At 59.0% G+C, this 54465-nt stretch carries 64 protein-coding genes and 1 pseudogene (1 of these 65 only partly in view); 30 read left to right on the top strand and 35 right to left on the bottom strand.

What is annotated here, in order from left to right; genetic code table 11:
• Positions 1-357: 357 nt before the first annotated feature.
• Positions 358-819, top strand: coding sequence for a Rid family hydrolase (locus WM94_RS10925; RefSeq protein ID WP_061551192.1), 462 nt, complete (start codon positions 358-360; stop codon positions 817-819).
• Between the two features lie 20 nt (positions 820-839).
• Here WM94_RS10925 and WM94_RS10930 read toward each other — a convergent pair whose 3' ends face one another.
• The gene (locus tag WM94_RS10930; RefSeq protein WP_003258729.1) at positions 840-1766 is read right to left on the bottom strand and encodes a LysR family transcriptional regulator; all 927 of its coding nucleotides are present in this window, start codon (positions 1764-1766) and stop codon (positions 840-842) included.
• A 217-nt stretch (positions 1767-1983) separates the two neighbouring features.
• On the opposite strand from WM94_RS10930, the gene WM94_RS10935 reads away from it, so the two are divergent.
• Both WM94_RS10935 and WM94_RS10940 read left to right on the top strand, forming a co-directional pair.
• Positions 1984-2406, top strand: coding sequence for a hypothetical protein (locus tag WM94_RS10935; protein WP_039613404.1), 423 nt, complete (start codon positions 1984-1986; stop codon positions 2404-2406).
• 338 nt (positions 2407-2744) lie between these two features.
• Entirely contained in the window at positions 2745-3014 is a 270-nt protein-coding gene (locus WM94_RS10940) for a DUF3077 domain-containing protein (protein WP_061551193.1), read from the top strand.
• An 87-nt stretch (positions 3015-3101) separates the two neighbouring features.
• On the opposite strand, the gene WM94_RS10945 is transcribed toward WM94_RS10940, so the two are convergent.
• On the bottom strand, positions 3102-3854 hold the full coding sequence (locus WM94_RS10945) for a hypothetical protein (RefSeq protein WP_061551194.1): 753 nt from the start codon (positions 3852-3854) through the stop codon (positions 3102-3104).
• 183 nt (positions 3855-4037) lie between these two features.
• Here WM94_RS10945 and arfB point away from each other — a divergent pair, with 183 nt between their 5' ends.
• Positions 4038-4451 (top strand): alternative ribosome rescue aminoacyl-tRNA hydrolase ArfB, encoded by a 414-nt coding sequence (arfB, locus tag WM94_RS10950; RefSeq protein WP_061551195.1) that lies wholly within the window; start codon positions 4038-4040, stop codon positions 4449-4451.
• 236 nt (positions 4452-4687) lie between these two features.
• On the opposite strand, the gene WM94_RS28985 is transcribed toward arfB, so the two are convergent.
• The 9 genes from WM94_RS28985 to WM94_RS10985 form a co-directional block, all read right to left on the bottom strand.
• Positions 4688-5923: a hypothetical protein gene (locus WM94_RS28985; RefSeq protein WP_082810554.1), complete on the bottom strand. Its 1236-nt coding sequence runs from the start codon at positions 5921-5923 to the stop codon at positions 4688-4690.
• A 79-nt stretch (positions 5924-6002) separates the two neighbouring features.
• Entirely contained in the window at positions 6003-7091 is a 1089-nt protein-coding gene (locus WM94_RS28990; RefSeq protein ID WP_082810555.1) for a zonular occludens toxin domain-containing protein, read from the bottom strand.
• Positions 7091-7378 (bottom strand): DUF2523 family protein, encoded by a 288-nt coding sequence (locus tag WM94_RS10965; protein ID WP_061551198.1) that lies wholly within the window; start codon positions 7376-7378, stop codon positions 7091-7093. Before WM94_RS10965 ends, WM94_RS28990 begins: the two co-directional genes overlap by 1 nt.
• Before the next feature lie 8 nt (positions 7379-7386).
• On the bottom strand, positions 7387-8742 hold the full coding sequence (locus WM94_RS30440) for a hypothetical protein (protein ID WP_177342382.1): 1356 nt from the start codon (positions 8740-8742) through the stop codon (positions 7387-7389).
• A gap of 128 nt (positions 8743-8870) precedes the next feature.
• Positions 8871-9092, bottom strand: a complete 222-nt coding sequence (locus WM94_RS10975; RefSeq protein WP_061551200.1) for a hypothetical protein — start codon at positions 9090-9092, stop codon at positions 8871-8873.
• 7 nt (positions 9093-9099) lie between these two features.
• The gene (locus WM94_RS30090) at positions 9100-9327 is read right to left on the bottom strand and encodes a hypothetical protein (RefSeq protein ID WP_156485959.1); all 228 of its coding nucleotides are present in this window, start codon (positions 9325-9327) and stop codon (positions 9100-9102) included.
• The gene (locus tag WM94_RS28995) at positions 9327-9611 is read right to left on the bottom strand and encodes a propanediol utilization protein (protein ID WP_082810556.1); all 285 of its coding nucleotides are present in this window, start codon (positions 9609-9611) and stop codon (positions 9327-9329) included. The genes WM94_RS30090 and WM94_RS28995 overlap by 1 nt, the downstream gene beginning before the upstream one ends.
• Positions 9612-9696: 85 nt before the next feature.
• The gene (locus tag WM94_RS10980; RefSeq protein ID WP_061551201.1) at positions 9697-9927 is read right to left on the bottom strand and encodes a hypothetical protein; all 231 of its coding nucleotides are present in this window, start codon (positions 9925-9927) and stop codon (positions 9697-9699) included.
• Positions 9924-11054 carry a phage/plasmid replication protein gene (locus tag WM94_RS10985; protein ID WP_061551202.1) on the bottom strand — a complete coding sequence of 377 codons (1131 nt, stop codon included), beginning with the start codon at positions 11052-11054 and terminating at the stop codon, positions 9924-9926. Before WM94_RS10985 ends, WM94_RS10980 begins: the two co-directional genes overlap by 4 nt.
• A 130-nt stretch (positions 11055-11184) precedes the next feature.
• Between WM94_RS10985 and WM94_RS10990 the strand changes: the two genes are divergently transcribed.
• Positions 11185-11589: a helix-turn-helix domain-containing protein gene (locus WM94_RS10990; protein ID WP_061551203.1), complete on the top strand. Its 405-nt coding sequence runs from the start codon at positions 11185-11187 to the stop codon at positions 11587-11589.
• Positions 11590-11862: 273 nt separating this feature from the next.
• Here WM94_RS10990 and WM94_RS10995 read toward each other — a convergent pair whose 3' ends face one another.
• The 11 genes from WM94_RS10995 to WM94_RS11035 form a co-directional block, all read right to left on the bottom strand.
• On the bottom strand, positions 11863-12147 hold the full coding sequence (locus WM94_RS10995) for a hypothetical protein (RefSeq protein ID WP_061551204.1): 285 nt from the start codon (positions 12145-12147) through the stop codon (positions 11863-11865).
• 146 nt (positions 12148-12293) lie between these two features.
• On the bottom strand, positions 12294-12524 hold the full coding sequence (locus WM94_RS11000) for a hypothetical protein (protein ID WP_061551205.1): 231 nt from the start codon (positions 12522-12524) through the stop codon (positions 12294-12296).
• Between the two features lie 165 nt (positions 12525-12689).
• Positions 12690-13925, bottom strand: a complete 1236-nt coding sequence (locus WM94_RS29000; protein WP_082810558.1) for a hypothetical protein — start codon at positions 13923-13925, stop codon at positions 12690-12692.
• A 79-nt stretch (positions 13926-14004) separates the two neighbouring features.
• A complete protein-coding gene (locus WM94_RS29005; RefSeq protein ID WP_082810555.1) occupies positions 14005-15093 on the bottom strand; it encodes a zonular occludens toxin domain-containing protein in 1089 nt (362 codons plus the stop codon).
• Positions 15093-15380, bottom strand: coding sequence for a DUF2523 family protein (locus WM94_RS11015; protein ID WP_061551198.1), 288 nt, complete (start codon positions 15378-15380; stop codon positions 15093-15095). The genes WM94_RS29005 and WM94_RS11015 overlap by 1 nt, the downstream gene beginning before the upstream one ends.
• Positions 15381-15388: 8 nt before the next feature.
• Complete coding sequence (locus WM94_RS30445) at positions 15389-16744, bottom strand: hypothetical protein (RefSeq protein WP_177342382.1); 1356 nt, start codon at positions 16742-16744, stop codon at positions 15389-15391.
• 128 nt (positions 16745-16872) lie between these two features.
• Complete coding sequence (locus WM94_RS11025) at positions 16873-17094, bottom strand: hypothetical protein (protein ID WP_061551200.1); 222 nt, start codon at positions 17092-17094, stop codon at positions 16873-16875.
• A gap of 7 nt (positions 17095-17101) precedes the next feature.
• A complete protein-coding gene (locus tag WM94_RS30095; protein WP_156485959.1) occupies positions 17102-17329 on the bottom strand; it encodes a hypothetical protein in 228 nt (75 codons plus the stop codon).
• Entirely contained in the window at positions 17329-17613 is a 285-nt protein-coding gene (locus WM94_RS29010) for a propanediol utilization protein (protein WP_082810556.1), read from the bottom strand. Before WM94_RS29010 ends, WM94_RS30095 begins: the two co-directional genes overlap by 1 nt.
• Before the next feature lie 85 nt (positions 17614-17698).
• The gene (locus WM94_RS11030) at positions 17699-17929 is read right to left on the bottom strand and encodes a hypothetical protein (protein ID WP_061551201.1); all 231 of its coding nucleotides are present in this window, start codon (positions 17927-17929) and stop codon (positions 17699-17701) included.
• On the bottom strand, positions 17926-19056 hold the full coding sequence (locus WM94_RS11035; RefSeq protein ID WP_061551202.1) for a phage/plasmid replication protein: 1131 nt from the start codon (positions 19054-19056) through the stop codon (positions 17926-17928). The genes WM94_RS11030 and WM94_RS11035 overlap by 4 nt, the downstream gene beginning before the upstream one ends.
• Before the next feature lie 130 nt (positions 19057-19186).
• Here WM94_RS11035 and WM94_RS11040 point away from each other — a divergent pair, with 130 nt between their 5' ends.
• Entirely contained in the window at positions 19187-19591 is a 405-nt protein-coding gene (locus WM94_RS11040; RefSeq protein WP_061551203.1) for a helix-turn-helix domain-containing protein, read from the top strand.
• Positions 19592-19864: 273 nt separating this feature from the next.
• Here the strand turns inward: WM94_RS11040 and WM94_RS11045 are convergent, their stop codons facing one another.
• From WM94_RS11045 to paaY, 7 genes are all read right to left on the bottom strand, one after another.
• Positions 19865-20149 carry a hypothetical protein gene (locus WM94_RS11045; RefSeq protein ID WP_061551204.1) on the bottom strand — a complete coding sequence of 95 codons (285 nt, stop codon included), beginning with the start codon at positions 20147-20149 and terminating at the stop codon, positions 19865-19867.
• Between the two features lie 146 nt (positions 20150-20295).
• Entirely contained in the window at positions 20296-20526 is a 231-nt protein-coding gene (locus WM94_RS11050) for a hypothetical protein (protein WP_061551205.1), read from the bottom strand.
• A gap of 807 nt (positions 20527-21333) precedes the next feature.
• Entirely contained in the window at positions 21334-21492 is a 159-nt protein-coding gene (locus WM94_RS30100) for a hypothetical protein (protein ID WP_156485961.1), read from the bottom strand.
• Between the two features lie 201 nt (positions 21493-21693).
• Entirely contained in the window at positions 21694-22908 is a 1215-nt protein-coding gene (locus WM94_RS11055) for a type II toxin-antitoxin system HipA family toxin (protein WP_061551207.1), read from the bottom strand.
• Positions 22908-23252, bottom strand: coding sequence for a helix-turn-helix domain-containing protein (locus tag WM94_RS11060; protein ID WP_013972604.1), 345 nt, complete (start codon positions 23250-23252; stop codon positions 22908-22910). Before WM94_RS11060 ends, WM94_RS11055 begins: the two co-directional genes overlap by 1 nt.
• A gap of 132 nt (positions 23253-23384) precedes the next feature.
• Positions 23385-24308 (bottom strand): phenylacetic acid degradation operon negative regulatory protein PaaX, encoded by a 924-nt coding sequence (gene paaX, locus WM94_RS11065; protein WP_177342384.1) that lies wholly within the window; start codon positions 24306-24308, stop codon positions 23385-23387.
• Between the two features lie 77 nt (positions 24309-24385).
• Complete coding sequence (paaY, locus tag WM94_RS11070) at positions 24386-24985, bottom strand: phenylacetic acid degradation protein PaaY (RefSeq protein WP_061551209.1); 600 nt, start codon at positions 24983-24985, stop codon at positions 24386-24388.
• 356 nt (positions 24986-25341) lie between these two features.
• Here paaY and paaF point away from each other — a divergent pair, with 356 nt between their 5' ends.
• From paaF to WM94_RS30105, 16 genes and pseudogenes are all read left to right on the top strand, one after another.
• Positions 25342-26115: a 2,3-dehydroadipyl-CoA hydratase PaaF gene (gene paaF / locus WM94_RS11075; RefSeq protein WP_061551210.1), complete on the top strand. Its 774-nt coding sequence runs from the start codon at positions 25342-25344 to the stop codon at positions 26113-26115.
• A 34-nt stretch (positions 26116-26149) separates the two neighbouring features.
• Positions 26150-26941, top strand: coding sequence for a 2-(1,2-epoxy-1,2-dihydrophenyl)acetyl-CoA isomerase PaaG (gene paaG / locus WM94_RS11080; protein ID WP_061551211.1), 792 nt, complete (start codon positions 26150-26152; stop codon positions 26939-26941).
• A gap of 2 nt (positions 26942-26943) precedes the next feature.
• Positions 26944-28461, top strand: a complete 1518-nt coding sequence (gene paaH, locus WM94_RS11085; protein ID WP_061551212.1) for a 3-hydroxyacyl-CoA dehydrogenase PaaH — start codon at positions 26944-26946, stop codon at positions 28459-28461.
• The gene (gene paaI, locus WM94_RS11090; protein ID WP_013972610.1) at positions 28454-28894 is read left to right on the top strand and encodes a hydroxyphenylacetyl-CoA thioesterase PaaI; all 441 of its coding nucleotides are present in this window, start codon (positions 28454-28456) and stop codon (positions 28892-28894) included. The genes paaH and paaI overlap by 8 nt, the downstream gene beginning before the upstream one ends.
• Positions 28887-30107, top strand: a complete 1221-nt coding sequence (gene pcaF, locus WM94_RS11095) for a 3-oxoadipyl-CoA thiolase (RefSeq protein ID WP_013972611.1) — start codon at positions 28887-28889, stop codon at positions 30105-30107. Before paaI ends, pcaF begins: the two co-directional genes overlap by 8 nt.
• A gap of 121 nt (positions 30108-30228) precedes the next feature.
• The gene (gene paaK / locus WM94_RS11100; RefSeq protein WP_039613396.1) at positions 30229-31548 is read left to right on the top strand and encodes a phenylacetate--CoA ligase PaaK; all 1320 of its coding nucleotides are present in this window, start codon (positions 30229-30231) and stop codon (positions 31546-31548) included.
• Between the two features lie 292 nt (positions 31549-31840).
• A complete protein-coding gene (gene paaA, locus WM94_RS11105) occupies positions 31841-32830 on the top strand; it encodes a 1,2-phenylacetyl-CoA epoxidase subunit PaaA (protein ID WP_061551213.1) in 990 nt (329 codons plus the stop codon).
• Between the two features lie 25 nt (positions 32831-32855).
• On the top strand, positions 32856-33137 hold the full coding sequence (gene paaB, locus WM94_RS11110; protein WP_013972614.1) for a 1,2-phenylacetyl-CoA epoxidase subunit PaaB: 282 nt from the start codon (positions 32856-32858) through the stop codon (positions 33135-33137).
• Between the two features lie 8 nt (positions 33138-33145).
• The gene (gene paaC / locus WM94_RS11115) at positions 33146-33904 is read left to right on the top strand and encodes a 1,2-phenylacetyl-CoA epoxidase subunit PaaC (RefSeq protein WP_061551214.1); all 759 of its coding nucleotides are present in this window, start codon (positions 33146-33148) and stop codon (positions 33902-33904) included.
• Positions 33891-34424, top strand: coding sequence for a 1,2-phenylacetyl-CoA epoxidase subunit PaaD (paaD, locus tag WM94_RS11120; protein WP_061551215.1), 534 nt, complete (start codon positions 33891-33893; stop codon positions 34422-34424). The genes paaC and paaD overlap by 14 nt, the downstream gene beginning before the upstream one ends.
• Before the next feature lie 15 nt (positions 34425-34439).
• Positions 34440-35516, top strand: a complete 1077-nt coding sequence (gene paaE / locus WM94_RS11125; protein ID WP_061551216.1) for a 1,2-phenylacetyl-CoA epoxidase subunit PaaE — start codon at positions 34440-34442, stop codon at positions 35514-35516.
• 169 nt (positions 35517-35685) lie between these two features.
• Positions 35686-35994, top strand: a complete 309-nt coding sequence (locus WM94_RS11130; protein ID WP_004376242.1) for a DUF485 domain-containing protein — start codon at positions 35686-35688, stop codon at positions 35992-35994.
• Positions 35985-37553 (top strand): annotated as a pseudogene (locus WM94_RS11135) (cation acetate symporter); the annotation flags it as partial. The gene WM94_RS11130 and the pseudogene WM94_RS11135, both read left to right, overlap by 10 nt.
• 40 nt (positions 37554-37593) lie before the next feature.
• Complete coding sequence (locus WM94_RS11140; protein ID WP_061551218.1) at positions 37594-38826, top strand: OprD family porin; 1233 nt, start codon at positions 37594-37596, stop codon at positions 38824-38826.
• A 28-nt stretch (positions 38827-38854) separates the two neighbouring features.
• Positions 38855-40906, top strand: coding sequence for a phenylacetic acid degradation bifunctional protein PaaZ (gene paaZ / locus WM94_RS11145; protein ID WP_061551219.1), 2052 nt, complete (start codon positions 38855-38857; stop codon positions 40904-40906).
• Between the two features lie 156 nt (positions 40907-41062).
• Positions 41063-41233 (top strand): hypothetical protein, encoded by a 171-nt coding sequence (locus WM94_RS30105; RefSeq protein ID WP_155252250.1) that lies wholly within the window; start codon positions 41063-41065, stop codon positions 41231-41233.
• Between the two features lie 388 nt (positions 41234-41621).
• On the opposite strand, the gene WM94_RS11150 is transcribed toward WM94_RS30105, so the two are convergent.
• Together WM94_RS11150 and WM94_RS11155 are read right to left on the bottom strand one after the other, a co-directional pair.
• On the bottom strand, positions 41622-41891 hold the full coding sequence (locus WM94_RS11150; RefSeq protein ID WP_054573301.1) for a DUF6555 family protein: 270 nt from the start codon (positions 41889-41891) through the stop codon (positions 41622-41624).
• Positions 41892-42058: 167 nt separating this feature from the next.
• Positions 42059-42268, bottom strand: coding sequence for a general stress protein (locus tag WM94_RS11155; protein WP_003259459.1), 210 nt, complete (start codon positions 42266-42268; stop codon positions 42059-42061).
• Positions 42269-42547: 279 nt separating this feature from the next.
• Between WM94_RS11155 and WM94_RS11160 the strand changes: the two genes are divergently transcribed.
• Both WM94_RS11160 and WM94_RS11165 read left to right on the top strand, forming a co-directional pair.
• The gene (locus tag WM94_RS11160) at positions 42548-46330 is read left to right on the top strand and encodes a CheR family methyltransferase (protein WP_061551220.1); all 3783 of its coding nucleotides are present in this window, start codon (positions 42548-42550) and stop codon (positions 46328-46330) included.
• Between the two features lie 81 nt (positions 46331-46411).
• Positions 46412-46810 (top strand): NUDIX hydrolase, encoded by a 399-nt coding sequence (locus WM94_RS11165; protein ID WP_024087133.1) that lies wholly within the window; start codon positions 46412-46414, stop codon positions 46808-46810.
• Positions 46811-46874: 64 nt separating this feature from the next.
• On the opposite strand, the gene WM94_RS11170 is transcribed toward WM94_RS11165, so the two are convergent.
• Positions 46875-47426, bottom strand: a complete 552-nt coding sequence (locus WM94_RS11170) for an ATP-dependent Clp protease proteolytic subunit (RefSeq protein WP_003259457.1) — start codon at positions 47424-47426, stop codon at positions 46875-46877.
• 22 nt (positions 47427-47448) lie between these two features.
• Positions 47449-47823 carry a low affinity iron permease family protein gene (locus WM94_RS11175; protein WP_003259456.1) on the bottom strand — a complete coding sequence of 125 codons (375 nt, stop codon included), beginning with the start codon at positions 47821-47823 and terminating at the stop codon, positions 47449-47451.
• Between the two features lie 165 nt (positions 47824-47988).
• Here WM94_RS11175 and WM94_RS11180 point away from each other — a divergent pair, with 165 nt between their 5' ends.
• From WM94_RS11180 to WM94_RS11200, 5 genes are read left to right on the top strand one after another with little or no spacing between them, the layout of a single operon-like run.
• On the top strand, positions 47989-48906 hold the full coding sequence (locus WM94_RS11180; RefSeq protein ID WP_061551221.1) for a DUF72 domain-containing protein: 918 nt from the start codon (positions 47989-47991) through the stop codon (positions 48904-48906).
• Positions 48903-49688 carry an endonuclease/exonuclease/phosphatase family protein gene (locus WM94_RS11185; RefSeq protein ID WP_024087135.1) on the top strand — a complete coding sequence of 262 codons (786 nt, stop codon included), beginning with the start codon at positions 48903-48905 and terminating at the stop codon, positions 49686-49688. Before WM94_RS11180 ends, WM94_RS11185 begins: the two co-directional genes overlap by 4 nt.
• On the top strand, positions 49685-50887 hold the full coding sequence (gene clsB, locus WM94_RS11190; protein ID WP_061302271.1) for a cardiolipin synthase ClsB: 1203 nt from the start codon (positions 49685-49687) through the stop codon (positions 50885-50887). Before WM94_RS11185 ends, clsB begins: the two co-directional genes overlap by 4 nt.
• Positions 50887-51834, top strand: a complete 948-nt coding sequence (locus WM94_RS11195; RefSeq protein WP_013972628.1) for a lysylphosphatidylglycerol synthase domain-containing protein — start codon at positions 50887-50889, stop codon at positions 51832-51834. The genes clsB and WM94_RS11195 overlap by 1 nt, the downstream gene beginning before the upstream one ends.
• 34 nt (positions 51835-51868) lie before the next feature.
• Positions 51869-52297 carry a hypothetical protein gene (locus WM94_RS11200; RefSeq protein WP_015270339.1) on the top strand — a complete coding sequence of 143 codons (429 nt, stop codon included), beginning with the start codon at positions 51869-51871 and terminating at the stop codon, positions 52295-52297.
• Between the two features lie 191 nt (positions 52298-52488).
• Here the strand turns inward: WM94_RS11200 and WM94_RS11205 are convergent, their stop codons facing one another.
• Both WM94_RS11205 and WM94_RS11210 read right to left on the bottom strand, forming a co-directional pair.
• Complete coding sequence (locus WM94_RS11205; protein WP_023661123.1) at positions 52489-52713, bottom strand: metallothionein; 225 nt, start codon at positions 52711-52713, stop codon at positions 52489-52491.
• A complete protein-coding gene (locus tag WM94_RS11210) occupies positions 52710-53174 on the bottom strand; it encodes a hypothetical protein (RefSeq protein ID WP_038409647.1) in 465 nt (154 codons plus the stop codon). The genes WM94_RS11205 and WM94_RS11210 overlap by 4 nt, the downstream gene beginning before the upstream one ends.
• Positions 53175-53302: 128 nt before the next feature.
• Here WM94_RS11210 and ligD point away from each other — a divergent pair, with 128 nt between their 5' ends.
• On the top strand, positions 53303-54465 hold the 5' portion of the coding sequence (gene ligD / locus WM94_RS11215) for a DNA ligase D (RefSeq protein ID WP_061551222.1). 1330 nt of this gene lie beyond the right edge of the window; only the first 1163 of its 2493 coding nucleotides appear in the window; the start codon lies at positions 53303-53305; the stop codon falls past the right edge of the window.

The raw sequence follows: 54465 nt of genomic DNA on the forward strand, positions 1-54465 counted from the left end.
CCCGGTTGAGTGGCCGGATGACCGTGGAATCAGTGGTCGGATACGCGTGGAATGGGTGGCCGGATCACCGTGGAATCGGTGGTCAGATGCTTATGGAATGGGTGGCCAGATGACCGTGGAATCCGCACACAAGTCACGGCGCCTGCTTTCTGCAGGCTGTGCTGAGGCACTGGATGACGTCCTCAGTGATGCCCGTTGCTTGAGTCCGAGAACAAGATAGCCAATCGCAGAGCGAAGCGGTGGCGCACTTTTGCGCTCTCAAAGGCGCATTAATGCGCCCTTCGTTTGTTCATCCTGTTGCTAGTATTCGCACGCAAACGCGGGTCTACCTGATCCGGTTTACGCCAGGAGAAAGCGATGGCAGCTTCACAACCACTCAACAAACAAACCGCCTATTGGGGCGTCCCGTGGGAGAGTTCTTACGGGTATCCGCAGGCACGGCGGGTAGGAGACGAGATCTACGTATCGGGCCAGTTCAATCATGACGATGAAGGGAACCTGGTCGCGCCGGCACCCTTGGATCGTGACGGCAGGCCCTGTGATTTCTCTTCGATGGGGGATCAGATGCGCGCCGCCTACGACAATATTGCCAAGCTGCTCGCGCTATACGGAGCGACGCTTGAAGATGTCGTGGAAGAGACGCTCTACGTACTGGACATGGACGCGGCCTTTGCCGTGGTCGGCAAGGTGCGCAAGGCCGCCTACGGCACGGAACGGCCTCAATGCGCCAGCAACATCATCGGCGTATCGAGGCTTGCCCAGCGCCCACAGCTGATCGAAATCGCCTGCAAAGCGGTACTTGGCTCACACGCAGAGTGACCCGCACTCCCGGTTTCGCTCTACGTGACCGGGAGTACCAGTTGGCCCTCGATCAACGGCTTCTGGTTGGCAACGGCAGCTGCACAGAACGTCATGAACGCTTTGACTCGCCACGATTTGCGGATGTCCTGGTGCGTCAGCAGCCACAGCTCATCCTGCAGCTCCGGCACCACCGGGCCGACGCGTTCAAGCCCAGGCGTGATATCACCCAACATGCAGGGCAAAAAACCAACCCCCAGGCCTGCCGCGATTGCAGCACTTGCCGCCGCAACCGAATCGGTGCGGTACGAGATGCACTCGGCTGCGACCCTGTTTTCGACATAGCTCGTTGCCTTGAGCCCGCGTAGCGCTGCGGAATAGGAAACCCATGCCTGGCCTTCAGTGAACAGAGGAGTAGGCGTTGTATGGTTGCTGCTGCCGTAGGGAGCCCAGGCGATTGTGGCCAGTTTGCGGCCCACCAGGCTTTCGGCGGGTTTCCTGGTCGCTCGAACGGCAATATCCGATTCGTCTCGCGCAAGGCTCAGTGATTCGTTGCCCACCAACACCTCAATCGTGATGCCTTCATTGAGGGCCTTGAAGTCCGCGATGATGGGGGTGAGGAAGTAAAGAAGCAGTGAGTCGCTGGTGGTGATACGAAGCTTTCCGAGTGGCCCCTGGCCGGCACGTGAGACACGCCGCGTCACGCTGACAATGTCCAGCTCCACGCGCTCGGCGAGGGCACGTAATTCCGCGCCCTCGATTGTTAGCAAATAGCCTGATTTGCGGTGATCGAACAAAGCTACGCCAAGTGTTTTTTCAACCTGGGAGACCCTGCGGGAGACGGTGGACACGTTGATGCCGAGCTTCTTGGCTGTGGCAGCGCGATTGCCACACTCACTGAGCGTTTTGATGATCCGCAGGTCGTCCCATGAGAGCTGGTTGGCAGCCTCGCCCACGTTCCATTTCACGTCCTTGGGGGCAACTGGGGTAATTGGGACATTTCCAGGTAACGACTTCACGAAATCCGTTCCAGATCAGATTGCGACGATCATACGAGAAGGGGCTGCGTGAACCAAGTATCAGCATGAAGGCGAAGGAGGGGGCTTCGGTCGTCCCTTCATGCGCACATCGACACTTGTCGGCGTTATCCTGTCTGTTGAGCCAAGAGCCTTTGGGGAACTACTCATGCGCAAGTTGACACTGTTGTTGGCGATCGCTGCATTTGCGGGTTGCCAGGCGCCGATGCCAACTGCCAACCCACAGATGGCTTGGGTCGATCTCTCGACGCCATTCCCGAATGACCGTGTGCTGTTGGCCGAACGCCTGGATAAACAACGCCTGCGTGATGGGCGCTTCTTTGAGGTCAGCCCCGGCAGCCATGAATTGGTCGTCAGGTTCGACTACGAAGTAAATGGTGGCGGTGGCATCAGCCTGATGGGAGGTACCACGGTAAGGCAATGCTACCTGACCATCGACTACGAGCATTTCAAGGCTGGGCAGCGCTACGTGCTCGAGGCCCGCTCAATGGCCATGACGCCAGAGGCGAGGCTTTATGATGCGAAGGGAGAGATTGTGGCAGAGGTTACGGAATTCTATTGCCTGATGTGATGGTGAATCGTTCATAGTTCATTGATTACAACTAGCCTCGAAAAATCAGATTTTTTCGCTTTCTTGTAGGGCATTTCCCAAAGATACTGTTGCCGCCTATTTTCCGTTGCGGGTGCTCTGGCACGGCTCTAGTCTGGGCCTGTCGCTGCTCATCAGTGACACGGCTTTGACAGGCCGTAACGGTTTAAGCATTCGGCTTTCCCTTTATGGTGGCTGTGCGTGGGGCACGCTTGCGTGCGCCGGAACTTGCTTATTCCGCCGGTCTGTCAACCTACGTACAGCTGCCACCCTTCTGTTTGACAGCAGTCAGGTGGCGCACTCATAAAGGTAATAAGCAAATGACTACTGACGAATCGAACGAGAAAACCACCGTAGGCAAGACCACGTTCTACCAAGGTGAAAACCAGACCCATCCGTTGTTTCGCATCGAAGCTGGCATTCCTTGCAAGAGCGCTCGGGAGCAGTCTTCGGAATTGATGGGGAACGTGCGGGAACTGACGATTGTCGGGTTGATGGATGAAAAGCCGATGATGATCTGGGCTGCGCATTACCTGAGCGCATTGGCCAAGGCGCTGATGGACGATGCCGAGCTGGGTATGATGCGCTGAGTTCACTCCACCCGTGGCGGTCCGCGAAACGCGGCCGCCATTCACATCAGTGTATGTCTTACGTCCGCCCCGGATGTAGGCATACGCTCAAACGGCGATGAGCTTCCGGTTCGGATCTTGCTGCATGAAGAGCAGGATGTCGAAGACCCGACCAGGCTCGAATTGAAGGGCAGGGTGATCGCTCTTCAAAACGGCTTCAGTCAATAGCTCCTTGTTTTGCTCCCAGCATTGACCAAGCGTGAAGGGCAGCCTGCAGAGCTTTTGTCCGGCAGCTTTTTGGGTGTCGCTGGGGAGCAGGTAGCGAGAACTGCTGAATCCTTGAAAACCCGCGTGCTGCAATCCTTTTCTTACCTGGCTATCCAATGCTGGCATGAATCCCGTTATCAGCAGTAATGCTTTCATGGGGTAAGTGACATTGGTGTTATTAACGAACAGAGCCTCGGCCAGCATCTTCAAGACCCCGAGCAGATCTGCATCAAAATGAGCCGCTGACGGATAAAGCCACTCGGTGGTGAAGATCCGTTTATCTGCGGATGACAGTGCGAATCCATTCAGTTGGTGACTGTCAAAACGGACAAGCTTAGCGTGTAGGTTCGGGTCGCAAAGCCTTGCTGCAGCTTGAGACGGCGGGTGTAGCATCGGAGCCTTTCTCGCGCCTGCGCCCCAGTTCATCAAAGCACTTCGAAGCGCGTCGGCCAGCGCTGTGGCGTTTTGCGTCGTGAGTGCAGTCAGGTAGGCTGCTGAAATTTTCCTCACCCGAGAAAAGTCTTCATGGTAAGAGGAATTGAATCTGTTGATCGCGGAACGGATGTCTATCTCTTCACCAACCACTCTAAGCATGTTCGATCCATTGGTTAAGGCGGCTAGGCACCCGGACGTGAGTCTGACCAGCGGTGCCAGATTGTATTAGCGGCCAGAATACCATCAAATAGCCATCTTTGAGCTTCGGTCTCTCGGATCGAACAGACTTCCCGGATTGCTTGGCGACCCTGGATAATGGAGGGGAATCACAAGGGCCATGCCATGCTGACCATCTCTAATAATATGCACCTGCCAGACGCCGAAATCGAACTGACATACATCCGCGCGCAAGGCGCAGGTGGGCAGAATGTCAACAAGGTGTCCAGCGCCGTGCACCTGCGCTTCGACATTCGCGCTTTGTCGCTACCCGAGTTTTACAAGGAGCGGTTGTTGGCGCTGCGTGACAATCGCATCACCGGCGACGGCGTGTTGATCATCAAGGCACAACAATACCGCACACAGGAGCAGAACCGCGCTGACGCACTGGCGCGTCTTGCCGAGTTGATCATCACTGCCGGCAAGACCGAGAAAAAACGCCGTCCCACCAAGCCGACCCTCGGCTCGAAGACCCGTCGCCTCGAAGGAAAAGCCAGGCGCAGCACTGTCAAGGCGGGTCGGGGCAAGGTGGAGTTCTAGGCTCTGTACAAAATGAGATGTCTCAAGCCAGTGAGATCATGGCGGCGTGGTTTTGCGAGCTTGTGGAAGCGTGGGGGCTTGATAGACGAATGGGGACAGAATACGGACGGGCACTTCCAAATACGTCATTTAACATAATACTCATTATGCGCATCCTTGGATTTTTCCTGCGGGGCGGTGTACCCTACATTTCAGCACTAAATCGTCTAACTACGCTAAATGACTATTTAGAATAGTTATATGTCAGCATCGACCAGCCGCGGCGTCAGGAACAAAACCAGCTCGGTCTGCGTCTTCACCGTCGACGTGCTGTTGAACAACCACTTCAAGCCCGGGATCTGCCCAAAGAACGGCACGCTGCGCACGACGGTGCTGTCAGCATCCGAATAAACACCTCCCAAGGCAACCGTCTTCCCAAAACCCGAGAACACACGCGATGTCAGCGACGTTGTGTTGATCGGCGGCACGCCGCTCATAGCCTTCGAATAATCTGGCTCATCCTTCGACAGGATCACGTCCAGGAGCACGCCAGAATCATTCACCAGCGGCGTAACATCGAGCGACAACGCTGCCTGTTTGAAGGACACGGACGTTGCACCGTCACCAGCTGACTGCTGATATGGGACCTGAGAACCTTTAATGATCTTGGCTTGGTGGCGATCGCTGGTGATCACGCGCGGGCTGGAAATTACACGACCTTTGCCGGCCTGTTCCATAGCATCGAGCTCAGCGTCCAGATTGAACGACCTGGACGTAATGCCAAATCCGGCAATGGCTGCCGGAGTCAAACCCAGCGGTACGCTACCAGTCAATGTGCCGGCACCGCTGCCAACATAAACTGACCACTTACCACCGAGATTCTTGGTGTAAGAACGGTCAACCTCAACAATGCGAGCCTCAATCATTACCTGTTTGCGTGAATAATCAACTGCTTCCAGGTAGTTACGCAAATCGACCAGGCGTTCATCACTCATGCGAGCAACTACAACTGAGGAACCTTCTTCAGCGTTCAAGCTTTCACCAGGATCAAGTGGGAATGCCTTGATTGCATCAGAGGATGGAATATTACGAACCTTTAAAACTGAAACCTTATATGAAGCGATGGCAACGGATGAAGGCACACCAGGTGGCGTGGAAAAAGGACCATAACTATCCTGCGTGCCACCTGGTGATGGATATCGGCTGACATGAAGAAATTTGCCTTCAACCGTGTAAAGCAGTCCACGGGGCTCAGTGACAAACTCAATGGCTTCATCCCAGGTAACGTCCTTCATTCGCATAGAAAGCGAACCCGACACGCCATCGCCCAGGACAAGATTCAAACCACGATAATCTGCCAGCACCTGGAGAGCGTCAGAAACCTGAATTGTCTGGAAGTCGAACGACAATGGCTGAGGGCTGTCGTCCGCATGCACTGATGAAAGAATGACCGAAAAACACAAAATAGCAATAAAACGATGCAAATAAGACATACAAGCCCCCTACCCCATTATTTACGCCGACGACAGGATGCGGCTCTAATCAGTATTTAGATGAAGCGAAAACGATGGCTTAGCCGGATGGACTGCTTACGCTACGCTGAGCAGTCCCACCGCCTAAGCCTCCGATAATAGGCGGAATACTGAAAGAAGATTTTCGCGGCGTCCAAGTGGTAACTCGCTCACCATCTATATCGCAGTACGCTTCTTTAAAGTCAGAGAAGAAACGGCATTTTGAGAAAGCGATATAACGAGTGCGAGCTGATGTATCAACAAGTACAGCAACAGAAACGTCTACCTTCGAGTTGGGATCTGGCTGTGACGGGTGAATAAAGCCAGTCAAACGCCAAGTTTCAGAGTAAATAACCGGTGGAGGTGTTACTGGCTTAGGTGCTGAAGTCATGCTTGGAGCTGGAGTGTGAGCTGGGGCCTGCTGACTCATGTCAGGCGACTTATTAAAGAAGCTCTTGATCCCAAAAATGCCAAACAGCAGCCCGACGACCACAACAAAAACCAATGACCACAAACCGTATGAACGCAAGAAAGATGCACTCTTGTCGGCTACAGACTCATCACCAACAGAACCGGTAGCGGAATGGGTTGCAGACTGGTAATAGTTTTGAATGACCTTATCAAAACGTCCAGGAAATTGCCGGACGCGACTAGAGACAGGTGGCTTATCTCCTGTGACGACACCTGAATAAACATCAACTCTGTAAATCTTCCGAGATAGCTTGACGACTCGAAAAGTGGTTTCAATAAGCGTTCTCGCCCAGCTAGGAATTTGGGAAAGATCCTGCGTCACAATCACAATGCGCATTGAGTTGTTTTTTGCATCGACCATATGACGATGCTCAGCGAGCAATGTCTTATCCCAAGGATTTGCCTGGTTAGACTTTTGGCCCTGCGGCCAACGACGCCATGCCTCATCAATAATGAGAACACACCCTGGAAGAACATATTCAGCGAGATCAGGTAAGTCAAACCAGTCGGAAGGAAGCTGCTGAATGGTACCGCCAAAGTCGGCAAGCAAATCATCAGCATTCAACGGAATGTTAGTGACAATATGCCGACCTTGCTTTAGCGAAGGTATAACTACTCGCTCGACGACACCATAACTCTTGCCGTGGCCGGGCTTGCCAACATATGCATGAATAGCCATTAGCCAACCACCGGCAAGCGACGAATCATGAAGCGAATGACATAAGCCGTCAATAACGCACCTAAGCCAAACTGAACTTGGAATATATTCATAAAGTACCAGACTGAATCAGGGATCTGGTCAAATGCAGTTGCTGACAATCTGATCTGGTCAGCCAGGCCCAAGGCATCAAGCAGATAAAGAAGCGCGCTCCATAGCCAGCCAAAAATCATGAATATTAGGTCAATGACCCAGCCTGCAATTTGTTCAAAAACAGATTTTAACCAACTAGCAAGGGCAGACAACATAAGACACCTCAAGCAGAAAGAACAATGCGCACGGCAAGGAAAGACCAAATGGCGATGAAGACAGCTGTCAATATTGGCGCGATCAGATCAAACAATTTGCAGTGACTGTCAAAAACAATCTCTTGCGAAAATAGATTTACAGATCCTACTGGGCAAATCGCTGATGAGTGAGAAGAACCGTCGAAAGCATTTTTTGCTGTAGTGTAAGTGTTCGATTCAACCATTTTTTGCTTCATCTCAATAAATTGAGCTTTTGCCTGAGCTTCACGGCCAGCAACAGATGTAGACAAATCTAGAAGACCAGGTGAGGTGAAAGTCTCGTTATCTGAGGATCCATCACCAGAACCTCCACCAGTACCACCATCACCACCGGAACCGCCGCCAGTACTGCCATCACCACCAGAGCCACCGCCAGTGCCCCCGTCACCATCGGAGCCGCCACCAGTGCTGCCATCGCCACCGGAACCACCGCCAGTGCCGCCATCACCACCAGAACCACCGCCAGTGCCGCCATCACCACCAGAGCCACCACCAGAGCCACCGCCAGTGCCCCCGTCACCATCGGAGCCACCGCCAGTGCCGCCATCACCACCAGAACCACCACCACTGCCACCAGGGTCAGTAGGAATTGGAGTGCACTGTTTGCTGCCATTCGCAAACTCAAAACCTTCGGGGCACTCATCAGTGAGTTCATCACCGATCTCTCCAGGCTTGATACTGGGATCAGTCGCACATTTGGTTTGCGAACCAGCATCGTCTAAAACAAGGTTGTAGTTGTAGTTACAGAAGCCATCAGTCTCAGATCCGACATTCAAATAGCACTTTTCTGTATTATTAAAACTGTAACTGCATGAGTTAGTGCAGACAGTGTCACCGGGATTGCTGGATAAAACAAAACGCTTGCCATCAGCATTAGGTGGAAGCACCGTCCCTTCTGACCCCTTCAAAACAATAGTAGCGGAACAGGGACTCTCAGCTACGACATAAAGATAAAGGGTTAACCACTGGCCAAAAACAAGTTTTCCGTCATTGTCTTTATGCACCTCCCGACCTTCAGACATACAAAGCCATACAGAGCCATTGCCGGAATGGACAGAGCACGTAGGATCCGTGAAGTCATATTGATAAAAATAACTACCCCAGGAAGATTGCCAGAATTCTCTTTGCGCCTCACCTAAAGCGTTGGCAGCATCTTTAGGTGTTGCATAAATATAGCCGTGATTCTTGCAAAAATCTTGGCCGTAATAGATGGGAGGTGAGTAATTGTAATAACAACTATATTTAGGCTCTGCCGCAAAAGCGCTTGACTGGAAGGCAAAAGGGAAAACAAAGAGAACTGAAAGCAATGCTAGTAATTTTTTCATATCACCAATCCCAAAAGACAGCAAAGGCGCAGGCAGAGCCAATTACAAACATCGCGAAATAATAAAGTTGATCCATCACGCCCCCATAAAAAAGGGCTCACGAAGAGCCCTTTGCCCAGCTATAGCTCTTAACGCAAGAATGCGAGAACAATCTTGGCGCCTTTAATGCCGGCATAAACCGCAGCGAGCAATGCTGCTACAGCCAGCACTCCAACACTGATAGTGGAGAAATCAACGCTCGATGTGAGCGAGGAATAATCCCAGCCAGCATCAGCTGCGAAGGCATTAGCCGAAACAGCAGCAGTGAAAAATACAGCTACAACGCTCTTTTTACCGATTTTCTTAAGCATAAAAGCCTCAACTCGTTTTGATGAAATTTAGAAACGCCCGTATACCCATGGAGAAAACCATAAAGGTTGCAACTAAGGTAAAACCGGCGCCGAATGCTTGGCCCAAAATAACTGGGTCAAGCTGTGACGGGTCAAATGGTTGAATGTATGGAACAAGCACCCAGTCAACCGAGCACATTGGTGATGCACCGCCCTGCATAATTAAATCACCAGGACAATGCAGTAGACCTGGCATTACGCAGTCTTAGCCTGTGGAGTGTTTACACGGCGGCCCTGGCGAGGATCAACCTCAAAGCTCAGGCGGGAATCACGGACGCTCGCGATAACGTCGCACTCATAAGTTCCAGGCTGCGGCACCTGGTTAGGAAGCTCAGCGTAGAAATCAGCCATCTGCGGATAAGGAATGTTCGGCAGATGGACAAATGCCGTGTACATGCAATACGGCTTTCCACTTTTAGCAGCAGTACCGGTGCGATACTGACCAGTGACCTCAACAATAATGGTGTTTGCGTTAGACATAAGTGCCCTCTTCTACTGTGGCAGCCGGCGACTAATGGCCAGCGTGAGTTAGGCCCTAATGGGCGATTTTTAGCGGCTAAAAATATTAGTAGCCCATCCACTCTGCGATCGAAACGGTGCCGCGAGTATCACTAACGGTGACCCACTGTTTTTCAGGCTGAATGCCCTGCTCTTTTCGAACCTCGAGCGCTGCGATGGTCTGAGCAACTTGATCAGCTAGCACAGGATTAAGCATGCTTTGAATCCGGCGCTGCTGCTGCAATCGTTCACGCTGGCCAGTTGTGAGCTGCGCACCCTGGAAGCTGACAGTTTTCATGCTGCAACCTGCCTTAAGTGATTTGGGCGCTGATACCAAGCAGGAACAGTTAAAGTAGACTTTGTGACTTCTCGACATTGGCGAACAAACACAGGCGCAAATCGGCTAGTGTCACAAGCGTTACGAATGTTAATACCGATACGATTAAGGCGAGCGGCGTGATCCTGAACCTGACGCTTCTTAAAATCGAAAGACTGGCCATGCATCCACTGAATGGCATAAAGGGCGGTTGTATTTGCGGCGCGAGTTGTATCTACAACATTGTTGGCCAGCAGTTGCTCGCTAATGCTAACGATATCCATCGCAGTCACCTTCAGCTTTTCATCAATTTTAAGAAACTCACAGTGGAGTTCGGCAAAGCGCCGTTCATCAAACAAACCCCAGTAGCAAAGGGCTTCGCGTTGCAGGAATTCACTTTTTAGTTCCTGCTCCATACGCACTACGCCTTCGCTGACGCAGTAATCTCTAACTCGCTGAACATATTTATATTCAGCTGACTCCTCGCCAAAAATGCGTTTAATTTTCGGCAGGCAGTTTTGATCCATTTCAAAGGCTTTGTCATAAGCCTTTCGATATTGCAAACGGCCACCTTGGCCATTTCCCTTTGGTGTCCAGGCAACGGTTCGACCATTGGGATACAAGAACCCGATGGAGTGGCCAATGCGTTGGCTTGAAACGCCCCGCAAATAAGCCAAGACATTTCCCTCACCCAAAGCAACGTTAGTTGTGAGGTCGATACGTTCAATTTTTGCGCCGTCGGCAAAACGGTCGCCAGACTTCGCCCCTGAAGCGCCCTGGCGAATATCGAGCCGGGTGCAACGAGTAAAACCAGGCAAGCCATATTCGCGGAGAAGTTCGTTGTAGACGGCTACGCACTGCTCGATGGTGGTGAAACCGAAAAGGTTATCCAGCCGCCCTACTCTGCTCGGGTTGCCTTCAACGCGGATCTTGCGGCCCTGCACATGGATGGTGACAGAGGTTGAATAGCTGGCCTCATGCTTAAAGCGCGGCTGCTTTGTGCTGAGGACCTCATTCGTGTTCGAGTCGATCGTCAACGTCACAACGTCGCACACGATCGGCAGATCATGGTCGTGCTCCTGCGAAATTGTGAGCCAATCGATGAACATCGGAAATCCTTGTCAACCCAATACATAACGCAGGTAAAGCTACGCTATGTGTTAGCCTTTTGACAAGTGCTAAGTCGTGGGTTATCCCACTAAATCTATGTGCTGTACAAAAACACAGGAGTTAGAGTCTATGAGTCAAGATCACTCGGTTGAAGCAGCGATGAGCATCGGAGAAAACATCAGATTTAGGCGCGAACTGAACAAACATTCGCAGAAAACCGTTGCCGAAGCGATTGGTGTAGCAGAAAACACCATTGCAAGCTGGGAGAAGGGCAAGAATGTGCCGCCAAGCGACAAGGTTGTGGCGATAGCAAAATTCTTCCAATGCACCACAGATGAGATCTTGCTTAGCGATGAAGAGCGAGGGTTAGAGATACAAATGTTGGGCCTGCTTCGAAGGTTCGGAAGCCTGAACGAAACCCACAAACCTATAGCCCTCAACGTCATCAGCTCAATCCTTCAGGGCATGGAAATGGAAGAGTACATGAAGGGAGAGCGCAACGAAGGCAGCAAGCGGATAGGTGTGCTGGGCTAAGAATCGCGGGAAACCGCGGTAAAGTGGGGGTGTAACAGCACCCCCACCGCCTTCGGCGGCCGGCAGGTCAATCACATCGAGGGCGGCCCCTCAAATGTCATGATCGGATCTGCCGTGGAAATGGCGCTGCAGCTCAATCAAAAGCGGTTGGACGCCAAAGGGAAGAACTCAAAACGGCGTGAAAACTGACGCGCTGCGCTTGTCCGCCGCATCTGTATACCTGACTAGGCGTCACGTTGTTCCTTCCTAACCAGGTACACAGCCGCGGCAACATTAGAGCGAAGCCTCCTTTTTTTGGCTGTGGAATGTGTAACGAACCGCATCAGTTCCGGGCATTGGGTCATCGTAGTAGCCATAAAGGCTGCGGTCGTCAAAGCTAATCGTGACGAACTCACCAGGGCGTTTCAGATACTTAGGCACAAGAAACGTCGCAGCTCTGGTGACAGTAGCTCTACCGCTCGCTGCTGGAGTCCGTGTCTGACTATGCCATGTGATTTCCAGAACCTCGCTGAAACCGTCCTCGTAAAGAAACTCTGCCGTTCCTTCAAAAGCGCTCATCTCTATCTCCTTGAAGCTGCAATTGCAGCGTGAATGATGATGGCATAAAGCGATGACGAGGCGCCAAGATGTGCAAGCAATCGGCCCCTCAAATGTCAAAGCAGCCCCTCATATGTCGAGGTCGGCCCCTCAATTGTCATGACTGGTCAAAGGTCCTGGATCAACGCGGCAACCGATCTGAGCTTGGCTACCAGGTCATCGATCTCGGCGGACTCATCATCGAGCTGGCGAACCCTGGTGCGCAGCTTGCGAATGTCAGCCACCAGAACACCATACGAATCAATCAGCGACTCGACGGCATGTTCAGGATCGGGGTTGGCCATGTAGGCCTTGGCATCGCGCACAGCGCGATCAGACAGGGAGAGTTGGATACGCATAATGGACCCTATATTAAGCGACGTCCGGAGCCGATGGCATTATCCGGACGCCGCTCAACATAAGGCCCTGTCATTATGCGCATCCTTGGATTTTTCCTGCGGGGCGGTGTACCCTACATTTCAGCACTAAATCGTCTAACTACGCTAAATGACTATTTAGAATAGTTATATGTCAGCATCGACCAGCCGCGGCGTCAGGAACAAAACCAGCTCGGTCTGCGTCTTCACCGTCGACGTGCTGTTGAACAACCACTTCAAGCCCGGGATCTGCCCAAAGAACGGCACGCTGCGCACGACGGTGCTGTCAGCATCCGAATAAACACCTCCCAAGGCAACCGTCTTCCCAAAACCCGAGAACACACGCGATGTCAGCGACGTTGTGTTGATCGGCGGCACGCCGCTCATAGCCTTCGAATAATCTGGCTCATCCTTCGACAGGATCACGTCCAGGAGCACGCCAGAATCATTCACCAGCGGCGTAACATCGAGCGACAACGCTGCCTGTTTGAAGGACACGGACGTTGCACCGTCACCAGCTGACTGCTGATATGGGACCTGAGAACCTTTAATGATCTTGGCTTGGTGGCGATCGCTGGTGATCACGCGCGGGCTGGAAATTACACGACCTTTGCCGGCCTGTTCCATAGCATCGAGCTCAGCGTCCAGATTGAACGACCTGGACGTAATGCCAAATCCGGCAATGGCTGCCGGAGTCAAACCCAGCGGTACGCTACCAGTCAATGTGCCGGCACCGCTGCCAACAGTACCTGACCACTTACCACCGAGATTCTTGGTGTAAGAACGGTCAACCTCAACAATGCGAGCCTCAATCATTACCTGTTTGCGTGAATAATCAACTGCTTCCAGGTAGTTACGCAAATCGACCAGGCGTTCATCACTCATGCGAGCAACTACAACTGAGGAACCTTCTTCAGCGTTCAAGCTTTCACCAGGATCAAGTGGGAATGCCTTGATTGCATCAGAGGATGGAATATTACGAACCTTTAAAACTGAAACCTTATATGAAGCGATGGCAACGGATGAAGGCACACCAGGTGGCGTGGAAAAAGGACCATAACTATCCTGCGTGCCACCTGGTGATGGATATCGGCTGACATGAAGAAATTTGCCTTCAACCGTGTAAAGCAGTCCACGGGGCTCAGTGACAAACTCAATGGCTTCATCCCAGGTAACGTCCTTCATTCGCATAGAAAGCGAACCCGACACGCCATCGCCCAGGACAAGATTCAAACCACGATAATCTGCCAGCACCTGGAGAGCGTCAGAAACCTGAATTGTCTGGAAGTCGAACGACAATGGCTGAGGGCTGTCGTCCGCATGCACTGATGAAAGAATGACCGAAAAACACAAAATAGCAATAAAACGATGCAAATAAGACATACAAGCCCCCTACCCCATTATTTACGCCGACGACAGGATGCGGCTCTAATCAGTATTTAGATGAAGCGAAAACGATGGCTTAGCCGGATGGACTGCTTACGCTACGCTGAGCAGTCCCACCGCCTAAGCCTCCGATAATAGGCGGAATACTGAAAGAAGATTTTCGCGGCGTCCAAGTGGTAACTCGCTCACCATCTATATCGCAGTACGCTTCTTTAAAGTCAGAGAAGAAACGGCATTTTGAGAAAGCGATATAACGAGTGCGAGCTGATGTATCAACAAGTACAGCAACAGAAACGTCTACCTTCGAGTTGGGATCTGGCTGTGACGGGTGAATAAAGCCAGTCAAACGCCAAGTTTCAGAGTAAATAACCGGTGGAGGTGTTACTGGCTTAGGTGCTGAAGTCATGCTTGGAGCTGGAGTGTGAGCTGGGGCCTGCTGACTCATGTCAGGCGACTTATTAAAGAAGCTCTTGATCCCAAAAATGCCAAACAGCAGCCCGACGACCACAACAAAAACCAATGACCACAAACCGTATGAACGCAAGAAAGATGCACTCTTGTCGGCTACAGACTCATCACCAACAGAACCGGTAGCGGAATGGGTTGCAGACTGGTAATAGTTTTGAATGACCTTATCAAAACGTCCAGGAAATTGCCGGACGCGACTAGAGACAGGTGGCTTATCTCCTGTGACGACACCTGAATAAACATCAACTCTGTAAATCTTCCGAGATAGCTTGACGACTCGAAAAGTGGTTTCAATAAGCGTTCTCGCCCAGCTAGGAATTTGGGAAAGATCCTGCGTCACAATCACAATGCGCATTGAGTTGTTTTTTGCATCGACCATATGACGATGCTCAGCGAGCAATGTCTTATCCCAAGGATTTGCCTGGTTAGACTTTTGGCCCTGCGGCCAACGACGCCATGCCTCATCAATAATGAGAACACACCCTGGAAGAACATATTCAGCGAGATCAGGTAAGTCAAACCAGTCGGAAGGAAGCTGCTGAATGGTACCGCCAAAGTCGGCAAGCAAATCATCAGCATTCAACGGAATGTTAGTGACAATATGCCGACCTTGCTTTAGCGAAGGTATAACTACTCGCTCGACGACACCATAACTCTTGCCGTGGCCGGGCTTGCCAACATATGCATGAATAGCCATTAGCCAACCACCGGCAAGCGACGAATCATGAAGCGAATGACATAAGCCGTCAATAACGCACCTAAGCCAAACTGAACTTGGAATATATTCATAAAGTACCAGACTGAATCAGGGATCTGGTCAAATGCAGTTGCTGACAATCTGATCTGGTCAGCCAGGCCCAAGGCATCAAGCAGATAAAGAAGCGCGCTCCATAGCCAGCCAAAAATCATGAATATTAGGTCAATGACCCAGCCTGCAATTTGTTCAAAAACAGATTTTAACCAACTAGCAAGGGCAGACAACATAAGACACCTCAAGCAGAAAGAACAATGCGCACGGCAAGGAAAGACCAAATGGCGATGAAGACAGCTGTCAATATTGGCGCGATCAGATCAAACAATTTGCAGTGACTGTCAAAAACAATCTCTTGCGAAAATAGATTTACAGATCCTACTGGGCAAATCGCTGATGAGTGAGAAGAACCGTCGAAAGCATTTTTTGCTGTAGTGTAAGTGTTCGATTCAACCATTTTTTGCTTCATCTCAATAAATTGAGCTTTTGCCTGAGCTTCACGGCCAGCAACAGATGTAGACAAATCTAGAAGACCAGGTGAGGTGAAAGTCTCGTTATCTGAGGATCCATCACCAGAACCTCCACCAGTACCACCATCACCACCGGAACCGCCGCCAGTACTGCCATCACCACCAGAGCCACCGCCAGTGCCCCCGTCACCATCGGAGCCGCCACCAGTGCTGCCATCGCCACCGGAACCACCGCCAGTGCCGCCATCACCACCAGAACCACCGCCAGTGCCGCCATCACCACCAGAGCCACCACCAGAGCCACCGCCAGTGCCCCCGTCACCATCGGAGCCACCGCCAGTGCCGCCATCACCACCAGAACCACCACCACTGCCACCAGGGTCAGTAGGAATTGGAGTGCACTGTTTGCTGCCATTCGCAAACTCAAAACCTTCGGGGCACTCATCAGTGAGTTCATCACCGATCTCTCCAGGCTTGATACTGGGATCAGTCGCACATTTGGTTTGCGAACCAGCATCGTCTAAAACAAGGTTGTAGTTGTAGTTACAGAAGCCATCAGTCTCAGATCCGACATTCAAATAGCACTTTTCTGTATTATTAAAACTGTAACTGCATGAGTTAGTGCAGACAGTGTCACCGGGATTGCTGGATAAAACAAAACGCTTGCCATCAGCATTAGGTGGAAGCACCGTCCCTTCTGACCCCTTCAAAACAATAGTAGCGGAACAGGGACTCTCAGCTACGACATAAAGATAAAGGGTTAACCACTGGCCAAAAACAAGTTTTCCGTCATTGTCTTTATGCACCTCCCGACCTTCAGACATACAAAGCCATACAGAGCCATTGCCGGAATGGACAGAGCACGTAGGATCCGTGAAGTCATATTGATAAAAATAACTACCCCAGGAAGATTGCCAGAATTCTCTTTGCGCCTCACCTAAAGCGTTGGCAGCATCTTTAGGTGTTGCATAAATATAGCCGTGATTCTTGCAAAAATCTTGGCCGTAATAGATGGGAGGTGAGTAATTGTAATAACAACTATATTTAGGCTCTGCCGCAAAAGCGCTTGACTGGAAGGCAAAAGGGAAAACAAAGAGAACTGAAAGCAATGCTAGTAATTTTTTCATATCACCAATCCCAAAAGACAGCAAAGGCGCAGGCAGAGCCAATTACAAACATCGCGAAATAATAAAGTTGATCCATCACGCCCCCATAAAAAAGGGCTCACGAAGAGCCCTTTGCCCAGCTATAGCTCTTAACGCAAGAATGCGAGAACAATCTTGGCGCCTTTAATGCCGGCATAAACCGCAGCGAGCAATGCTGCTACAGCCAGCACTCCAACACTGATAGTGGAGAAATCAACGCTCGATGTGAGCGAGGAATAATCCCAGCCAGCATCAGCTGCGAAGGCATTAGCCGAAACAGCAGCAGTGAAAAATACAGCTACAACGCTCTTTTTACCGATTTTCTTAAGCATAAAAGCCTCAACTCGTTTTGATGAAATTTAGAAACGCCCGTATACCCATGGAGAAAACCATAAAGGTTGCAACTAAGGTAAAACCGGCGCCGAATGCTTGGCCCAAAATAACTGGGTCAAGCTGTGACGGGTCAAATGGTTGAATGTATGGAACAAGCACCCAGTCAACCGAGCACATTGGTGATGCACCGCCCTGCATAATTAAATCACCAGGACAATGCAGTAGACCTGGCATTACGCAGTCTTAGCCTGTGGAGTGTTTACACGGCGGCCCTGGCGAGGATCAACCTCAAAGCTCAGGCGGGAATCACGGACGCTCGCGATAACGTCGCACTCATAAGTTCCAGGCTGCGGCACCTGGTTAGGAAGCTCAGCGTAGAAATCAGCCATCTGCGGATAAGGAATGTTCGGCAGATGGACAAATGCCGTGTACATGCAATACGGCTTTCCACTTTTAGCAGCAGTACCGGTGCGATACTGACCAGTGACCTCAACAATAATGGTGTTTGCGTTAGACATAAGTGCCCTCTTCTACTGTGGCAGCCGGCGACTAATGGCCAGCGTGAGTTAGGCCCTAATGGGCGATTTTTAGCGGCTAAAAATATTAGTAGCCCATCCACTCTGCGATCGAAACGGTGCCGCGAGTATCACTAACGGTGACCCACTGTTTTTCAGGCTGAATGCCCTGCTCTTTTCGAACCTCGAGCGCTGCGATGGTCTGAGCAACTTGATCAGCTAGCACAGGATTAAGCATGCTTTGAATCCGGCGCTGCTGCTGCAATCGTTCACGCTGGCCAGTTGTGAGCTGCGCACCCTGGAAGCTGACAGTTTTCATGCTGCAACCTGCCTTAAGTGATTTGGGCGCTGATACCAAGCAGGAACAGTTAAAGTAGACTTTGTGACTTCTCGACATTGGCGAACAAACACAGGCGCAAATCGGCTAGTGTCACAAGCGTTACGAATGTTAATACCGATACGATTAAGGCGAGCGGCGTGATCCTGAACCTGACGCTTCTTAAAATCGAAAGACTGGCCATGCATCCACTGAATGGCATAAAGGGCGGTTGTATTTGCGGCGCGAGTTGTATCTACAACATTGTTGGCCAGCAGTTGCTCGCTAATGCTAACGATATCCATCGCAGTCACCTTCAGCTTTTCATCAATTTTAAGAAACTCACAGTGGAGTTCGGCAAAGCGCCGTTCATCAAACAAACCCCAGTAGCAAAGGGCTTCGCGTTGCAGGAATTCACTTTTTAGTTCCTGCTCCATACGCACTACGCCTTCGCTGACGCAGTAATCTCTAACTCGCTGAACATATTTATATTCAGCTGACTCCTCGCCAAAAATGCGTTTAATTTTCGGCAGGCAGTTTTGATCCATTTCAAAGGCTTTGTCATAAGCCTTTCGATATTGCAAACGGCCACCTTGGCCATTTCCCTTTGGTGTCCAGGCAACGGTTCGACCATTGGGATACAAGAACCCGATGGAGTGGCCAATGCGTTGGCTTGAAACGCCCCGCAAATAAGCCAAGACATTTCCCTCACCCAAAGCAACGTTAGTTGTGAGGTCGATACGTTCAATTTTTGCGCCGTCGGCAAAACGGTCGCCAGACTTCGCCCCTGAAGCGCCCTGGCGAATATCGAGCCGGGTGCAACGAGTAAAACCAGGCAAGCCATATTCGCGGAGAAGTTCGTTGTAGACGGCTACGCACTGCTCGATGGTGGTGAAACCGAAAAGGTTATCCAGCCGCCCTACTCTGCTCGGGTTGCCTTCAACGCGGATCTTGCGGCCCTGCACATGGATGGTGACAGAGGTTGAATAGCTGGCCTCATGCTTAAAGCGCGGCTGCTTTGTGCTGAGGACCTCATTCGTGTTCGAGTCGATCGTCAACGTCACAACGTCGCACACGATCGGCAGATCATGGTCGTGCTCCTGCGAAATTGTGAGCCAATCGATGAACATCGGAAATCCTTGTCAACCCAATACATAACGCAGGTAAAGCTACGCTATGTGTTAGCCTTTTGACAAGTGCTAAGTCGTGGGTTATCCCACTAAATCTATGTGCTGTACAAAAACACAGGAGTTAGAGTCTATGAGTCAAGATCACTCGGTTGAAGCAGCGATGAGCATCGGAGAAAACATCAGATTTAGGCGCGAACTGAACAAACATTCGCAGAAAACCGTTGCCGAAGCGATTGGTGTAGCAGAAAACACCATTGCAAGCTGGGAGAAGGGCAAGAATGTGCCGCCAAGCGACAAGGTTGTGGCGATAGCAAAATTCTTCCAATGCACCACAGATGAGATCTTGCTTAGCGATGAAGAGCGAGGGTTAGAGATACAAATGTTGGGCCTGCTTCGAAGGTTCGGAAGCCTGAACGAAACCCACAAACCTATAGCCCTCAACGTCATCAGCTCAATCCTTCAGGGCATGGAAATGGAAGAGTACATGAAGGGAGAGCGCAACGAAGGCAGCAAGCGGATAGGTGTGCTGGGCTAAGAATCGCGGGAAACCGCGGTAAAGTGGGGGTGTAACAGCACCCCCACCGCCTTCGGCGGCCGGCAGGTCAATCACATCGAGGGCGGCCCCTCAAATGTCATGATCGGATCTGCCGTGGAAATGGCGCTGCAGCTCAATCAAAAGCGGTTGGACGCCAAAGGGAAGAACTCAAAACGGCGTGAAAACTGACGCGCTGCGCTTGTCCGCCGCATCTGTATACCTGACTAGGCGTCACGTTGTTCCTTCCTAACCAGGTACACAGCCGCGGCAACATTAGAGCGAAGCCTCCTTTTTTTGGCTGTGGAATGTGTAACGAACCGCATCAGTTCCGGGCATTGGGTCATCGTAGTAGCCATAAAGGCTGCGGTCGTCAAAGCTAATCGTGACGAACTCACCAGGGCGTTTCAGATACTTAGGCACAAGAAACGTCGCAGCTCTGGTGACAGTAGCTCTACCGCTCGCTGCTGGAGTCCGTGTCTGACTATGCCATGTGATTTCCAGAACCTCGCTGAAACCGTCCTCGTAAAGAAACTCTGCCGTTCCTTCAAAAGCGCTCATCTCTATCTCCTTGAAGCTGCAATTGCAGCGTGAATGATGATGGCATAAAGCGATGACGAGGCGCCAAGATGTGCAAGCAATCGGCCCCTCAAATGTCAAAGCAGCCCCTCATATGTCGAGGTCGGCCCCTCAATTGTCATGACTGGTCAAAGGTCCTGGATCAACGCGGCAACCGATCTGAGCTTGGCTACCAGGTCATCGATCTCGGCGGACTCATCATCGAGCTGGCGAACCCTGGTGCGCAGCTTGCGAATGTCAGCCACCAGAACACCATACGAATCAATCAGCGACTCGACGGCATGTTCAGGATCGGGGTTGGCCATGTAGGCCTTGGCATCGCGCACAGCGCGATCAGACAGGGAGAGTTGGATACGCATAATGGACCCTATATTAAGCGACGTCCGGAGCCGATGGCATTATCCGGACGCCGCTCAACATAAGGCCCTGTCATTATGCGCTAGTCTATATTTGGTCACCAGACCACGAGTGAGGCACTTTGGGACCAGGGAAAGCTCCCTGGTCTAGTGTGACTATCAGTTGAAGACGGGAACGGGCAACGCATTTAAGTCTGAAGAAGCGCGATCGGCCCAGTGTCTTCATCATATTTATGAAGGAGCCTATAAAAAGTACTTTTTGAACATGAAATAAGCCCGAGCGCGCTTTTTAGAGCTATTTCTTTACTTATGTATTTTTGGATTACGTCATTGATAGGAGGCTACCTTTGTAAGGTTTTCCCTTTTTAACAGCTAAAAATAAAAATACTGTTAAAAATCAAATGGTTTGGCCGGTCACCTGCTTCAACTGTTTTTCACAGGAAAGCTCCCTGGTCGATTTGATCTTCGCCAGCTCTGATCGATCGCTGGCCCACCAGCGCGGTCGTCAATCCGGTACCTCTGTCCGTGGTGCCTGCGATGCAAAAACGAAATCAGACCTTCGCACCTCAAGCGTCAGGCCAGCCATGTGCTTTCAGATTTGCGCGCAGGCCAGGAGCTTTCGGCATCACCGCACTTACTGTTCAGCCTTGCCCATCCCATTTCCATCCGCTGCCATTTGGAACGCAACGCGTGCGCATCCTCATTCCATGCCTCGTGTATGGATTGCAGGCTACGGCGATCAGTTCACATGATCGGCCTTATCGTTCAGCTTCCTGAATCCAGTCGCGCACCAACCGTTCACGTTGTTCATCAGATAACGCCGGCCTGCTTCAGGCCAAAGTTTGCCTTGATCATGAAGTAGCGACCGTCTGCTGGCTTCTTCGCGGGAAAGCCCTGCACCCGCATGTAGAACGCAAGCTTGAGGTTAACGCGGTACCTGTGGGAGCGGCGCCGCGCCGGCTTCTTCACGGTGAGCCCTCCCAAAAGTACAACGCAAGCTTCAGGTTCACACGATAACTATGGGAGCGGCTTCAGCCGCGGACTGACTGGCATGCGACTACTGACGATACCGGGACAGCACCCTGCGGAACACTACGTTTGCGGCTAATATGCAAATAAATTATAACTATGCTAAATATTCATTTAGAGTAGTTATATTAAAGCACCCACCTATCTGAGCATCCGCACCGAACTGGTCGCATCACAGGCCATATCCAGGTCCTCTCCAGAGAGGATTTGCGCGTAATGATCCTTTAACTCCTGCTCCCAGCTCGCCACTTCTTCAAGCAAATGCTCGGCTTGATCCCGTGTCAGTGCAAAGTGCGTATGGTGGCTGAGCAGATTGCTCCGGCTGACCTGGCTGCCCTCCCGGCCAATCGCCATGGCCAAGGCCTTCGCGGGCCCCTCATCAAGCATCGGCAATACGTCGTACATCGGTGAAAGCCGCCACTTCCCTCCAACCCAGACCACTGCATGGTTGCGCGGATGGTCGTCGGAGTTGCCTGCCAGGGCGTTGTAGCACATGCGTTTGAACAGCTCCTGCAGGTCGCCATCCGGCACGCCCCGCCGACGCATCTCGTCTGCCACGGCGGCATAGCGCCAATCCCTGTGGTGCGGGCCATCCCACTCCGAGTCGAGCAAAGTCAGAGCACTGAGCATCGGTATGCGCCTGGCGCCCTGGGCAATGGGCGTGCGGTCAAAGCGCTCGACCAGCAATGTAGATGGGTTTTCAGCATGCAGCGCGGTCCGGGCCACGTTAATACCCTTCCCCGCCGCAAATGTCATACAGGCGTACTCAATCGTCGGTAGGTCGTAGTGGTCAAACCGATCGCGTGGTTTAGCCAGAATGAGCATCCCTTTGTCCTGAAGGGTGCGTTTTGGTCGTGCGCCACCCAACGCAGAGCGTTGCTGCCGCACATTCAGCGTAGCGGCGGATTCACTGTCGAGCTGCCCGTCATATACCGTTTCACAAGCGGCAACGAATCTTGCCAGACCCATCAGGTTCGGTACCGCACCCCCGCCAATGCCTTCGGCAGGAGTTGTGGCGCTGCCTGCCATCAGGTTGCCGACGCGATCGTTGTTTGGTGATTTGAGCAGAAAGTCGATTGTGCCCAGGTCTTGCCCGTAAGCCCGGTGCAGCAGCCGCTCCCCCCAGCCGTCAGGCATGGCATCATTGATGAAGCCAGGTATGCCGCGGTTCTTGGTAATGCCGGAGTAGGCTTCGGCGCGCAGAGGGTAATTGATCGGGTCAGGTATCCAGCCGCCACGCGCCACCTGGTCTGGGGCATACAGGAACTCGCCCACCTTACCTTTCAGCGTTAGCCGCCCAAGAGTCATGACTTCGCCCGTTTCCGGGTGCTCCATATAGATGTACGCGCGAGACATCAGAACTCCTCGGGCTTGGGCTTCGCCAGCCGTACGCGCTTGGCCGCGATGCCCTGATGCGCGTCGTGGCCTCGGGTGAAGCGTGTGATCTGTGAGCTTTTTTCCAGGCCCTCCAGCGACGAGAACACCGTATCACTGATACCAAGTCGCCACAGCACCAGCATGAACGACCGTAGGTCCACTAGCTCGGAGCCGCTCTCGATCTTGCGCAGGGTATGCGCTGAAACATCGATAGCTGCCTTGAGGTCAGCCTGGCGCAGGCCTAGCGCCAGGCGCCGGGCCTTGACCAACAACCCGATTTTACTGAGTGTGTCGGCACATGCGACGGGAAAGTAGTCCGGCATAAGGCTTACCATGGTTAACATTAATCAATTTAAAGTTAACCATATCACACATTACGCAGGGCTTTCCCAAACCTAATGTCTATATGGGTTTACCTTATAAAGGGTAAGGCTCACTATGGTTGACATTATTTTTCAAATCAGCCCGCCAAAACGCCTGTAAAAGCCTTCATTCACATCCGGCAACGGCCCATCAGCCGTCTCCAGCGCTGCATTCAGCCATTCTTCCGCCTTGGCAAACACCAGCCGATAGAGGTTACGGCACAACTGTCGCGCGGCCCTTCCCTCCCAATCCCCAGGCAGCAGCTCGTCCGGCAGTTGCGGGTCGCGCAGCAGCAGCCGGCGGTATTCGTGAATCAGCAGCGTACGTGCCAGGAAACAATCCTGCGCATCGAGCTGTTGCTGCTCTTTCAAACCTTGCCACAGCGGCCTGAACAGCTGGATGAACTCGCTGTACTGCTGCCCCAGTTCGTCGATGCGCCAGCTTTCCCGCACCTGGGCGCGCATGGCCTTGGATGCCAGCACTTCCTGGGTGTGGGTTTCAAAGACGATGCTGTCGTCGCTCGCCTCCAGGTCACGCAAGGTGGCGGCCAGGTCGGCGCGGTCTGCCCGTGGGCAGCCCAACAGGTTCGGCGCCATGGTCCCGAAGCCCTGCCACTCCAACTCTTCACGCAAAGCCTTGCGCTTGCCGGCCTCCAGTTGCGAGAGCAAAACCAGTATCCAGGCACCGTCCCAGGCTGGCTGGCTGGGGCTGTAGACCCGCTTGAAGGCCTTCTCGAAACGCCGGCGGCCGGTACCTGTCAGGCTGTAGTAGCTACGGCGGCCAACCTTTTCGGCAGTGAGCCAGCCTTCCTTGGTAAGGCGGAAGATCGATGTGCGGATCAGGCGCTCGTTGATGCCGATCGGCTCCAGCAGGTTGATCAGGCTACCCAGCCAGACGGTTCCGCCGTGGGGCTCGATGGCGTCGCCGTACAAAGTGATGATCAGGGAACTGGCGCGGATCGGCGTCTGCTCCTGGAAGCGGGTGATCAGGTTGTTCAGTGGGGCGAGATTGCTCATGGGCGAACTGTGCGCGGTTAAAGCACCGACTATACCTGCGCGGCAGGCCGCCTGACCATTGCGTGACGCTGCCAGGCTCATGCCGATGCCTGGCCTTTGGGCCTGACGCCGGTGTCTTCCATGCGTGGGCGCTCGGGCTCGACCTTGGTCAGTGGCGAGCATTCGACCATGCTGTTCATGCAGCGTTGCGCCAGGTGCTGGTACTCCGCCGTGCCACGTTGCTTCCAGGCCAGTTCCTGTTCGGTCAGTGGGCGCTTGACCTGAGCTGGCGAGCCCATCACCAGGCTTTGTGCCGCACATTCGAAACCCGCCTTGACGAATGCCGTGGCCCCAACGATGCAGCGCGGTGCCACATGGGCGCCATCCATCACCACCGCGTTCATGCCGATCAAGGCGTCTTCACCGACGCGGCAGCCGTGCAGCACGGCGCCATGCCCGACATGCCCGTTGCGTTCGACCACCGTATCGCCACCCGGGAAACCATGCATAACGCAGGTGTCCTGCAGGTTGGCACCCTCCTCCAGCACGATACGGCCGAAATCCCCCCTTAGTGACGCCAGTGGGCCGACGTAGCAACGAGGGCCGACGATGACATCACCAATCAGCACGGCGCTGGGGTGCACGTAGGCTGTCGGATGAACCACGGGCGTCAGGCCGTCCAGTCGATAGCAAGGCATGGGCAAAGCTCCTGAAATGATTTCAAATGCGCCTTGATCTTGTATCACAATCTTGTGATGCGTCAATCGCCATGGTCGTGTATCGCTTTTGTTGGGGTCATCGAGCCCCATTAAATTCAGCGTAATTCGTTGATTACAAGGTGATGAAACGATTCATTATCATAAAACCCTTTGCTGAGGCAGGTGTCACCCCTGCAAAAAGAGATACATGAAACAATTTTGAATGTTGCATTGTTGTATCGCGTAATGCATATACTGGTTCCACCTGGACGTGATCCCCGCATCACGCCCCTGCAAACAATTCCAAGAAATGCCGGCCCCACGATGTGCCGTGCGTGCAGCCAGAGGAACCCGACATGCCGCGATATCTCGATGTGCAGGCGCCCGAACACGGCGTCCAGCTCATTACCCTGCAACGGCCCGAGGCGCTCAACGCCCTGTGCACCGAGCTACTGGCAGAGCTGGCCGCTGCGCTGGAAGCGGCCGGGCAAGACGAACAGACCCGCGCGGTGGTCATCACCGGCAGCCGCAAGGCATTCGCCGCAGGCGCCGATATCCGCGAGATGGCCGAGCGCGACCTGGTCGGCATCCTTAACGACCCCCGGGTGGCCCACTGGCAAAGCATCGCCGCCTTCGCCAAGCCACTGATCGCCGCCGTCAACGGCTACGCCCTGGGTGGCGGCTGCGAACTGGTGATGTGTGCCGACATCGTCATCGCCGGCAGCGACGCCCGTTTCGGCCAGCCGGAAATCAACCTCGGCATCATCCCCGGTGCCGGTGGCACCCAGCGCCTGCTGCGGGCAGTAGGCAAGCCGCTGGCCATGCAAATGGTGCTGACCGGCGAGGCCATCACCGCCCGTCATGCCTTGCAGGCCGGGCTGGTCAGCGAAATCACCCAGCCGGAACTCACCGTAGAACGCGCCCTGCACATCGCCCGCAGCATCGCCGCCAAGGCCCCGCTGGCAGTGCGCCTGGCCAAGGAAGCGTTGCTCAAGGCCGGCGATACCGACCTGGCCAGCGGCCTGCGTTTCGAACGCCATGCCTTCACCTTGCTGGCCGGCACCGCCGACCGCGACGAAGGTATCCGTGCCTTCCAGGAAAAACGCCAGGCCCGCTTCCAGGGCCGCTGATCATCTTTCCCTCGACTGACGGAGCGAGTCTGTCATGACTTTCCAGCACATCCTGTTTTCCATCGAGGACGGCGTCGCCCTCCTCTCGTTGAATCGCCCCGAGCAGCTGAACAGCTTCAATACCGCCATGCACCTGGAAGTGCGCGAGGCGCTCAAGCAAGTACGCCAGAGCAACGAAGCCCGGGTGTTGTTGCTGACTGCCGAAGGCCGGGGTTTCTGCGCCGGCCAGGACCTGTCCGACCGCAACGTCGCCCCGGGCGCCGAGATGCCGGACCTGGGCGAATCGATCGACAAGTTCTACAACCCGCTGGTGCGCACCCTGCGCGACCTGCCGCTGCCGGTGGTCTGTGCGGTGAACGGCGTGGCAGCCGGCGCCGGTGCCAACATCCCGCTGGCCTGCGACCTGGTGCTGGCGGCCCGCTCGGCCAGCTTCATCCAGGCCTTCTGCAAGATCGGCCTGGTACCCGACTCCGGCGGCACCTGGCTGCTGCCGCGCCTGGTCGGCATGGCACGGGCCAAGGCTCTGGCGATGCTGGGCGAGCGCCTGGGCGCCGAACAGGCCCAGCAATGGGGGCTGATCCACCGCGTGGTGGACGATGCCGCGCTGCGTGACGAAGCCCTCACCCTCGCCCGCCAGCTCGCCACCCAGCCCACTTACGGCCTGGCCCTGATCAAGCGCAGCCTGAACACCAGCTTCGACAACGGTTTCGATGAGCAGCTGGAGCTGGAGCGCGACCTGCAGCGCCTGGCCGGGCGCAGCGAGGACTATCGCGAAGGCGTGAGTGCCTTCATGAACAAGCGCACGCCGGCATTCAAGGGGCGTTGATCATGAGCGCACTCGCAAGCAATGCCCAAGTGGCGGTGATCGGTGCAGGCGCCATGGGCGCAGGCATCGCCCAGGTTGCGGCCCAGGCCGGCCACCCGGTAAAGCTCTACGACAACCGCCCGGGCGCTGCCGCCCAGGCGGTGGCCGGCATAGACCGGCAACTTGCCCGCCTGGTGGAAAAAGGCAAGATGCAGGCTGCCGAACGGGAAGCCATAAGCGCCCGGTTGTGCCCGGTAGACGCCCTCGAAGCCCTGGCCGATGCTCGCCTGGTGATCGAGGCCATCGTCGAGAACCTGCAGGTCAAGCAGGCGCTGTTCAGCCAGCTGGAAGCCTTGTGCGCCACCGACTGCATCCTCGCCAGCAACACCTCGTCGCTGTCCATCACCAGCCTCGCCGCCGGGCTGCAACGCCCGCACCAGGTGGTTGGCATGCACTTCTTCAACCCGGCGCCGCTGATGGCCCTGGTGGAAGTGGTGTCCGGCCTGGCCACCGCCCCGGCCGTTGCCGCATGCATTCATGCCACCGCCCAGGCCTGGGGCAAGCAGCCGGTGCACACGCGCTCCACGCCGGGCTTCATCGTCAACCGTGTGGCGCGGCCGTTCTACGCCGAAAGCTTGCGCCTGCTGCAGGAAGGCGCAGCCGATTGCGCCAGCCTCGATGCGCTGCTGCGTGATGCCGGCGGTTTCCGCATGGGCGCGTTCGAACTCACCGACCTGATTGGCCACGATGTCAATTACGCCGTTACCTGTTCGGTCTTCGATGCGTTCTACGGCGACTTCCGCTTCCAGCCTTCGCTGGTGCAAAAAGAACTGGTGGACGCAGGCCGCCTCGGGCGCAAGACCGGCCAAGGCTTCTATAGCTATGCCGAAGGCGCCGAACGCCCGCAGCCAGCCGAACTGCACAGCCCCGCCATCGTCGATGCCTGCGTCGTCGAAGGCGACCTGGGGGTGATGCAGCCGCTGATCGAACGCCTGCGCCAAAGCGGCGTCGCCGTGACCCAGCGCGCCGGCAGCGGCCTGATCCAGGTGGGCGATGCCACCCTGGCGCTGTCCGATGGCCGCCTGGCCAGCCAGCGCGCCCGGGAAGACGGCCTGCGCAACCTGGTGCTGCTCGACCTGGCCCTGGACTACACCACCGCCACCCGCCTCGCCATCAGCTGGTCGGCCGACACCAGCGACAACGCTCGTGACCAGGCGGTGGCCTTGCTGCGGCGTGCCGGCCTGAAGGTAACGGCGGTCGCCGACCTGCCCGGCCTGGTGGTGCTGCGCACCGTGGCGATGCTCGCCAACGAGGCCGCCGATGCCGTGTTGCAAGGTGTCGGCAGCGCCGCCGACATCGACCTGGCCATGCGCGCCGGCGTCAACTACCCCTGCGGCCCGCTGGCCTGGGCCGCGAACATCGGCATCCCCCACACCCTGCGCGTGCTCGACAACCTGCAGCGCAGCTACGGCGAAAGCCGCTACCGCCCTTCCCTGCTGTTACGCCGCTGCGAAGCCAAAGGAGGCACCCTGCATGACTGAAGTCGAACTGGCACAAGCCTGTGCCGAGGCCATGTACGCCCGCGACCAGGCCACCCAGGGCCTGGGCATCCGCCTGCTGGAAGCCGGCCCGGGCCAGGCATGCCTGCGCATGCCGGTACGCGCCGACATGATTCAGGGGCATGGCACCTGCCATGGCGGCTTCCTGTTCGCCCTGGCCGACTCGGCATTTGCCTTCGCCTGCAACAGTCACGACCAGGCCACCGTCGCCCTGGGCTGCAGCATCGACTACCTGGCCCCGGCGCTGCGCGATGACGTGCTTACCGCTCGCGCCAGCGAGGTCAGCCGCAAGGGCCGCACCGGCCTGTACCACGTCCGCATCGAGAACCAGCGCGGTGAGCTGGTGGCGATGTTCCATGGCAAATCCTACAAAGTGCGCGGCACCGTGCTGGCGCAGGAGACGCAAGATGACTGAACACACTCAAGCCGATGCCTTGATCATCGACGCCGTGCGCACCCCCATCGGCCGTTATGCCGGCGCCTTGAGCGGCGTGCGCGCCGATGACCTGGCCGCCATCCCGCTCAAGGCCCTGATCCAGCGCCACCCCGAACTGGACTGGAAAGCCATCGACGACGTCATCCTCGGCTGCGCCAACCAGGCTGGCGAGGACAACCGCAACGTCGCGCACATGGCCAGCTTGCTGGCCGGGTTGCCGATCGAAGTGCCGGGCACCACCATCAACCGCCTGTGTGGCTCCGGCCTGGATGCCATCGGCAATGCAGCCCGCGCCCTGCGCTGCGGCGAAGCCGGGCTGATGCTGGCCGGCGGCGTGGAGTCGATGTCACGCGCGCCGTTCGTCATGGGCAAGTCGGAGCAGGCGTTCGGCCGTGCGGCCGAACTGTTCGACACCACCATCGGCTGGCGTTTCGTCAACCCGCTGATGAAGGCGGCCTTCGGCACCGACTCGATGCCGGAAACGGCCGAGAACGTTGCGCAGCAGTTCGGTATTTCTCGCGCCGATCAGGACGCCTTCGCCCTACGCAGCCAGCACAAGGCCGCCGCTGCACAGGCACGCGGGCGCCTGGCACGGGAAATCGTGCCGGTCGAGATCCCGCAGCGCAAAGGCCCGGCCAAAGTGGTCGAGCACGACGAACATCCCCGCGGCGACACCACCCTGGAGCAACTGGCCAGGCTGGGTACCCCGTTCCGTGACGGCGGCAGCGTCACCGCCGGCAATGCCTCCGGGGTCAACGATGGTGCCTGCGCCCTGCTGCTCGCCAGCAGCGCCGCCGCCCGCCGTCATGGCCTGAAGGCTCGCGGCCGCATCGTCGGCATGGCGGTGGCCGGGGTCGAACCACGGCTGATGGGCATCGGCCCGGTACCGGCTACCCGCAAGGTGCTGGAGCTTGTCGGGTTGTCGCTGGCCGACATGGACGTCATCGAACTCAACGAGGCTTTTGCCGCCCAGGGCCTTGCGGTACTGCGCGAGCTCGGCCTGGCCGACGACGACGCGCGGGTCAACCGCAACGGCGGTGCCATCGCCCTTGGCCACCCGTTGGGCATGAGCGGTGCACGCCTGGTCACCACCGCGTTGCACGAGCTGGAAGAAACCGCCGGACGCTACGCCCTGTGCACCATGTGCATCGGCGTTGGCCAAGGCATCGCGATGGTCATCGAACGCCTCTGAGCGGCTCAGACCATCGGCTTGTTACCGAACCGAACGCAGCCGTATATGCTGCTTCCATGACACTCACCACGCGGCCTGCAACCGATACCGCGCGGCGTACAAGAACAATTCGAGTGAAGCCATGAACATGTACCATGATGCCGATCGTGCCCTGCTGGACCCGATGGAAACCGCCAGTGTCGACGCCCTGCGCCAGCACCAGCTGGAGCGCCTGCGCTGGAGCCTGAAGCACGCCTACGACAACGTACCGCTGTACCGCCAGCGCTTTGCCGAGTGCGGTGCCCACCCCGACGACCTCAAGTGCCTGGAAGACCTGGCGAAGTTCCCCTTCACCGGCAAGAACGACCTGCGCGACAACTACCCCTATGGCATGTTCGCCGTGCCCCAGCAAGAGGTGGTGCGCCTGCACGCCTCCAGTGGCACCACCGGCAAGCCGACGGTGGTGGGCTACACCCAGAACGACATCGACACCTGGGCCAATGTGGTCGCCCGCTCGATCCGCGCCGCGGGTGGGCGCAAGGGGGACAAGGTGCATGTCTCCTACGGCTACGGCCTGTTCACCGGCGGGCTTGGCGCGCATTACGGTGCCGAGCGCCTGGGCTGCACGGTGATCCCCATGTCCGGTGGCCAGACCGAGAAGCAGGTGCAGCTGATTCGTGACTTCCAGCCCGACATCATCATGGTCACCCCCTCCTACATGCTCAACCTGGCCGACGAGATCGAGCGCCAGGGCATCGACCCGCAAGACCTCAAGCTGCGCCTGGGCATATTCGGCGCAGAGCCGTGGACCGACGAGCTGCGCCGCTCTATCGAGCAACGGCTGGGCATCGATGCCCTCGACATTTATGGCCTGTCGGAAATCATGGGGCCTGGAGTGGCGATGGAGTGCCTCGAAACCAAGGATGGCCCGACCATCTGGGAGGACCATTTCTACCCCGAGATCATCGACCCGGTCACCGGTGCGGTACTGCCGGACGGCCAGCTGGGCGAACTGGTGTTCACCTCGCTGAGCAAGGAAGCGTTGCCCATGGTGCGCTACCGCACCCGCGACCTCACTCGCCTGCTGCCCGGTACCGCCAGGCCAATGCGGCGGATCGGCAAGATCACCGGCCGCAGCGATGACATGCTGATCATTCGCGGGGTCAACGTGTTCCCGACCCAGATCGAGGAGCAGGTGCTAAAAATAAAACAGCTTTCCGAGCTTTATGAGATTCATCTGTATCGCAATGGCAACCTCGACAGTGTAGAGGTGCATGTGGAACTGCGTGCGGAGTGCCAGCACCTTGATGAAGGCCAGCGCAAGCTGTTGACCGGGGAGCTGACCAAGCAGATCAAGACCTATATCGGCATCAGCACCCAGGTGCGCTTGCAGCCCTGCGGCACGCTCAAGCGTTCCGAGGGCAAGGCCTGCCACGTGTTCGACAAACGGTTGGCCAGCTGATTCATTCGGCTGCCTTTTCGGCCCCGGCATCGTCCGGGGCTTTTTTTTGCCTGGGCGATTGCTGGGGGCGCTTTGCGCCCCTTTCGCCGGCAAGCCAGCTCCCACAGGGGCAGCGTCCATCTCCAGGGCAACCGCAATCCTGTGGGAGCTGGCTTGCCGGCGAAAGGGCTGCACAGCAGTCCTCTTGGCCCACAAATCGATACACAAATCTTATTCGATACATATAAAACTGTTTGACGTTATGTTTTGTATCGCTTACAAATGACTCATGCCTTAGCAGGAGTCGGAACACATGTACGCACAGCTAGTGGAAACCGGAGTCAAGCGCGTCAAGTCGCTGGAAGAGATGTCGCCCGAGGAGCGCAACTTCCAGGAGAAGATCGACGCCGAAATCAAGATCGAAGCCAAGAACTGGATGCCCGAGGCCTATCGCCAGACCCTGATCCGGCAGATCTCCCAGCACGCCCACTCGGAAATCGTCGGCATGCTGCCCGAAGGCAACTGGGTCACCCGTGCCCCCAGCCTCAAGCGCAAGCTGCAGCTGATGGCCAAGATCCAGGACGAAGCCGGCCACGGCCTGTACCTGTACAGCGCCATGGAAACCCTGGGCGCCGACCGTGATGAGGAAATCGCCAAGCTGCACAGCGGCAAGGCCAAGTACTCGAGCATCTTCAACTACCCCACCCTCAGCTGGGCCGACATGGGCGCAGTGGGCTGGCTGGTGGACGGCGCCGCCATCGTCAACCAGGTGGTGCTGCAGCGCACCTCCTACGGCCCGTATTCACGCGCGATGATCCGCATCTGCAAGGAAGAGAGCTTCCACCAGCGCCAGGGCTACGAAATCCTTCTGACCATGATGCGCCACGGTACCCAGGCCCAGCGCGAAATGGTTCAGGATGCGATCAACCGCCTGTGGTGGCCGGCACTGATGATGTTCGGCCCCAGCGACGAGCACTCCCCCAACAGCGCCCAGTCCATGGCCTGGAAGATCAAGCGCCAGACCAACGATGAACTGCGCCAGCGCTTCATCGACCAGACCGTGCCGCAGCTCGAGCTACTCGGCTGCACCGCCCCCGACCCCGAGCTGAAGTGGAATGCCGAGCGCGGCCATTACGACTTCGGCGATATCCAGTGGGACGAATTCTACGAAGTGATCAAGGGCAATGGCCCGTGCAACCAGGAACGTGTCGCCACCCGGCGCAAGGCCATCGAGGACGGCGCCTGGGTACGCGAGGCCGCCGTGGCCTACGCGCGCAAGCAACAGAACAAGAACGCCGCCTGAGCGGCGATTGATGCGGAGATCGAAAATGTCTGTCTGGACCCTCTACGAAGTGTTCGTGCGCAGCAAGCACGGCCTTAACCACAAGCATGTCGGCAGCGTGCACGCCGCCGATGCCGCCATGGCCATCGAAAACGCCCGCGAGCTGTACACCCGCCGCAGCGAAGGCGTCAGCCTGTGGGTGGTGCCCTCGGCACTGATCACCGCCTCTTCCCCGGACGAGAAAGACCCGCTGTTCGCCCCTGCGGACGACAAGGTCTACCGCCATGCCAGCTTCTACGAACTGCCCGACGAAGTCGGACACATGTGAGGTTGGCCATGCACAACGAAACCCTTGTCCCCTACCTGCTGCTGCTCGGCGACAGTGCCCTGGTGCAGGGCCAGCGCCTTTGCGAATGGTGTGGCCGCGCCCCGGCCATCGAAGAAGAACTGGCCCTGATGAACGTCGGCCTCGACCTGGTAGGCCAGGCGCGCAACTGGCTGGAGTACGCCGCCGAGTTGCTCGATGATGGCCGTGACGCCGACGCCCTGGCCTTCCGCCGTGACGAGCGCGCCTATCGCAACCTGTTGCTGGTCGAGCAGCCCAACGGCGATTTCGCCGTGACCATGACCAAGCAGTTCTTCTATGACGCCTGGCATTTCGCCGTGCTTCAGGGGCTGGTCGGCTCGAACGACGAGCGTATCGCCGGTATCGCCGCCAAGGCCCTGAAGGAAGTCACCTACCACCTGCGCCGCTCCAGCGAGTGGGTGCAACGCCTGGGCGGTGGCACCGAAGAAAGCCGCCAACGCATGCTCGCGGCCATCCCGGCACCGTGGCGCTTCACCGTCGAACTGGCCGCCGGTAGCGACAATGAAGTGCACCTGGCGCAAGCGGGTATCGCCGCCGACCCCGCTGCCGTCGGCGCGGCCTGGCTCAAGCAGGTTGGCGAGACCTTCGCTTCGGTCGAACTGCCGTTGCCCAAGGCCGCCAGCCACTTCTACCTGGACGGCCGCAAAGGCCTGCACACCGAGCACCTGGGCCTGCTGCTGGCCGAGATGCAGTTCCTGCCAAGGGCGTACCCCGATGCAACCTGGTGAGCTGATTGCCGGCGACCGTGGCGCCCGCGCGCCACGCGGCGATGACCTGGCCCGGGCCTGGGCGGTACTGGCCCAGGTCATGGACCCGGAAGTGCCCGTGGTCAGCGTGGTCGACCTGGGCATCGTGCGCGACCTCGACTGGCGCGCCGGGCACCTGCACCTGGTCGTCACACCGACCTACTCCGGCTGCCCTGCCACCGAGGTGATCGAAGGGGATATCCGCCAGGCGCTGGAGCAGGCCGGCTTCCCCGCGCCGCTGCTCGAGCGCCGGCTGACCCCGGCCTGGAGCACCGACTGGATCAGCGAACTGGGCCGCGAGCGCCTGCGCGCCTACGGCATCGCCCCGCCACAGGGCAGCACCAGCAAACGCAGCCTGCTCGGCGAGGCGCCGCAGGTGTGCTGCCCGCAGTGCGGCAGCGCCCATACCGAATTGCTCAGCCAGTTCGGCTCCACGGCTTGCAAGGCGCTTTACCGCTGCCTCGAGTGCCTGGAGCCGTTCGACTATTTCAAATGCATTTGAGCCGTGGAGAACGCCATGAGCCAGTTTCACAGCCTGACCATCAAGCAAGTGCGCAACGAGACCCGCGATGCGGTGTCGATTGCCTTCGACGTGCCCGAGCACCTGCAGGCGCAGTTCCGTTTCACCCAGGGCCAGTATCTGGTCATGCGCACCCATCTGGATAACGAAGAAGTCCGCCGTTCCTATTCCATCTGCAGCGCCGTGCAGGATGGCGAACTGCGTGTGGCGGTGAAGCGCGTGCCTGGCGGGCGCTTCTCGTCATTTGCCAACGACGTGCTCAAGGCAGGCCAGCAACTGGAAGTGATGCCACCGTCGGGCAGCTTTTTCGTGCCACTGCAGCCGGCCCGCCAGGGCAACTACCTGGGCGTGGCTGCCGGCAGCGGCATCACGCCGATCCTGTCGATCATCGCCACTACCTTGGCCAGCGAGCCGCACAGCCGCTTCACCCTGCTGTACGGCAACCGTTCCAGCTCTGGCGCACTGTTCCGCGACAAGCTGGAAGACCTGAAGAACCGTTACCTCGACCGCCTGAACCTGATTTTCGTGTTCAGCCGCGAGCAGCAGGATGTCGACCTGTACAACGGCCGCATCGACGCCGACAAGTGCGGCCAGCTGTTCTCCCGCTGGATGGACGTTGCCAACCTGGACGCTGCATTCATCTGCGGCCCGCAGGCGATGACCGAGACGGTGCGCGACAGCCTGCAGGCCAATGGCCTGGCCAAGGACCGTATCCATTTCGAGCTGTTCGCTGCAGCCGGCAGCGAAGCCCGCCGGGAGGCCCGCGAGGCGGCGCGTCAGGTGGACTCGGCGCTCAGCCACATCACCGTGATCAGCGACGGCCGCGCCCTCACCTTCGACCTGCCACGCAACACCCAGAACGTGCTGGACGCCGGCAATGCAATCGGCGCCGAGCTGCCGTACTCATGCAAGGCCGGCGTGTGCTCGACCTGCAAGTGCCGGGTAATCGAGGGCGAAGTGGAGATGGACAGCAACCATGCCCTGGAGGATTACGAAGTGGCGGCCGGGTATGTGCTGTCGTGCCAGACCTACCCGGTGAGCGACAAGGTGGTGCTCGATTTCGACCAGCTCTGAGACCGCGTCGCCTGCTTCGCGGGTGAACCCGCTCCCACAGGGACTGCACAAGACCTGAGAGCAGCGCCCTACCTGTGGGAGCGGGTTCACCCGCGAAGAGGCCATCAGCAACACCGCAACACCCGCGTGACCTCAACAAAACAATTACAACACCCAGAGATCGCAACCCATGACACCCGAACGCATCGAAAGCATCGCCAACCACCCCGATTTCCAGCACCTGGTGCAGCGCAAACGCCGCCTCAACGGCAGCCTGACCCTGGCCATGCTGGTGATCTACTACGGCTTCGTCCTGCTTGTGGCGTTTTCCCCCAGCACCCTCGGCCAGTCCCTCAGCGGTGGCGTGACCACCGTTGGCATGCTGGTGGGCGTGCTGATGGTACTGCTGTCCTTCGCCTTGACCGGCATCTACGTGCACCGCGCCAACAACGTGCTCGACCCGCTCAACGACAAGGTCAAGCAGGAGTGCGCACAATGAACTGGACTGCCATCTCGATGTTCATGGTGTTCGTCTGCTTCACCCTGCTGGTCACCCGCTGGGCTGCCATGCGCACCCGCTCGGCCAGCGATTTCTACACCGCCGGAGGGGGCCTGACCGGCATGCAGAACGGCTTGGCGATCGCCGGCGACATGATCAGCGCCGCCTCGTTCCTGGGCATTTCGGCAATGATGTTCATGAACGGCTATGACGGCCTGCTGTATGCCCTGGGCGTACTGGCCGGCTGGCCGATCATCCTGTTCCTGATCGCCGAGCGCCTGCGCAACCTGGGCAAGTACACCTTCGCCGACGTGGTCAGCTACCGCCTGGCGCAAACCCCGGTGCGCCTGACCTCGGCCTTCGGCACCCTGGTGGTGGCGCTGATGTACCTGGTGGCACAGATGGTCGGTGCCGGCAAGCTGATCGAACTGCTGTTCGGCATCAGCTATCTGTACGCGGTGATGCTGGTCGGTGTGCTGATGGTCGCCTACGTCACCTTCGGCGGCATGCTCGCCACCACCTGGGTGCAGATCATCAAGGCAGTGATGCTGCTTTCGGGCACCAGCTTCATGGCCTTCATGGTGCTCAAGCATTTCGGCTTCAGCACCGAGGCGATGTTCGCCAGCGCCGTGGCCGTGCATGCCAAGGGCCAGGCGATCATGGCCCCGGGCGGCCTGCTGTCCAACCCGGTGGATGCCATTTCCCTGGGCCTGGGCATGATGTTCGGTACTGCCGGCCTGCCGCATATCCTGATGCGCTTCTTCACCGTCAGCGATGCCAAGGAAGCGCGCAAGAGCGTGTTCTATGCCACCGGGTTCATCGGTTACTTCTACCTGCTGCTGATCGTCATCGGCTTTGGTGCGATCGTCATGGTCGGCACCGAACCGTCCTACCGTGATGCCACCGGCGCCATTATCGGCGGCGGCAACATGGTCGCCGTGCACCTTGCCCAGGCCGTAGGTGGCAATCTGTTCCTCGGCTTCATCTCCGCCGTGGCCTTCGCCACCATCCTGGCAGTGGTCGCGGGCCTGGCGCTGTCCGGTGCATCGGCGGTTTCCCACGACCTGTATGCCTGCGTGGTGCGCCAGGGCAAGGCCAGTGAACAGGAGGAAATGCGCGTGTCGCGTATCGCCACGCTGCTGATCGGCCTGCTGGCGGTCATCCTCGGCCTGATGTTCGAGTCGCAGAACATCGCCTTCCTCTCGGGGCTGGTGCTGGCCGTGGCCGCCTCGGTCAACTTCCCGGTGCTGCTGCTTTCGATGTTCTGGAAAGGCCTGACCACCCGCGGCGCAGTGTGCGGCAGCATGGCCGGCCTGGTTTCGGCGGTGCTGCTGGTGGTACTGGGCCCGGCGGTGTGGGTCAACGTGCTGCATCACGAAACGGCGCTGTTCCCCTACAGCAACCCGGCACTGTTCTCCATGAGCCTGGCCTTCCTCGGCGCCTGGGTGTTCTCGGTTACTGACAGCTCCGAACGCGCCAGCCAGGAACGTGGCCGCTACCTGGCCCAGTTCATCCGTTCCATGACCGGAATCGGCGCCGCCGGCGCCAGCAAGCACTGACTCTCAGGGAAGAACAACCATGTCGGGTAAAACAACAACAATGAACCGCACGCACTTCATTTCGGCCGCCTGGCTGGCGACCCTCGCCCTGCCGATGCCGGCGATGGCAGACTTCATCGGCGACAGCCACGCCCGGCTGGAGCTGCGCAACCACTACCTCAACCGCGACTTCCGCCAAAGCAACGCACCGCAGGCCAAGGCCGAGGAATGGGGCCAGGGCTTTACCGCCAAGCTTGAGTCGGGCTTCACAGAAGGCCCGGTCGGCTTTGGTGTCGACGCCATGGGCCAACTGGGCATCAAGCTCGACTCCAGCCGCGACCGCCGCAATACCGGCCTGCTGCCTTTCGGCCCGAACAGTCATGAACCGGTCGACGACTACAGCGAACTGGGCCTGACCGGCAAGGTGCGGGTGGCCAAGAGCACCCTGCGCCTGGGGACCTTGCAACCGATCCTGCCGGTGGTGGTGTACAACGACACCCGCCTGCTGGCCTCCACCTTCCAGGGTGGCCTGCTCACCAGCCAGGACCTGGCCGGCCTGACCTTCAACGCCGGCCGCCTGACCAAGGCCAACCTGCGTGATTCCTCGGGCCGCGACGACATCGGCTACGGCGCCGCCAGCAGCGACCACCTGGACTTCGGCGGCGGCAGCTACGCCATCACCCCGCAAACCAGCGTCAGCTACTACTACGCCAAGCTCGAAGACATCTACCGCCAGCAGTTCGTCGGCCTGATCGATACCCGCCCGCTGGGCGAAGGCCTGAGCCTGCGCACCGACCTGCGCTACTTCGACAGCCGCAACGACGGCGCCGAGCGTGCCGGCAACATCGACAACCGCAACTTCAACGCCATGTTCACCCTCGGCGTACGGGCCCACAAGTTCACCGCCGCCTGGCAGCAGATGTCCGGCGACAGTGCCTTCCCGTTCGTGAACGGCGGCGACCCGTTCACCGTCAACCTGGTCACCTACAACACCTTCACCCGCGCCGGGCTGGACTCGTGGCAGGTGCGCTATGACTACGACTTCGTCGCCATGGGCATCCCCGGCCTGAGTTTCATGACCCGCTACAACGATGGCCGCCACGCCGAAACCGCCACTGTCAGCAACGGCCGTGAGCGTGAGCGCGACACCGACATCACCTATGTCATCCAGAGCGGCCCGTTCAAGGACGTCAGCCTGCGCTGGCGCAACGTCACCTTCCGTTCCGGCAATGGCCTGACCAACGCTGTGGACGAAAACCGCCTGATCATCGGCTACACCGTGGCGCTGTGGTAACAGCGCCCCCTCTACATTGGAGAACAGCATGTCTGCCGCCCCTACCCTGCAAAGCTTCATCGCCGGCCGCTGGCTTGGCCAGCACGGCGCCCAGGCCCTGCGTAGCGCCCTGGATGGCCACGTCCTGGCCTACAGCCACGAAGAGCGCCCGGATTTCGCCGAGGCCGTGGACTTTGCCCGCGCCCGTGGCCTGGCCACGCTGATGGCCATGGACTTCCAGCAACGCGCTGCCCGCCTTAAGGCACTGGCCCTGTACCTGGCCGAGCGCAAGGAGCAGCTCTACGCCCTGTCCCACCACAGCGGCGCGACCCGTGCCGACAGCTGGATCGACATCGAAGGCGGCAACGCCACGCTGTTCTCCTATGCGGGCATCGGCAGCCGTGAACTGCCGTCGGGCAATCTGGTGCACGAAGGCCCGGCCATCCCGCTGGGCAAGCAAGGCCATTTCGCCGGCAGCCACATCCTGGTGCCGCGCGCCGGCGTGGCGGTGCACATCAACGCCTTCAACTTCCCCATCTGGGGCATGCTGGAGAAGTTCGCGCCGACCTTCCTGGCCGGCATGCCGTGCATCGTCAAGCCTGCGACCTCGACCAGCTACCTGACCGAGGCCGTTGTGCGGCTGATGAATGCATCCGGGCTGTTGCCCGAAGGCAGCCTGCAGCTGGTGATCGGCAGCACCGGCGACCTGCTCGACCGCCTGCAAGGCCAGGACGTGGTGACCTTCACCGGTTCCGCCGACACCGCCGCCAGGTTGCGCGTCACGCCGAACCTGGTGCGCAACTCGGTGCCGTTCACCGCCGAAGCCGATTCGCTCAACTGCGCCATCCTCGGCCCGGACGTGACCCCGGACAGCGAAGAGTTCGACCTGTACATCAAGGAGGTGGTCCGCGAAATGACCACCAAGGCCGGGCAGAAGTGCACCGCCATCCGCCGCGCCATCGTACCGGCCAAACACATCGACGCGGTTGCCACGCGCCTGCGCGAGCGGCTGGCCAAGGTGGTTGTCGGTGACCCGTCGCTGGAAGGCGTGCGCATGGGCGCCCTGGCCTCCCACGACCAGCAGCACGATGTGGCCGAGCGAGTGCGCAGCCTGCTGCGGAGCTGCGACCAGCTGTTCGGTGCCAGCGATGGCTTTGCGCCGCGTGGCGAGGGCGTGGCCGAGGGCGCGTTCTTTGCCCCGACCCTGCTGCAGGCCCGTGACCCGCATGCCGAAGGCGGTGCCCACGATATCGAAGCGTTCGGCCCGGTCAGCACGCTGATGGCCTATGACGACCTCGATGAAGCCCTGGCGCTGGCCGCACGGGGCAAAGGCAGCCTGGTGGCGACCCTGGTCACCGCCGACCGCAGCGTTGCAGCCAAGGCCATTCCAGTGGCTGCCGCCTGGCACGGCCGCCTGCTGGTACTCGACAGCGAAGCGGCCAAGGAATCCACCGGGCATGGCTCGCCATTGCCGCAACTCAAGCACGGCGGCCCGGGCCGCGCTGGTGGTGGTGAAGAGCTGGGTGGCCTGCGTGCCGTCAAGCATTACCTGCAGCGTGCCGCAGTACAGGGTTCGCCGAGCATGCTGACGGCGGTAACCGGCGAATACGTGCGCGGTGGCGAAGTGATCGAAACCGAAGTACACCCGTTCCGCCGCTATTTCGAGCAGTTGCGCATCGGCGAGTCGCTGCTCACCCACCGGCGCACCGTGACCGAAGCCGACCTGGTCAACTTCGGTTGCCTGTCGGGTGACCATTTCTACATGCACTTCGACGAGATCGCCGCCAAGGAATCGCAGTTCGGCAAGCGCATCGCCCACGGCTATTTCGTGTTGTCGGCAGCGGCCGGGCTGTTCGTCTCCCCAGGTGCAGGCCCGGTACTGGCCAACTACGGCCTGGATACCCTGCGTTTCATCAACCCGGTGGGCATCGGCGACACCATCCAGGCGCGCCTGACCTGCAAGCGCAAGATCGACCAGGGCAAGACCAGCCCGCTGGGCCAGCCCCAGGGCGTGGTGGCGTGGGATGTGGAGGTGACCAACCAGCTGGGCGAGCTGGTCGCCAGCTACGACATTCTCACCCTCGTGCTGAAGAAGCCCTGACAGTACCGTTGGTCAGGGGTGGTGGACATCCAACCGACCGCCCCTGGCTGTTGCCGCTCTCATTCAATGAGGGGTGGTCAATGGCTTCGCCTCTCACTCCTGTATTGGGCCCGCCTGATCGCGGGCCTTTTTTTTATCGAGAGCGAGGGTTGCGAGATGAAAGAGTTTACTGCGATGGGTGGCGGCAGCGCACAGGATGACTGGCCGGAGCTCGAGCCGGACCGGCGCAATGACCGGGCAGATGACCCGGATGCCGACCCCAATGTGACTGATGACGAAGAAAACCGCCCGGGCGTGCCGGCCAGCGACCCCGAGTCCGGTGCCTAGACGGCCTGCGCGTACCTGTAGAAGCGGCTTTAGCAGCGAAGAATCCAACGCGGTGCATGGCACCGGCTGCGCCGGTGTTCGCGGGCGCGCCCGCTCCCGCAGGTAGGGCGCACTCCTTGAACTGGTGATGTCCCTGTGGGAGATTGCCCAGCCCTTTGGGCTGCGCTGTCGCGCAGAGAACCAATATCGCTCGTCTGACGCGTCCTTTGTAGGAGCAGCCTTGTGCTGCGAAGAGGCCGGTACAGCCAATAGACAGGCTTCGTCAGCCCCGGCCTCTTCGCAGCACAAGGCTGCTCCTACAGGACCTCGCCGAACCAATGAGTCATGTGTTGTTCTATGAGAGCGGGCATGCCCGCGAAGCAGGCGACACAGTGCTTTGGGCTAGGGATCACATTGTCGCCGCTGGCCCCCCCACCGACTGGTTCGGCTTGCTGCCGGATACCCGCCAGCTCACCGCGGTAATCCCGTAGCGCTCGGCCATCGGCCTGCTGACTTTTCTGATTTTTTCGCGCCCGAACTTCGGAATGATGCCGATGCCCGCATCACAACTTGCCCAATGCCAGGCCTCGGCGTTGTCCAGCGTCTCCAGACGGATGATGAAACTGCGCGGCTTGCCATGCAGTTGGTAATCGATGATGTATAGCTGTGGGCCAGGCATCGCAGGGGCCTCCTCTTCTCCATGGATGACACCCTGATTGATCGGGGTACGGCCAGAAGATTCAAAAAAATGTCGAGCAACAGGTACCAAAGGCCATTGCAGCCCCGGTACACAGGAGGTAGCCGGCACCCGGCACTGCGGGTACCGGGTGCCCAGAAGCACTCAACTCACTGTTGGCGGCCCCCGCCGTGGCTGTTCTGGCCGCCCTTGCGACCGGCCTCCGATGCCCGTTGGCGGTCGTTGGCGAAGTTGCCGCCAGAAGCCTGCCCACCCTTGTGCCCCGCGCGGGAGGCCCGTTCCCGGTCATTGGCAAAATTGCCAGGGTTGGTTTCCTTGGTGCCGCCGCGCTGGCTGGTTCGCTCTTGATCCTGCGCCATGTGGTATCTCCTTGCGATGGATTGGCTGCTCGCATGGATGTTTGCCATGCCTTGGTTCCGAGCCGCCGATCACAGACTTTGCTCAATGGTTTTGCCAGCAACTGACCAACGGCACCAAACGTGTGTCGGCAAAAGGTTTGGGCGGCGGATGCAGGCGGGTCGCACTTTCCTTCGCAAGCAGAGGTCTCAATAGCATGGCGACGGCCTATAATCCCGCCACACACACGCCCGATGATGCTGCTGAGGGCTGAACGTTCCGGTCTGCACAAGGCTCCGTCCATGAAGTCGTCCCCCAAGCAACCTGCCTCGCCCCAGAACCCGGCACTCAGCCCCAGCCACCTGGATTTCCCGGTGGTGGGCATCGGTGCATCGGCAGGCGGCCTGGAAGCGATCTGTACGCTGTTCCGGCAAATGCCCAGCGATTGCGGCATGGCCTTCGTCGTGGTCCTGCACCTGTCCCCCGACCACCAGAGCGTCGCCGACCGCATCATCCAGGAGACCACGCAAATGCCGGTGCGCCAGGTGACCGAGCCGGTGCCCATCGAGCGTAACCATATCTACGTGATTTCACCGGCCAATCGCCTGTCCACCAACGACGGCTACCTGCGGGTGACCCCGGCCAACCGGCGCCGTGGCGACCACGTGGCCATCGACCTGTTCTTCCGTGACCTGGCTGACGTGCACAAGGACCACGCCTTCTGCGTGGTGTTGTCCGGTACCGGTGCCGATGGCGCCGTGGGCCTGTCGCGGATCAAGGAGCAAGGCGGTGTGACCCTGGCGCAGACACCGGACGACGCCCAGTACGACAGCATGCCCCGCGCCGCCATCGAGACCGGCATGGTCGACCTGGTGCTGCCGGCGGCAGAAATGCCGCAGAAGCTGCTGGAGCTGTGGCGCAATGCCCGCCAGGTCCGGCTCCCGGAAATCGAAGACGATACCCTGCCTCCGGCCTTGGGCACCCGTGTCGGCGATGCCCAGGCCAGCGAGCCGATGCTCGAAGAGATCCTGCTGCAGTTGCGCAGCAATACCGGCCACGACTTCCAGCACTACAAGCGCGCCACGGTACTGCGACGCATCGAGCGCCGCCTGCATGTGACCGGCCAGGCAGACCTGGCGGCCTACCTGCATTACCTGGAACAGCACCCAGCGGAATCCCGGGCGTTGCTGGCCGACATGCTGATTGGCGTGACCAATTTCTTCCGCGACCGCGAAGCCTTCGAAGCCTTGGAGCGCCATGTGCTGCCGCAGCTGGTCTGCGAACGCGACCCGGCCGAGGGCGCAGACGAGATACGCGTGTGGTCGGCCGGCTGCTCCACCGGAGAAGAGGCGTACAGCCTGGCCATGCTGGTTTGCGAGCAGCTGGCACTGGAGCAGCGCTCGCACAAGGTGCAGGTTTTCGCCACCGACCTGGACGAACGCGCCATCGGCATCGCCCGCAGTGGCTCATACCCCGAGGCGATCGTCACCGACGTGCCGCCAAGCCGGCTGCGCCAGTTCTTCCTCAAGGAAGACCAGCATTACCGGGTGCGCAAAGAGGTTCGCGAAAAGGTGCTGTTCGCCCGGCACAACCTGCTGTCGGACCCACCGTTCTCGCAGATCGACCTGATTGTCTGCCGTAACCTGCTGATCTACCTGGACCGCGAGGTGCAGCGTGACATCCTGCAGATGTTCCACTTTGCCCTGCGCCCGGGTGGCTACCTGTTCCTCGGTTCGTCGGAGTCGGCCGACGTGGCCAATGAACTGTTCGCCCCGGTGGACAAGCGCAATCGCATTTTCCGCGCACTCGATGCCAGCAATACCGGCCGCCGTTCCGGCCGTCAGCTGCCCGGCACTTCTGCCGCCGGCAGGCCCCCGGAAGCGCTGGCCAAGGCCAAGCCGGGGCGCAAGCCATCGTTCGCCGACCTGCACTACCGCGCCCTGGCGCGTCGCATGCCGCCCAGCCTGATCGTCGATATCGATGGCAATATCCTGCACATGAGCGAAGGCGTGGGGCGTTTCCTGCAAGTGGCCGGTGGCGAACCGAGCCGCAGCTTGCTCAACCTGGTGCTGCCGCCCCTGCGCCTGGCCCTGCGCAGCACCTTGTTCCAGGCGCGCCAGGGGACCGAGGCGGTCACCTCGCGCCCTGTCGACCTGGCGGAAACCATGGGCAAGCTGCAGGTGGAAATCACCGTGCAGCCATACAGAGACGACCTCAGCGGTAGCGATTGCCTGCTGGTGGTATTCGAGGAGCGCGCGCCTGATCCGTCCCTGCCGATGCCTGGTGTCATCCGCCAGACCGACAGCATGGTCTTGCACAACCTCGAGCGCGAACTGCAGCGTACCCGCCTGCAACTGCAGGAAACCATCGAGCAGTCAGAGGTCTCCAGCGAGGAACTGACGGCTTCCAACGAAGAGATGCAGGCCATCAACGAGGAGTTGCGGTCGGCCAGCGAAGAGCTGGAAACCAGCAAGGAAGAGCTGCAGTCGATCAATGAGGAGTTGCTCACGGTCAACTACGAGCTGAAGAACAAGGTCGAGGAAACCGACAAGGTCAACGACTACCTCAGCAACCTGATCGCCTGCACCGAGATCGCCACGGTGTTCGTCGACCGCAACTTGCATATCCGTTGGTTCACGCCGCGCGCCACCGACCTGTTCAACATGCTGCCGGTCGATACCGGCCGTTCCCTGCTCGACATCACCCACCGCCTGGATTACCCGGCACTTGCCGACGATGCCCGCGCCGTGGCTCAGGGCGAGGCCATCATCGAGCGTGAAATCGGCGGCCAGGGCGATCACTGGTACCTGGCACGCCTGCTGCCCTACCGCTCCAGCGAGCAGAAAATCGACGGCACGGTGCTGACCTTCATCGACATCAGTAGCAGCCATGCCGCCGAAGAGCGCGTGCGCCTGGGCGAAGAGCGCCTGAGCAAGCAGCTGGCCGAGACGCAGAGTACCAGCCACATGAAGGACGAGTTCTTCGCCGTCATGTCCCATGAACTCAAGCACCCGCTCAACCTGATACAGCTCAATGCCGAAATCCTGCGCCGCCTGCCGTCGCTGCGGAACATCAGTGCAGCGAGCAAAGCCGTGGGTACCATCTGCGACGCGGTAACCAGCCAGGCGCGGATCATCGACGACCTGCTGGATGTGGCGCGCATTCGGACCGGCAAGCTTAAGCTCAAGACCGGACCTGTGGATCTGCTCGCCCTCCTGCAGGGCATCCACGATGTGGTGGTGAGCGAGCAACACCCCTGCCCGGTTCGCCTGGAGCTGCCCGCCGACACCCTGCCGGTGATGATCGAAGGTGACGTGACCCGCCTGGAGCAGATCATCTGGAACCTGCTCAACAACGCGCTGAAGTTCAGCCCGGCGGGCAATGAGATACGCCTGGTGCTGAGCCACGACGAAGACCACGCGCGGCTGCAGGTGATCGACCATGGCGTAGGCCTGAGCCACGACAGCCTCGAGCACATCTTCGACCTGTTCAGCCAGGCTACGCCGCAACAGGCCAGCCACAGCCGCGAGGGCCTGGGCATCGGCCTGTCGCTGGTACGGCAACTGGTCGAGGCCCATGGCGGTACCGTACGCGCCAAGTCACCGGGGCTTGGCCTGGGCTGCACCTTTGAGGTCACCCTGCCACTTTGCGATACGCAACTCCCGCAGCGTGAGCAAGGCTCGGAGCCACTGAGCGAGGGCCGCCTTAATGGAATTCGCGTGTTGCTGGTGGACGATTCCGTAGAAGTGCTGGCGGTAATGCAGGAGCTGCTGGAAATGGAGAGCGCCACTGTCAATGCCTTCAGCAAGCCGCGTGAGGCCCTGGACGCCGCTGCGGGTGAGGAATACGACATCATCCTGTCCGACATCGGCATGCCGGTGATGGACGGCCATGCGTTGATCAAGGCCCTGCGTGGCTACGTGCACCTGCGCCATACCCCGGCCATCGCCCTGACCGGTTATGGCGCCAGTGCCGACCAGTACAAGTCGCGCCAGTCGGGCTTCGATCGGCACCTGAGCAAGCCGGTGGGCTATGACGAGCTGGTGGAGGCCATCGAGGCGCTAAGCGGCTCGGTGCCCTACTGACCGTTGGTCGCTTTCAACGCAACGTTCATTGCCGCCGGGGGCCGAATCTACATGGAATGAGGGATTCGCCCGGGAGCCTGAATGAAACCAGTCAAGCATCGCGCAACGATCATCTGTCGGCATGGCAAACAAACCCATAAATGGCTGTGGGTGAGAAAGCCCAACGCCGCCTGGACCCTGCCCGGCGGCAAGATAGAGCCCGGCGAGACGCCGGTGCAGGCAGCGGAGCGTGAATTGCTTGAGGAAACCGGGTTGCAGGCAGAATCGCTGACCTTGTTGATGCGCCATGAAGCGGCAGAGCGCATGCATTATGTGTTCGAGGCGGAGTTCGCCGACGCCCCGCATCCCAAGGCGCTGCATGAAATTGCCGATTGCCGGTTCGCTCACCCGGACCAGGTGCCCATGCTCAAGGACGAAATCAAGCTGCTGATACGCTCATTGCTGGCGTGTGACCGGGCAATGGCAGCGTCGGTCAGATAGATCTTCTTGACCTGTGCCGGCCCTTTCGCGGGTGAACCCGCGAAAGGGCCGGCACAGGAATCAGCTAGGCATGCACACTCCACTGACAAGCCTCCGCCTCGATCGGCATCTCGTCTATGGCATGGATCATCCCGTTCGCCAATGCCTCCCGGGGCCCGAGTATCCGCGGGTACGCCATCAGATACCGTGGTACATCCAGCACCTCGTCCGCCCCTTCGGTCCGCTCGGCGACGATTTGCGCGTACAGCCGCAGGTCATAATCCAGGCTCATCGCGTATTCAGCCATGCGTGAGTGGTCGACCGAGCCATGCAAGGTCCAGTGGAAAGGATGAAACAGGAACTTGCTGTAACTGCATGCCGTGCGCCGTTCCCCGGCCAGGAAGATGATGTTGCCCATGGATTCCACCGTGCCCAGGTTGTGGGTATGCACCTCGACCGGTAACGCCCGCAGAAAGTTGTACAAGGTAAACCCGTAGCTGCACTCTCCGCCCATGGTGGCGATGTTCAGTTGCAGGACGTCGGCGCCCTGCTGCAACGCCCGCGAACAGGTGTTGATCAGGTTGCCGCAGGTGGATGAATTGATAGGCCCGGTGAAGTGGACGATATGTCTGGCCATGCTTGCCTCCAGGGTTGGCAGGTCATTCCTTGGTTGAATGCGCATCGTCACCCTGCCCGGCCATCTGCCGGTATTGCTTGCGCAGGGCATGCAGCTCGGCCGGATCCATGTCCTCAAGGTCCAGCAGCGCCTTGTGCGCCTTTTGGGTGGTGCGCAACAGCTCATCGATCTTGATGTGCAGTTCGTCGTTGTCGCGGTTCTGGGTGTTCTGGATCAGGAACACCATGAGGAAGGTGATGATGGTGGTCGAGGTGTTGATCACCAGTTGCCAGGTGTCGTTGAAGCCGAACAGCGGCCCGGTCACTGCCCAGATCAGGATCAGCAGGCAGGCGATGCCAAAGGTCAGCGGGCGGCCGGCCCAATTGGCCAGCCATTGGGCGAAACGGTCGAATTTCATCCTGGTGCCCTTCCTCGTAGCAGGTATGCGGTGGAAACGCCGCGGGCCGCAAAGTTCCGCGCCGCATCAGCCTTTTCCGTTGGTCAACCGTGCTGAACCCTGGCCGCTGTTCACCAGTCGCACCTTCAGAGTGACCGAACAAGGACTGGCAATGAGGAAGGCAGCGTGAGCGATATCCGCATCGGCATCTCCGGTTGGCGCTACGGCCCGTGGCGCAAGGATTTTTACCCGAAGGGCCTACCCCAGGACGACGAACTGGCGTTCGCTTCGCGGGCGGTCAACAGCATTGAAATCAACGGCTCGTTCTACAGCCTGCAAACACCCGAACGCTACCAGGGCTGGCATGACCAGACGCCGCCCGGCTTCGTGTTCGCGGTAAAAGCCCCGCGCTACATCACCCATGTACGCCGGCTCAAGGACATTGAAGAAGCAGTAGCGAATTTTTTCGCTTCCGGGCCGCTGCTGCTCGGCAAGAAGCTCGGGCCATTCCTCTGGCAGTTTCCACCCAACATGAAGTTCGACGAGGCCCGCTTCGCCCGTTTTCTCGAACTGTTGCCGCACAGTCGCAAGGCTGCCCGCGAATGCGCGCAGGGGTGTGCGCAACAACTGCGGGACAACGGCAGCACCGATATCAAGGGCAACGCTCGGCTGCGCCACGCTGTGGAGATTCGCAACGAAAGCTTTTTGTGCGAAGCCTTCATCAAGCTGCTGCGCAAGCACCGGGTAGCGCTGGTCGTGGCCGACAGCGCCGGGAAATGGCCGTATGTCGAAGACCTTACCGCCGACTTCGTGTACATGCGCCTGCATGGCGATGTCGAGCTGTACAGCAGTGGCTATACCGCCCAGGCGCTGCGGCGCTGGAAGCAGCGCATCCAGCACTGGAGCCAGGGCCGCCAGGCCGACGATGCCCAGCTGGTGGTGCAAGGCCCGCCACCACGGCGCGCTGCCCGGGACGTCTACTGCTATTTCGACAACGACCAGAAAGTCCATGCGCCTTATGACGCCCGGCGCCTGTTGCAGAAGCTGTCGCTGGACCATGAACTGATGACCGAGCCTGGCGTGGTGCCGGAGGTGCCCCTGTGAACAGGACCCTGCCTGCGCCGCACGGCATCATCGACAAGATCACCGCCGTGCGTCGGCTGAATGTGCTGACGTTGAACGTGCACAAGGGTTTCACCTTCTTCAACCGGCGCTTCATCCTGCCCGAGTTGCGCGAAGCCGTGCGCGCCACCGGCGCCGACCTGGTGTTCCTGCAGGAAGTGCACGGCAGCCACCAGCAACATGCCCTGCGCCACCCGGCCTGGCCAGATACGCCGCAGTACGAGTTCCTGGCCGACAGCATGTGGCCGCAGTTCGCCTACGGCCGCAATGCGGTGTACCCCCATGGGGACCACGGCAACGCGCTGCTGTCGAAATTCCCCATCAGCCGCTTCGACAACCTGGACGTCTCGGTGCAGGGCAACGAACAGCGCGGGCTGCTGCACTGCCAGCTGGAGGTGCCGGGCCATGACCAGGTACATGCGGTGTGCGTGCACCTCGGCCTGCGCGAGGCCCACCGGCAACGCCAGGTAAAGCTGCTGCTGGACCTGCTCGACAGCCTGCCGCCCAAGGCGCCGGTAATCATCGCCGGCGATTTCAACGATTGGCGGCTGAAGGCCGATGCCGTGCTGAGCGAACACCTGGTAGAGGCCTTCGGCGAACATTTCGGCACCCCGGCGCGCAGTTTTCCGGCGCGTCTGCCGCTGTTGCGCCTGGACCGCATCTACCTGCGCAATGCCATGCCCGGCACGGCCCAGGTGCTGTCGAAGTACCCGTGGTCGCACCTTTCCGACCACGCCCCTCTGGCTGCGGAGATCAAACTGTGAACCGACCCTGGGTAGACGGCAACAGCGTGCAGTTGCTGATCAATGGCGAGCAATACTACCCTCGCGTGTTCGAGGCCATGGCCCAGGCACGGGAGGAAATCCTGCTGGAGACCTTCATCATTTTCGATGACAAGGTTGGCCAGCAATTGCAGCAGGTGCTGATCGATGCCGCCCAACGCGGCGTACGTGTCGAAGTGGCCGTGGATGGCTATGGCACGGCCGACCTGCCCGACTCCTTCATTGCGGCCATGACCGATGCCGGGGTCAGTTTCCACGCCTTCGACCCGCAGCCGCGGCTGGTGGGCATGCGCACCAACCTGTTCCGGCGCCTGCACCGCAAGATCGTGGTCGTCGATGGCGAGCGGGCCTTCATTGGCGGCATCAACTACAGCGCCGACCACCTGGGCGACTTTGGTGCCATGGCCAAGCAGGACTATGCCGTGGAAGTCGCCGGCCCGGTGGTGGCGCAGGTGCATGCCGCCAGCAAGCGCCTGATGTCGCCGGTGCTGCAGCCGCCCAGCGCGGTACGGCCGCTGACCGAGCCTGCCGGTACCTGCAGCGCCGTGCTGGTCGAGCGCGACAACGGGGTGCGCAGCACCGATATCGAAGCCCACTACCTGCAGGCGTTTCGCAGCGCCCGGCAGCGCATCGTGGTGGCCAACGCGTATTTCTTCCCGGGCTACCGGTTGATGCGTGAACTGCGCAATGCGTCCCGGCGTGGCGTGGAGGTGCGGCTGATCCTGCAGGGCCAGCCAGACATGCGCTGGGTGCGGGCGCTGTCGCGGCTGTTGTACAACTACCTGCTGCGCGATGGTGTGGCAATTCACGAGTATTGCCAGCGGCCGCTGCACGGCAAGGTGGCGCTGGTGGACGATGAGTGGGCCACGGTCGGCTCCAGCAACCTGGACCCGCTCAGCCTGTCGTTCAACCTGGAAGCGAACCTGTTCATCCGTGATCGCGCCTTCAACCAGCAGCTCAACCAGCACCTGCAGCAGCTGGCCCGCGAACAATGCAAGCCGGTTACCCTGGAACGCATGGTTCGCGGCTACTGGTGGCGGGCGCCGCTGATATTCGTGTGCTTCCACGTGATCCGCCATTTCCCGCGGATTGCCGGCTGGTTCCCGGCGCACCGCCAGCACCTGCGCTCGGTGCAGCCGGAGGCCGAGGCACAGGGTGACTACCACGAGGGCCAAACCTGATGGCGCGTAAGAACTGGCAAACCTGGGGCAAGCGGCTGTTCACCCTGGCATTCCTGATCCTGATCCCTGCGCTGTTGTACCTGCTGGCGCGCAACCTGGACTGGAACGAGGTGCGCCAGTCGTTGCTGGCCTACAAGCCCGGCACCCTGGCCATAGGCCTGGCGCTGGCCGGGTGCAGTTACCTGACGTTCGCCAGCTACGACCTGCTGGCCCGGGCCTACACCGGCCACCACCTGCCGGCACGCCAGGTTTTGCCAGTGGCTTTCGTGTGCTATGCCTTCAACCTCAACTTCACCACCTGGGTGGGTGGCGTTGCCTTGCGCTACCGGCTGTACAGCCGCCTGGGCCTGGACACGGCTACCATCACCCGCATCCTCACCCTGGGCCTGCTGACCAACTGGATGGGCTACATGCTGCTGGCTGGCACCGTGTTCGCCTTGCGCCTGGTCGAGCTGCCCGCCAACTGGGCGGTCGGTGCCAGCGGCCTGCAACTGATCGGCGTGGTGTTGCTGGCGATTGCCGCTGGCTACCTGCTGGCCTGTGGCTTCGCCAAAAAGCGCACCTGGCGCTGGCGCGACCATGAGGTAACGCTGCCGTCGCTGCGCCTGGCGCTGTGCCAGGTTGTACTGGGTGCCAGCAACTGGGCGCTGATGGCGCTGCTGATCTTCTGGTTGCTGCCTGGCGAAGCCTTTTACCCGTCGATTCTTGGCATCCTGCTGATCAGCTGCGTTGCTGGTGTGGTTGCGCATATCCCGGCCGGGCTGGGTGTGCTGGAAACGGTGTTCCTGGCCCTGCTGCATGGGCAGCTTGCCCAGGGCACGCTGGTGGCGGCCCTGCTGGGCTACCGCACGCTGTACTACCTGGTGCCGCTGTTGCTGGCGGTGCTTGTCTACCTGATCCTCGAGAAACGCGCCAAGGCCATGCGCCGGCGCGACAAGCCTGCCTAGGCCTGACAAGGGCCATTGGCCCGGGAGGTGGCAAATGCGTAGCGCTGTCTTGAAGCCGATGTTGATACTGATGATGGCCAGCCTGCTCAGCGGCCAGGCCCTGGCCGAAGCTTGCAACGTGCTCACTCGCTCCTCCAGCGAGGCGGTAACGCCGGTGGAGCGACACAGCTGCTACAGCTACAGCAACCTGCCCGCCGAAGCGATCAACTGGTCGTGCAGCAATGAGAGCAAGGACATGCTCAACAGCGAAAAGCACAAGGTCGCGCGCTGTGCCGATGGCAGCGTTGGCAGTTGCATCGCGCCATTGACCCAGGAGGCATTGGCCAACCCCAAGGCAACTGGCGGTGACAAGCCGGCGTTGCCCAAGGATGCGCGGGTGATCACCTACTACTACGACACTCCCAGCCTGGGCCAGGCCCGCACCGATTGCGAGCGTAGCAACGGCATCTGGCAGACTCACTGATTCTGCAGGCTTGGCGCGTGTTTTGTAGGAGCGGCCTTGTGTCGCGAAAGGGCCGCAAAGCGGCCCCGGCAATTTTCCGTGCGAAGCTGAAATTCTGGGGCCGCCTCGCGGCCCGTTCGCGACACAAGGCCGCTCCTACAGGATCATCACCGCCCCATAGACCTATGCAGAACCTATGAGACGGCGATGTTTCAGGGCGAAATCGGGTCACTCGCCGGGAAGGTCTCGTCCAGCGCATTGTCCACGGCGCTTTCCTTGGTTTTTTCCCCGCAGTGGCAATCCGGCATCCGGCACGGCTCGCCATTGCGATGCCCGTTGGCACAGGCCTCGCAGCAATACACCTTGCCTTCGAGCCGCAAGGCATTGGCATCCACGGTGCAGGAACAATCTGCACAGGCACAACGCAACTCGTTCATGGCTTGCTCTCCTCGTCATCGATCACATCGTCGGTCCACGGTTCGCCATCAAGCGGTGCGGAGCGGGCCAGTTCGGCTTCGTCCAGGCCTATGCCGCCGCCAATCTCATTGGCCTCTACCCGCCTAAGGGTCTTGTCTGCAGGGCCACCGCTGCCACCGGGTTCGTGCGGGTCACGGGCACCGGTCTCGTCCAGCAAGGTGTCCGGGCTCAGGTCGTCGTAGGTGACGTTGTCCTCGTGCAGGCTGTCGCTCAACGCCTCGCCGCCAGTCATGCCGCTTTCGGCCACGCGCCGGGGCGGGAACTCGCGGGCCACGTCCGCGGCCGGTCGCTCGTCACCCGCACGCCCCTCGCGCTCGTCCAGGCGCTCGTCGAAGTCCAGTTCATGCACGCTGCCCATGCGGTCTTCGGTGTCGTCGATTTCAGTGGGGGTATAGGGCTTCGGTTTATCTGTTCGGGCCATGTGCGTTCTCCGTCAGGTGGCTTCATTCGGTCGACTGCACTTGCTGTTTGAAGATTCAGAGTTTTTTTGAACTACCGCCCGGGCCGTTGCCTCCCAGATTAGAGACTGCGAACCGCCCGGAGCCCGCCATGGCCAAGCCCCTGCAGGAATATGCGCGCAAGCGCGACTTCAATGCCACGCCCGAGCCCAGCGGCAAGCGCAGCCGTGGCAAGCGGGCCCACGGGCTGCAGTTCTGCATCCAGAAGCACGATGCCAGCCACCTGCACTACGACTTCCGCCTGGAACTCGATGGCACGCTGAAAAGCTGGGCCATCCCCAAAGGGCCGTCGCTGGACCCCAAGGTGCGCCGCCTGGCCGTGCACGTGGAGGACCACCCGCTGGACTACGCCGACTTCGAAGGCCATATCCCCGAAGGCCATTACGGCGCGGGCGACGTGATCGTCTGGGACCGGGGCATCTGGGAGCCCGAAGGTGATGCGCGTGAGGCCTATGCCAAGGGCAAACTGCGTTTCCGCCTGCAAGGCGAAAAGCTCGGCGGTGTATGGAACCTGTTCCGCACCCACCTGGCCGGCAAGAAGGAGCAGTGGATGCTGGTCAAGTCGCACGACGGCCTGGCGCGCAGCGAAGCCGACTACAGCATCGTCGACGCCCAGCCCGACAGCGTGCTCAGCGACCGCACGCTGGTGCCGCGCAAGCCCGCAGCAAAAAAGGCCGCCGCGGCACGTCGCAAAGCCGCCAGCAAAGGCCGGAAGGTGCCGTTGCCGGCGCAGCTGCAGCCACAACTGGCGACCTTGGTCGACTCCCCGCCCAGTGGCGACTGGCGCTACGAGGTCAAGTTCGACGGTTACCGCATCCTTGCCCGCATCGACGGTGATGACGTGCGCCTGTTCACCCGCAATGGCCATGACTGGAGCGGCAAGATGCCCAGGCAGGTTGCCGCTTTGCGTGCGCTGGGCCTCGATTCGGCCTGGCTCGATGGCGAGGTGGTGGTGGCTGGCGAAAACGGCGCGGCGGACTTCCAGGCGCTGCAGAACGCTTTCGACACCGAGCATGACGAGCACATCACCTATTACCTGTTCGACCTGCCCTTCCTGGGCGGCCAGGACCTGCGCCAGTTACCGCTGCAGGACCGGCGCGACACCTTGCAGCGCCTGCTGGAGCACAACGAATCGGACGTGCTCAAGTACTCCGACGATTTTGACCAGCCCGTCGAGTCCCTGCTCGACAGCGCCTGCCGGCTGCAACTCGAAGGCCTGATCGGCAAGCGCGTCGACAGCCCCTACAGCGGCCG

Origin of the sequence: Pseudomonas sp. ABFPK (assembly GCF_001586765.1) — a bacterium.
GTDB classification, from domain to species: domain Bacteria; phylum Pseudomonadota; class Gammaproteobacteria; order Pseudomonadales; family Pseudomonadaceae; genus Aquipseudomonas; species Aquipseudomonas asiatica.

Excerpts from the sequence above, each read along its gene's own strand:
- WM94_RS10925 (WP_061551192.1), top strand. The coding sequence starts at position 358 with ATGGCAGCTTCACAACCACTCAACAAACAAACCGCCTATTGGGGCGTC.
- WM94_RS10935 (WP_039613404.1), top strand. The coding sequence starts at position 1,984 with ATGCGCAAGTTGACACTGTTGTTGGCGATCGCTGCATTTGCGGGTTGC.
- WM94_RS10940 (WP_061551193.1), top strand. The coding sequence starts at position 2,745 with ATGACTACTGACGAATCGAACGAGAAAACCACCGTAGGCAAGACCACG.
- WM94_RS10945 (WP_061551194.1), bottom strand. The coding sequence starts at position 3,854 with ATGCTTAGAGTGGTTGGTGAAGAGATAGACATCCGTTCCGCGATCAAC.
- arfB (WP_061551195.1), top strand. The coding sequence starts at position 4,038 with ATGCTGACCATCTCTAATAATATGCACCTGCCAGACGCCGAAATCGAA.
- WM94_RS28985 (WP_082810554.1), bottom strand. The coding sequence starts at position 5,923 with ATGTCTTATTTGCATCGTTTTATTGCTATTTTGTGTTTTTCGGTCATT.
- WM94_RS28990 (WP_082810555.1), bottom strand. The coding sequence starts at position 7,091 with ATGGCTATTCATGCATATGTTGGCAAGCCCGGCCACGGCAAGAGTTAT.
- WM94_RS10965 (WP_061551198.1), bottom strand. The coding sequence starts at position 7,378 with ATGTTGTCTGCCCTTGCTAGTTGGTTAAAATCTGTTTTTGAACAAATT.
- WM94_RS30440 (WP_177342382.1), bottom strand. The coding sequence starts at position 8,742 with ATGAAAAAATTACTAGCATTGCTTTCAGTTCTCTTTGTTTTCCCTTTT.
- WM94_RS10975 (WP_061551200.1), bottom strand. The coding sequence starts at position 9,092 with ATGCTTAAGAAAATCGGTAAAAAGAGCGTTGTAGCTGTATTTTTCACT.
- WM94_RS30090 (WP_156485959.1), bottom strand. The coding sequence starts at position 9,327 with ATGCCAGGTCTACTGCATTGTCCTGGTGATTTAATTATGCAGGGCGGT.
- WM94_RS28995 (WP_082810556.1), bottom strand. The coding sequence starts at position 9,611 with ATGTCTAACGCAAACACCATTATTGTTGAGGTCACTGGTCAGTATCGC.
- WM94_RS10980 (WP_061551201.1), bottom strand. The coding sequence starts at position 9,927 with ATGAAAACTGTCAGCTTCCAGGGTGCGCAGCTCACAACTGGCCAGCGT.
- WM94_RS10985 (WP_061551202.1), bottom strand. The coding sequence starts at position 11,054 with ATGTTCATCGATTGGCTCACAATTTCGCAGGAGCACGACCATGATCTG.
- WM94_RS10990 (WP_061551203.1), top strand. The coding sequence starts at position 11,185 with ATGAGTCAAGATCACTCGGTTGAAGCAGCGATGAGCATCGGAGAAAAC.
- WM94_RS10995 (WP_061551204.1), bottom strand. The coding sequence starts at position 12,147 with ATGAGCGCTTTTGAAGGAACGGCAGAGTTTCTTTACGAGGACGGTTTC.
- WM94_RS11000 (WP_061551205.1), bottom strand. The coding sequence starts at position 12,524 with ATGCGTATCCAACTCTCCCTGTCTGATCGCGCTGTGCGCGATGCCAAG.
- WM94_RS29000 (WP_082810558.1), bottom strand. The coding sequence starts at position 13,925 with ATGTCTTATTTGCATCGTTTTATTGCTATTTTGTGTTTTTCGGTCATT.
- WM94_RS29005 (WP_082810555.1), bottom strand. The coding sequence starts at position 15,093 with ATGGCTATTCATGCATATGTTGGCAAGCCCGGCCACGGCAAGAGTTAT.
- WM94_RS11015 (WP_061551198.1), bottom strand. The coding sequence starts at position 15,380 with ATGTTGTCTGCCCTTGCTAGTTGGTTAAAATCTGTTTTTGAACAAATT.
- WM94_RS30445 (WP_177342382.1), bottom strand. The coding sequence starts at position 16,744 with ATGAAAAAATTACTAGCATTGCTTTCAGTTCTCTTTGTTTTCCCTTTT.
- WM94_RS11025 (WP_061551200.1), bottom strand. The coding sequence starts at position 17,094 with ATGCTTAAGAAAATCGGTAAAAAGAGCGTTGTAGCTGTATTTTTCACT.
- WM94_RS30095 (WP_156485959.1), bottom strand. The coding sequence starts at position 17,329 with ATGCCAGGTCTACTGCATTGTCCTGGTGATTTAATTATGCAGGGCGGT.
- WM94_RS29010 (WP_082810556.1), bottom strand. The coding sequence starts at position 17,613 with ATGTCTAACGCAAACACCATTATTGTTGAGGTCACTGGTCAGTATCGC.
- WM94_RS11030 (WP_061551201.1), bottom strand. The coding sequence starts at position 17,929 with ATGAAAACTGTCAGCTTCCAGGGTGCGCAGCTCACAACTGGCCAGCGT.
- WM94_RS11035 (WP_061551202.1), bottom strand. The coding sequence starts at position 19,056 with ATGTTCATCGATTGGCTCACAATTTCGCAGGAGCACGACCATGATCTG.
- WM94_RS11040 (WP_061551203.1), top strand. The coding sequence starts at position 19,187 with ATGAGTCAAGATCACTCGGTTGAAGCAGCGATGAGCATCGGAGAAAAC.
- WM94_RS11045 (WP_061551204.1), bottom strand. The coding sequence starts at position 20,149 with ATGAGCGCTTTTGAAGGAACGGCAGAGTTTCTTTACGAGGACGGTTTC.
- WM94_RS11050 (WP_061551205.1), bottom strand. The coding sequence starts at position 20,526 with ATGCGTATCCAACTCTCCCTGTCTGATCGCGCTGTGCGCGATGCCAAG.
- WM94_RS11055 (WP_061551207.1), bottom strand. The coding sequence starts at position 22,908 with ATGTCTCGCGCGTACATCTATATGGAGCACCCGGAAACGGGCGAAGTC.
- WM94_RS11060 (WP_013972604.1), bottom strand. The coding sequence starts at position 23,252 with ATGCCGGACTACTTTCCCGTCGCATGTGCCGACACACTCAGTAAAATC.
- paaX (WP_177342384.1), bottom strand. The coding sequence starts at position 24,308 with ATGAGCAATCTCGCCCCACTGAACAACCTGATCACCCGCTTCCAGGAG.
- paaY (WP_061551209.1), bottom strand. The coding sequence starts at position 24,985 with ATGCCTTGCTATCGACTGGACGGCCTGACGCCCGTGGTTCATCCGACA.
- paaF (WP_061551210.1), top strand. The coding sequence starts at position 25,342 with ATGCCGCGATATCTCGATGTGCAGGCGCCCGAACACGGCGTCCAGCTC.
- paaG (WP_061551211.1), top strand. The coding sequence starts at position 26,150 with ATGACTTTCCAGCACATCCTGTTTTCCATCGAGGACGGCGTCGCCCTC.
- paaH (WP_061551212.1), top strand. The coding sequence starts at position 26,944 with ATGAGCGCACTCGCAAGCAATGCCCAAGTGGCGGTGATCGGTGCAGGC.
- paaI (WP_013972610.1), top strand. The coding sequence starts at position 28,454 with ATGACTGAAGTCGAACTGGCACAAGCCTGTGCCGAGGCCATGTACGCC.
- pcaF (WP_013972611.1), top strand. The coding sequence starts at position 28,887 with ATGACTGAACACACTCAAGCCGATGCCTTGATCATCGACGCCGTGCGC.
- paaK (WP_039613396.1), top strand. The coding sequence starts at position 30,229 with ATGAACATGTACCATGATGCCGATCGTGCCCTGCTGGACCCGATGGAA.
- paaA (WP_061551213.1), top strand. The coding sequence starts at position 31,841 with ATGTACGCACAGCTAGTGGAAACCGGAGTCAAGCGCGTCAAGTCGCTG.
- paaB (WP_013972614.1), top strand. The coding sequence starts at position 32,856 with ATGTCTGTCTGGACCCTCTACGAAGTGTTCGTGCGCAGCAAGCACGGC.
- paaC (WP_061551214.1), top strand. The coding sequence starts at position 33,146 with ATGCACAACGAAACCCTTGTCCCCTACCTGCTGCTGCTCGGCGACAGT.
- paaD (WP_061551215.1), top strand. The coding sequence starts at position 33,891 with ATGCAACCTGGTGAGCTGATTGCCGGCGACCGTGGCGCCCGCGCGCCA.
- paaE (WP_061551216.1), top strand. The coding sequence starts at position 34,440 with ATGAGCCAGTTTCACAGCCTGACCATCAAGCAAGTGCGCAACGAGACC.
- WM94_RS11130 (WP_004376242.1), top strand. The coding sequence starts at position 35,686 with ATGACACCCGAACGCATCGAAAGCATCGCCAACCACCCCGATTTCCAG.
- WM94_RS11140 (WP_061551218.1), top strand. The coding sequence starts at position 37,594 with ATGAACCGCACGCACTTCATTTCGGCCGCCTGGCTGGCGACCCTCGCC.
- paaZ (WP_061551219.1), top strand. The coding sequence starts at position 38,855 with ATGTCTGCCGCCCCTACCCTGCAAAGCTTCATCGCCGGCCGCTGGCTT.
- WM94_RS30105 (WP_155252250.1), top strand. The coding sequence starts at position 41,063 with ATGAAAGAGTTTACTGCGATGGGTGGCGGCAGCGCACAGGATGACTGG.
- WM94_RS11150 (WP_054573301.1), bottom strand. The coding sequence starts at position 41,891 with ATGCCTGGCCCACAGCTATACATCATCGATTACCAACTGCATGGCAAG.
- WM94_RS11155 (WP_003259459.1), bottom strand. The coding sequence starts at position 42,268 with ATGGCGCAGGATCAAGAGCGAACCAGCCAGCGCGGCGGCACCAAGGAA.
- WM94_RS11160 (WP_061551220.1), top strand. The coding sequence starts at position 42,548 with ATGAAGTCGTCCCCCAAGCAACCTGCCTCGCCCCAGAACCCGGCACTC.
- WM94_RS11165 (WP_024087133.1), top strand. The coding sequence starts at position 46,412 with ATGAAACCAGTCAAGCATCGCGCAACGATCATCTGTCGGCATGGCAAA.
- WM94_RS11170 (WP_003259457.1), bottom strand. The coding sequence starts at position 47,426 with ATGGCCAGACATATCGTCCACTTCACCGGGCCTATCAATTCATCCACC.
- WM94_RS11175 (WP_003259456.1), bottom strand. The coding sequence starts at position 47,823 with ATGAAATTCGACCGTTTCGCCCAATGGCTGGCCAATTGGGCCGGCCGC.
- WM94_RS11195 (WP_013972628.1), top strand. The coding sequence starts at position 50,887 with ATGGCGCGTAAGAACTGGCAAACCTGGGGCAAGCGGCTGTTCACCCTG.
- WM94_RS11200 (WP_015270339.1), top strand. The coding sequence starts at position 51,869 with ATGCGTAGCGCTGTCTTGAAGCCGATGTTGATACTGATGATGGCCAGC.
- WM94_RS11205 (WP_023661123.1), bottom strand. The coding sequence starts at position 52,713 with ATGAACGAGTTGCGTTGTGCCTGTGCAGATTGTTCCTGCACCGTGGAT.
- WM94_RS11210 (WP_038409647.1), bottom strand. The coding sequence starts at position 53,174 with ATGGCCCGAACAGATAAACCGAAGCCCTATACCCCCACTGAAATCGAC.